Source organism: Azospirillum oleiclasticum, from assembly GCF_013423485.1.
Taxonomy (GTDB): Bacteria; Pseudomonadota; Alphaproteobacteria; order Azospirillales; family Azospirillaceae; genus Azospirillum; species Azospirillum oleiclasticum.
The window spans coordinates 1-46,324 of sequence record NZ_JABFFR010000031.1 but is presented as its reverse complement, the minus strand read 5'-3'; the positions used below and the strand labels follow the sequence as shown (position 1 = coordinate 46,324).

The following is a 46,324-nucleotide window of genomic DNA, read 5'->3' as shown; positions in this document are numbered from 1 at the left end:
GCTGCTGATCGCCGACGAGCCGACCACCGCGCTGGACGTGACCATCCAGGCCCAGATCCTCGACCTGATGCGCCGGCTCCAGGCGGAGACGGGGACCTCCATCCTGTTCATCACCCACAATCTGGGCGTGGTGGCGGAGATCGCCGACCGCGTCGCCGTGATGTACGCCGGCCGGGTGGTGGAGGAGGCGGACGTGCGCTCCCTCTTCCGCAGCCCGCGCCACCCCTACACCCGCGGCCTGCTCGCCTGCATGCCGCACCCCGGTGCCGGCGGCGAGGGGCGGCTGGCCGCCATCCCCGGCAACGTGCCGAGCCCGGTGAACCGCCCGCCCGGGTGCAGCTTCGCCAACCGTTGCGCGCTGGTCGAGCCCGCCTGCACCACCGCCGAACCGGCGCTGGAGGAGGTGGCACCCGGCCATCTCGCCCGCTGCCGCCGCTGGAGGGACGTCCGATGAGTGCCGAACCGCTGCTGCGGGTGCGCGGGCTTGAGAAGAAATTTCCCGTGAAGGGCGGGCTGCTGCAGCGGCCGGTCGGCTGGGTCACGGCGGTGGACGACCTGTCCTTCGACCTCGACCGCGGGGAGGTGCTGGGCCTCGTCGGCGAGTCCGGATCGGGCAAGACCACGGCCGGGCGCAGCATCCTGCGGCTGATCGAGCCGACCGGCGGCTCCGTCCGCTTCGACGGGGTGGAGGTGACGGACCTGTCGAAGGAGCGGCTGCGCGCCCAGCGCCGCCGCATGCAGATCGTCTTCCAGGACCCCTACGCCAGCCTCGACCCGCGCCAGCGCGTGCGCGACGTGATCGGGGAGGCGCTGGTCATCCACCGCATCGGCACCGCCGCCGACCGCCGCGACCGGGTGGCGGCGTTGCTGGAGAAGGTCGGGCTGACCGCCGACGCGATGGACCGCTACCCGCACGAGTTCTCCGGCGGCCAGCGCCAGCGCATCGGCATCGCCCGCGCGCTGGCGGTGGAGCCCGACTTCATCGTGGCGGACGAGCCGGTCTCGGCCCTCGACGTGTCGGTGCAGGCGCAGGTGGTGAACCTGCTGCGCGACCTTCAGCGGGAGCTGGGGCTGGCCGTGCTGTTCATCGCCCACGACCTCGCCGTCGTCCGCCACATCAGCGACCGGGTGGCGGTGATGTATTTGGGCCGGCTGATGGAGCTGGCCCCGGCCGAGGCGCTCTACCAACGGCCGCGCCACCCCTACACCCGCGCGCTGCTGTCCGCCGCCCCGGTCCCCGATCCCGACGCCCCGCGCGAGCGGATGCTGCTGGAGGGCGATGTGCCCAGCCCGATGAACCCGCCGTCCGGCTGCGTCTTCCGCACCCGCTGCCCGCTGGCGCTGCCGGCCTGCGCCGGGCCCGACGCCCGTGAACAGCGCATGGTGGCGCCCGGCCACATCGTGTCCTGCATCCGCGAGGACGTGACGGGGTAGGGCGCGACGCGCCGGCCGGTTACCGGAGGTCGTCCGCCGCGGCGACGCAGCGCGCGTGGTCGTCCGGGTGGTCGCGCAGGACGCGGCGTTCCAGCCGGTCGGCGAAGGCCGGGTTCGCCTTTTCGCCCATGACGTGGGTGAAGCCGAGCCGTCCCGCCCGCTCGGCGTCGAACGCGACGGACGGGTCATCGAAGCCGTAGCGGATCCCGACGCCGCGGTAGGGGGAGCCGGGCCGGTCCCGGTGGTGCTCCACGCAGGCGGTCAGCAGGTACTGCTCGAACAGGATGTCGTGGTGCTCCTTGTCGGCCAGCCCGTGCAAGGCCCGCCGGTTGGCCGGGTCGGTGACCAGCCGGATATCCGCCCGCGCGTAGTGCGCGATGAAGTCGGTGCGCGTGCCGCCCAGCAGGCCGCAGCATTCCTCCCGCTGCGGTCGCCCGGAATGGCGGTACCACCGCCATTCCTCCGGCAGCCAGCCGCCGGGGCAGGCGTCGATGCGCCGCTCGAAGGCTTGCGGCTCGTAGCCCTCCGCCATCGCTTGCGCGTCGGCGGGGTCCGGCCCCGGCCCGTCAGGTCCGCCGGTACGACGCGCGAGGCCGGCACCGGCTGCGGCGCGTCCTTCACCGGCCAGTTGGGCGCGTGGATCACCAGGCTGCGGCCGGGGCCCTAATACGCCTCGTCCGTCCGCGCCGGGGCGGCCGGGTCGCCGGTCGGCACGGCCAGCGCGCGCCGGCGGATCGGGGCGGGGAGGTTGGTCTCGCCCGCGATGGCCGTCGGTTGCGCCTCGGGCGCCGCCAGCGTGTAGAGCGGGGTGTCGTTGCCGAGCGCGCTGAAGGTGTAGCAGTGCGCTCCGTCCCCCTCCGAACAGCAGGCGGGCGCGCCGGTTATCGGGTGCACCTTCAGCCGCCACACAGCCCGATGGACGGCAGCGCCTGTTCCACCGGCGGCCGGCCCAGCGCCCGCTCCCACGCGTCCAAAAGGTCGGCGGGCAGAAGATCGCCGGGGCCGGGGGTGCGCATCGCCGGATCAGGCGGCGGGATCGATGAAGGACGGCTCGCCCGGCTCCACCACCTCGTAGTCGCGCTCCCAGCCCTCGTTCTCCAGCTTGATGTGCTGGATCGCCACGGCGTTGCCGTTGGCGTCGAGGTCGGGCAGCGCCTGGTACTCCGACACCCAGCAGCGGTAGACCTTGAAGGCGACCGCGAGTTGGCCGGCCTCGTTGTAGAGCTCGATGATGATGTCCTTGCGGAAATCCTTCAGCGACACCTCGGCGCCCAGCCCGAAGCCGTAGTTCCAGACCTTGTTTGCCCACTGCTCGAAATCGACGTCGTGGGTGACGCCGCGTTCGAGGGTGATCGCCTCGTACTCCGTGCGGCCCGGCGACTTGCGGGTGGTGGAGGGATCGCCGCCCTCGCGGTGCTTCACCACCTCCGTCGTGCGCTTCAGGCCGCCGACCTTGCTGACGCCGGCCACATAGCGGCCGTCCCACTTCACCCGGAACTTGAAGTTCTTGTAGGGATCGAAGCGCTGGGCGTTGACGCTGAACTGGACCATATCCGTCTCCCTACGTCTGGACCTGACCGGTCATCTGCTGGATCTTGATGACGACGAACTCCGCCGGTTTCAGCGGCGCGAAGCCCACCGCCACGTTGACCACGCCACGGTCGATGTCGCTCTGCGGCGTCGTCTCCTTGTCGCACTTCACGAAATAGGCCTCCCCCGGCGTGCGGCCCTGGAAGGCGCCCTGGCGGAACAGCGTGTTCAGGAAGGCGCCGACGTTCAGCCGGATCCGCGACCACAGCGGCTCGTCGTTCGGCTCGAACACCACCCACTGGGTGCCGCGGTACAGGCTCTCCTCGATGTGGAGGGCGAGGCGTCGCACCGGCAGATATTTGTACTCGTCGGCCAGGATGTCGGCACCGCGCAAGGTGCGGGCACCCCACACCACGCGGCCGATCACCGGGAACTGGCGCAGCGCGTTGATGCCCTGCGGGTTCAGCAGCCCGTTCTCGTCGTCGGTCAGCCCGACCGTCAGACCGGCCGCCCCGACCAGCGAGGCGTCGGTGCCGGCGGGCGCCTTCCACACGCCGCGCCGCACGTCGGTGCGCGCGATCACGCCGGCCACCATGCCGCAGGGCGCGAAGCTGTTGAGCTGGCCGCCACGCAGCGGGTCGGCGGCGATCACGCGCGGGAAGTAGACGGCGGCGTTGCGCGCCGCCGGGCCGGTCACCCCCAGCGCGTCGGTGTTGATGGTGCCGGTTTCCTTCCACGCCGTGGGCGGATCGACGATCAGCACGGCGCGCTGCTCGGCGCAGAAGGCCGCCGCCTCCGTCAGCACCGCGGTCGGCACGTCGCCGCCGCGGGTGTCGGGCGGGATGCACAGCAGGTTGAAGATGTCGATCTTCTTCAATGCGTACAGGCCGGTCTTCTGTCCGGCAGAGCCGACGAAGTCGCCCGACGCGGTCAGCGCCGCGCTGTCGATGCCGACGTCGGCGACCGGGGTGGACGCCTTGTCGTCGGTCCACACGGTCTTGGTCGGATCCGGGTCCTGGTGCGCCGTGGGGATCGAGTTCGCGGGCAGAGCCGTGGTCACCCGCAGCAGCGTCGACTCGGCGGCCAGCACGTGGTCGGCGCGGCGCGCGCTTTCCTTGCCGGTGAGGTTGAGGAAGCGCTCCTCCACGCCGGTCCGGGTGTCGCGGACGGTCAGGTTGAACAGGTCGGCCTTGGTCAGCCCGAGCCTCTTTGCGACGTCCTCCGACACGGCGGTGTCGATGCGCACGCGCAGGCCGTTGGCCCAGGTCCCGGGCGTCGCCGCGGCGAGGTCGATGCCGGTGGGTTTGAGCGTCGCTTTGCCCGCGGCCTTGCCCGTCGGCTTGTACAGCCGCAAGATCACCGCCGTGCCGCCGCCGTTCAGATAGAAGTCGCGCACGGCGTAGGATAGCGGGTAATCGGTGTGCAGCGCGCCGAAGCGGCGCTCGAAATCGCTGAGATTGCTGATCACCGTCGGCTCGTCGACCGGGCCCAGGGCGGTGCGCCCGATGAAGGCGGCGACCGAGGTCGGAACCCCGGCAATGGTCCGGATGTTGCTCGGCGTTTCCTCGATGTAGACGCCCGGATACCGCAGCAAGGCTGGCATTCTCGCTCCCCCAAACGGAATTGGCACAACGCTGCGTCACATCGGCCGTTGTATCGATAAAAATAATACTGATCATTTGCGAGAGAACATCGTCGCCGACGATAATCATACAGGCGAATGCGACGCGACATTTGTTTGTTTATACCATTCGGAAATTGCCTCGTCTATGACAAGCATTCGTTCGAATGCATCGCGAATTCATCTTCATGTATTCATGCGGATGCACGGGAAGTGACCGGGGGGAGAGCGCGGCGTCGTCTGCTCGGTCAAGTCGATGGGCGGAGCGCATGCGTTCCCATGCAACCTTCGTCGCGCAAGTGATTGATATCAAACGAGAATAGCACTTCAAAATTGAGCCCACCCGCCCACACCAGAAAGTGTGATAAGGAATGTTATGGAAAATAAAGAAATTGTCGTTCCTTGCTTTGTTTCGTTCGCGGTGCGCGCAGGATACCCGGATCCCCTTCGTACCAACTCAAACGGATTCATTCGTCCGCCGCCCTTTGCAGGCGGCACCGGAAATGGATGGGATATGACGGCAAAGGCAACCGATCACGCGGCTGGTGCGTCCGGTCGCACGCTGTTGGTGGCGAGAGCCGCGCAACAGAGCCGGCCGGCGGCGGTTGGACACCAACCCTCCGTCTTCGACCGGCTGGCCACGGCCCTGCGGTTCGACCCGCTCGTCATTGCGCCGCGGCTTTCGCTGGCCCGAGCGCTGCTGGATGCCGGTCAGCCCGCCCGGGCCGCCGACTGTGCCCGACGCGCGCTGACGGTGCAGCCGGACAGCGCGGAGGCTCTGACCCTTCTCGGCGCCGCGTGCGCCCGCTTGAACCGCGCTCCGGCGGCGATCGCCTTCCTGCGCGCCGCGGTCCGGGTGCAGCCGGACCACGCCGAGGCGCATGTGCTGTTGGGCTCCGTGCTGGAGGGCGTCGGTCGTGTCGCCGACGGCATGGCCCATTACCGGCAGGCCACCCGGCTGCGCCCGCGCGACACCGTCGCGTGGATCTGCCTCGGCAACGCCTCGATCCGGCTCGGGCGGCCGCAGAATGCGGTTTCCTGCTACCGCGAGGCTCTCACCCGCAACGCCGGGGAGGCCGAGGCCTGGGCCAACATGGCGTCGGCGATGCAGATGCTCGGCCGCCTTGCCGATGCCCTCGCCTGCTACGGCGAGGCGCTGCGGTTGCGGCCCGACGCCATCGACTGGTGCAACAACCTGGGCGTGCTGCTGCGGGCGATGGGCGACGCCGGGCGGGCGCGACGCTGCTTCCTGCGCGCCCTGGCGCTCGATCCCGCGCACGCCCCCGCCCTGACCAACCTCGGACTCGTCGAAAGCGAGGCGGGCCAGCCGATCCAGGCCGTCCGCTGGTACCGGCGTGCACTGGCCCGGGTTCCCGGCCTGCCCGAGGCGTGGAACAATCTGGGCAACAGCCTGAAGGCGGCCGGCCGCCGTGCCGAGGCCATGACGGCCTGGCGCGCCGCTCTGGCGCTGGCGCCGGCCCAGTCCGACGCTTTGGGAAATGTGGCGGCCGAACACCGCGACGCCGAGCGCTTCATGGAAGCCCACGCCTTCGCGTCGCGCGCGCTGCGGCTGGCACCGGGCAACGCGGCGCTGCATGGGGTCATGGCCTATGTGCTGGTCGGTCAGGGCCGCATCGAGGAGGCGCGCCACGCCTGCCGCCGGTCCCTGGCCCTCTATCCCTCCCTGGCCGATTCCCTCTGCACCATGGGTCTCGTGGAACAGCGGGCCGGATGCGCGGTGACCGCCGCCCGGTGGTTCGGACGGACGGTCGCGGTGGCTCCCCGCCATCCGCTGGGGCGCTTCAACCAAGGGCTGCTGCGGCTGGAAACGGGAAAGCTGCGCACGGGCTGGACCGGCTACGCCGCGCGCTTCACCGCGGGGCGCGCCGGCCGCGAACGCCGCTTCGCCATCCCCGAATGGCGCGGCGAGCCGCTGGCGGGCAAACGCCTGTTCATCTGGCGCGAACAGGGTGTCGGCGACGAGTTGCTGTTCGCTTCCTGCTACGCAGACGCGATCCGCATGGCCGGTACGGTGGTCATCGAATGCGAACGCCGTCTCGTCCCGCTCTTCGCACGCTCCTTCCCGCGCGCCGTGGTGCGCGCCGAACAGTTGGTGCGCGGCCGGGCCGAGCCGGAGCGGATCGATTGCGACTACCACATCGCGGCCGGGTCGCTGCCGGGTGTCCTGCGCCCGCGACTGTCCTGTTTCCCGCCGCGTTCGTCCTGGCTGTTCCCCGATGGCGCGGACGTGGCGGACTGGCGTGACCGTCTCGACGGTTTCGGGCCGGGATTGCGCGTCGGCATCAGCTGGCGCAGTCAGCTGATGACCCTGGAACGCTCCTGGTCCTACCTGCCGCTCGACGCCTGGGGGCCGGTGCTGACCGCGCGCGGCGTCCATCTGGTTAATCTTCAATACGACGACGCAACGTCGGAGATCCGGCGGGCCGAGGCGCGCTTCGGCGTCCGCATCAACAGCGTGGCGGGGCTCGACCTGAAGAATGATTTTGAGCGGACGGCGGCCCTGGTCTCCAGCCTCGATCTGGTGATCGCGCCGGCCAATTCGGTGGCGGAGCTGGCCGGTGCGCTGGGGGTGCCGGTCTGGCGTTTCGGCAATCGCGATTGGACCCAGCTCGGCACCGGCGTCCGCCCGTGGTACCCCAGCATGCGCCTGTTCAATCCGTTGCCCGGCGCGCCCCTGTCGTCGGTGCTGGAGCGGATCGCCGCGGCGCTGGCCCGCATTCCTCAGCCGCGGCCGGAGGAAACGCGGCCGGTGCCCAAGGTCACCCGCGCGCGCCGCCGGCGAGCGGAAAAGCTCACATGAGCCGGCCGGGCCGTGGTGATGCGTCGGCATCACCACGGCCCGGCCCGTCGGTCGCGAAGGCCTTTTCAAAGATACGGTCGGCGAGGTCGGACGGCGGGCTGTCGGAGCCGCCACCGAGCGCCAACTCGATCGCCACCATCTCGTCCAGCATCGCCTGCGCCGCCAGGGATTCCGCCAGCAGGCGCCGCCCTGCCCTGGCCGTCAGCGGCGGCCAGGTGGCGAGGTCGCCGCCGTAGCGGTCCAGGCATTCCCGAAACTCGTCAACCGTCATCGAACGAATCCCTTGCCGCCTGCACCCCGGTCTTCAGCAGGACACGAAGCTGCTGCCGTGCGCGCTTGAGTAGCGACTCTACCGCACCCACGCTGGTTTGCATAATGGAAGCCGTCTCGGCGCTGCTCAAACCCTCGTAATAGAACAGGGTGAGCGCGGCACGCTGCTGCGCCGGCAGGCGCGCCTGCGCCTCCTGGAGGCGGGCGGCGACCTGCCGGCGCTGGATGGCGCTGACGGCGTCGGGGGCGTGGTCCGGCGGTTCGGGCACCGACTCCAGATCCTCGCTTACCGGCCGGCGCTTGTGGTCGATGCAGCGGTTGACGATCACCCGGTAGAGCCAGGTGGAAAAGCGCGCACCCTCGTCGTTCCACTGGGCCCGGCGCTGCCAGACCTGGAGGAAGACGTCCTGCACGATGTCCTCCGCCTCGGTGTCGCTGCCGCAGATGCGGCGCGCAAGGGCGTAGGCGCGCTTCAAGTGACGGTGCACCAGCCGGCGATAGGCCGGCTGGTCGCCGGCCCGGATGCGCGTCATCAACGCCTCGTCCGGCTCCTCGTCCGGCTCGACGCTCATGACGGGACGGATGACCGGCGCCGGTCGGCCGGCGCGCGCAGCCGGCTGCCGGGTGGCGTCGCCGGAACGATCTTCACGCAAGAATTCGGCCGTGCGCATGATCCCCTGATCTCCCGATCACGGATGCATGCGGCCCTTTGGCCGGCGCCCCGGTGGATGTCGGAACCATGCCGCGTTCTGCGGCGATGGACTGCCACGTCTTCGCCATGATGGCGAGCTGGCGGATGACCGCGTCGGTCGCGGCGACCGGATCGCGCTTGGCGGTCATCGTCCCGGCCTGACGGATCAGGCTGCGGTAGAAGCCGCGCAACGTCGCCGCCACATCCTTACCTTTGTCCATATCGAGGATCGAATCAAGCCCGGAAAGGATCAGGATCGTGCGTTCCACATGCTTGAAATGCATATCGAAACGGCGTTCGCGCGCGGCCTCGCGGGCGAGGTGCAGATGGGTCAGCGCCTTCTCGTAGAGGCGGACCACCGCGACCAGCGGCGGCACCGCGCTGTCGGCGATGGCGTAGGCCGCGAGGGCCTTGTTCACATACGGATTGCGCATGGGGCTGGTCCTTCCTGCGGGGTGGTTCGGGGGCCGACGGCGCCGGGGCGTCAGTCGTCGTCCTCGGAATAGGTGAGCTGCTGGAGCAGCAGGTTCGCGGTCTCCGCCGCCGCCTCCAGCCGAGCGTAATAGGCGGTCAGCCGGGTGCGGTAGGATTCGGCGTTGTCCTTGATCGTATCCGACCGGGTGGTGAGCTGGGTGTTCTCGGTCTCCAGCTTGTCGACCATGGCCTGGATGTCGCCGTCATACTCGTCGGCGACCGCCTCGACGGCGCTGTACAGCTTGTCCGCCAGCCCTTGCGAGAAGCTGACATCGACGCTGCCGCTGCTGCCCGACCACACCAGCACCAACCCCTCGTAGGCCGTGCCTTCCTTGCCGACCAGACGCTTGCCGCTGACGGTGAACAGGGAGTCGTCGCCATTGACGGACGCGGAGGTGACGCTGCCATCCTCCACCGTGATGTCCAGGGTGAAGGAGGTGGCGGTCACATCGTCGCCGTAGCGCAGCAGGCTGAGCTGGCTGGACGAGCTTTCCATATTGAGACCCAGCAGCTCGCGCACCCCGTCGATGTCGTCGATCAGGATGCTGTTCAGCGTGTCCTCGTCGAGCGTGAGCTTGTTGGAGCTGTCGAAGGTCAGGCCGAGATCGGCGAGCGAGAGCAGGTCGCCGTCCGACGTGGTGATGCTGGTGTTCAGCGCGTCGTAGACCGCCTGGTTCACCTGGCGCAGCAGACTGTCGGAGAACAGCGTGGCGTCGTCGGCCGCGGTGCCGTCGCTGCCGGTCGCCTGCTGTTGCAGGGCGAAGTCGCGGTAGGCGTTGTAGGCGTCCACGAAGTCGGTGAGGGCGCTCTTGATCGCGGACAGGTCGGTGCCGATCTCGACCGACAGCGTGTCGCCCTCGGAGGCGGCGTAGAGGTCGATGGTCAGCCCGTCGATGGCGTCGTCGATGCTGTTGGTGTCGCGGGTGATGGTCACGCCGTCCACCACGATGATGGCGTCCTGCGCGGCGACGAGCTCGTTGGCGATGGCACCGTCGTCATCGACGAGGCCCAGCCCGGCGAGAACCCCGCCCTCCCCATCGGTCAGCGAAATCTCCTGCCCGGTCTCGGTGCCGGTCAGGATGAGCTGATAGGAGCCGTCATCGACCTGGACAATGCTGGCCGACACGCCGGACGTGGATTTCTGCGCGTTGATGGCGTCGCGGATCTCTTCCAGCGTGTCGTCAGATTCAACCTCGACCGTGACGGATTCACCGCCATCGAGGCCGATGGTGAAGCTGCCCTCCAGCCCCATTCCCTCGGTTCGGCTCGATGTGGCGTCGGAGGAGATCTTGTGCTTGGTCGCGATCTGCTGCACCTCGATCAGATAGGTGCCCTCCTCCGCGTCGTCGTCGGCGGTGACCGACAGCACGTCGTCGTCCGACACATAGGCGGTGCGCTGCGAGAACAGGTTCTCCGAGGCGCCGGTGGAGGCCGAGCGGTTGCGCAGCCCGTCGATGGCGTCGTTCATCGCCAGCAGCAGATCCTGGAGATCGCTGTAGGCGGAGATCGTCGCCTCGTTCTCGGTGATCGTCGCGTCGATGCGGTCCGCGCGCGTCAGCCGCTGGGCGACCTTCGCCTCGATCAGGGTCGCGTAGTCGATGCCGGTGCCGGAATCGCTCGCCTGGAGCGTGCTGTAGCCGGTGCTGGCGGCGGTCGACGTGGTGGTGCTGACCGAGGTTGTCATGGCGGCTTTGTCCGGAAGGAGGAGGTGGCCGGGTCACGGCGCGACGCGGCCCGCCGGCCCCGTGCCGGGGCCGGCGGAACGACGGTCAGCGCAGCAGCGACAACAGGTTCTCGGGCATCGAGTTGGCCTGCGACATCACGGCGATGGCCGCCTGGGTCAGCACCTTGGTCGAGGCCAGCTCGGCCTGCTCGGCGGCGACGTCGACGTCCATGATGGCGGACTGCGCGGCTTCCGTCGTCTCGATGGAGGTCGCCAGCATGTCGCCGCGGAACTCGAAGCGCGAGATCAGGGCGCCCACGTCGGCGCGCGCGCTTGACAGCGACTCCACGGCGGTGTCAAGCGCCGTCAGGGCCGCCGCCGCGGTGGCCGAGGTGCCGACGTCCAGCGCGTTCACACCGAGCCCGGTGGAGCTGACGTCGGCGATCGCCACGTTGATGACGTCGGTGGATTCGGTGCCGACGCGGAAATCGATGCCGGCGGCCCAGTTGCCGGTGCCGTCCATCAGCGCGTCGTCGTTGAAGCGCGTGCCCGACGCGATGCCGTCGATCTCCTCGACCAGCTGCTGGAACTCGGCGTCGAGATAGTCGCGCTCGGTGTCGGTCACCGAACCCGATTGCGCCTGGGTGGCCAGCGAGCGCATGCGCTGCACGATGTCGGAAATGGTCGACATGCCGCCGTCGGCCGCCTGGAGGATCGACGAGCCGTGCGAGGCGTTGGTGGCCGCCTGCTTCAGCACGGTGATGTCGGAGGTCAGCGAGGTGCCGACCGCGAGGCCGGCGGCGTCGTCCGACGCCTTGGTGATGCGCGAGCCGCTGGCGATCTTCGACACCGAGGAGGACTGGTTCTCGGAGTTGATGTTCAGGTAGCGCAGGGCGGAGTTGGACGCGGTGTTGGTGGAGATGACAGGCATGGCGGAGTCTCCCGGGTTGGAGCGCGGTCGGGGGCGGGCGGCCCCCTGCTTACGGTTCCACGGGCGGGGCGGCGGAAACTGGCGCGGAATCTTCCGGCGCCGGTCCCGCCCCCGCGCGGGTCACAGAAGGTCGGACAGGTTGTTCTTCTGAAGGATGTTCATCAGGCTCATGGTCGCCTCCAGCGACGCTTCCAGCGTCGACAGCCGGGCCGAGGCCTCGGCCAGATCGATGCTGCGGATGTCGTCCACCTGCGTTTCCAGCACGAGCTGGAGATCGAGATGCCGGTCGATGGTGCGTTCCAGCGTGCCGGACGCCACGCCCAGCTTGGACTGCACCACGACGATGCCGTCGGACGCAGATGCCGCCAGATCGTCGGCCTCCGCGAGCGCGTCGGTGTCGAGCGGATCGACCGACATGTTGGCGACGATGTTGAAGGCGCGCAGAGCCTGCTCGAAGGCCGGGTCGTTGGCGGTGATCCCGTACTCGATGACCACCTCGTCGGAAGCCTGGAAATAGGCCACGCCGTCGTCGCCCTGGTAGTAGCTGGTGTCGGCGCTGCTCGGCACCGTGGTGATCGGGGTGTAGGTGGCGCTGTCGAGGGTGACCGGCTGCGTGCCGGTCTGGGCACCGGCGAACAGGTAACGCCCTTCCAGCCGGGTGTTCATCAGGTCGGCGAATTCCTGCATCATGCCGGCGACCTCCTCCTGCACGCCCTCGGCGGCGGTGGCGGCGCTGCCCTGCAGGCTGGCGGTCAGCGAGCGCAGGCGGCCGATCAGGTCCGTCATGCCGCCGACGGCGTCGTACATGGTCTGGATGCGGCCGTTCACGACCTCGCCCTCGTCCACGTAGCGTTCCGAACGGCGGTACTGGCTTTCCAGATTGACCAGCCGCCCGCTGTCGTCGGCGATGCCCTTGTAGTCGGTGGACTTCAGTCCGGTGGACGCCTCGATCTGGGCGGTGGCGACCTTGGACTGCGTCCGCATCATGTATTGGACGAGCTGGTTCTGGTGGGAATAGGTGGCGACCCGTTCCATGGCGGCGTTTCCTACTGGACCATGTCCAAGGCGGTGTCGAACATCTCCCGCACCACTTTGAAGACCGCCGCGGCGGCCTCGTAGGCGGTCTGGAGCTGCGAGATGGCGGCGGTCTCCTCGTCCACATTCACGCCGGACTGGGAGGCGAAGGTGGAGGCGAGGCTCTCCGTGTAGAGCTCCTGGTCGTCGTAGGCGCTGGCGGCCGTGTCCGCGGCGGTCGCCGCGGCCTGCACGACCGCACCGGCGTAGCCGGACAGGGTGGCGCTGCGGGCCGACAGGGTGCCGGCCGCGTCGAAGGACACCGTCGCGGAGAAGGCGGCCTTCAACGCCTGCGCCGTGGTGCCGTCGCCGGACGCGACCGCGTTGTCGCCCACCGTCAGACCCGCCGTGGTCGACAGGGTCGCGGTGGGCAGCCGGCTGGTGTCGGCGGCGAGTGCCGGGGAGACCTTGATGTCGCTGGCCCCGGTGCCGGTCAGCAGGTCGTTCAGGCCGAAGGCGGCGGAGAAGCTCTCCCCAGCGGCACCGACCGCATCGTCGTCCCCGCCGAGCGCCACGCCGTACCCTGCGTTGTCGGCCTGGATCGTCAGCGTGCCATCGGCGGCGACCGAGGCGGACAGGTTCGCCATGCCGTCGATGGCGGCAACCACGTCGTCCACGGTGCTGTAGGCGCTGAGGTCGAGATCCAGCACCTCCACCGCGTTGCCGTCGGAATCGGTGACCGCGACGCGCAGGGTGCCGGTTCCCGAGAAGGCGTCGCTTCCCGACACCGTGGTCGTTCCGGTCAGGGAGTTGGGCGGCGGGGCGGCGGTGCCGTCGTTGGCGACGCTGTTGAGCTGGTCCATCAGCGTGGTCGCCAGCTCGTCGAGTGCCGCCTGCTGGGCCGGCAGGTCGGTGTCGCGGAGCTGGATCAGGCCGCCCAGCGTCCCGGACTTGACCGAGCCGGTGATGTCCTCGCCATCCAGCATGATCCCCTGGAAGCCGCCGGAGGCGTAGGTGGTGGACGCGCTGACCGACGCCGCGGGGGTGTAGGACAGGGTGTGGACGCTGCTATCGACCAGCGCCTGCCCGGAGGATGTGGATACCCGGACCTTGCCGTTGCTGTCGGTCTGGTAGGTGATCGGGATGTCCTCGGACAGGGTCTTCAGCGCCTCCGCCCTCTGGTCCTCCAGATCGGTGGTGTCCTGCCCCAGCCCCTTGGCCTTGGCGATGCGGTCGTTCAGGTCGTCGATGGTGGTCAGCGTCCCGTTGATGCGGTCCACCGTGGTGGCGATGTCCTCGTCCGCCTGGTCGCGCAGATCCTGCACGGTGGACGAGGCGGTGCGCAGCTCGGACGCCACCGTCTCCAGATTGTTCACGACCGCCGACTTGGCGCTTTCGCTTTCCGGCGACGTGGCGAGCGTCGAGGTCACATCGGAGAGATCGTCGATGGCCGCCGCCAGCGTGCCGTCGGAATCGGTGGAGCCGAGCGACGACTGGAGCTGATCCAGATAGCTGTTGCGCACGTCGGCGAAGCCCAGGTCGGACTGCGCCCCGATCATCGTCTTCAGCAGCGCGTTGTTGACCGCGCTGCTGATCGAGGCGGTCTGGACGGCGGTGCTGCCGACCGCGGTGTCGTAGGTGGTGACGTTCGCCGTCTTGCGCGTGTAGCCGGCCGTGTCGGCGTTCGCCACGTTGGACGACGCCACGGCCATGCCGACCTCCGAGGAGCGCAGCGCGGACTGGGCGATGCTGCCGGCGATCCTGAGCGACATGGCGGTTCTCCCGGAACGGGGTCAGACGGTGACGGCCACGCAATGGCGGACGATCTGCTCCGGCCGCCGCACGCCCTGACGCGCGTTGGCGGTGTAGACGGAGGCCGGGCGGCTGTGCGCGGCGCGCAGGGCGGCGCCGATGGCGGCCTGCCTTGCGGCGCCGGCCTTCGCCTTGGCCTTCAGCGCGCGCACGCCGTCGTCCAGCGGCGGCAGGGCCGCGCGGGCCAGGGCGCGCAGCTTCGCACGGGTTTCGGGATGGACGCGCTTGCTGCGCATCGACGCCAGCGCCTCGACCAGCATCCCCTTGCGCGCCGACAGCAGGGCCTGCATGGCGGCGGTGGCGAGCGCGGCGTCACGGTTCCTGCCCTCCTGCGCGGCCGACACGGCGCGGTGGAGGTGGTCCGTGAGCTCGGCGACGAATCCGTCGATGGTCTGCACCGGATCGACGCGGATGGTGCCGACGATGGGGGCCGGCGGGACCGGTTGAGCGCGTACGGCCAGGGCGGAGAGGGTGGGTGCCGGTGCCGCGGAGCGGGTGGGACCAGATGCCGCGGAGCGGGTGGGAGCCGGTGGGGATTGGCGCTTCTGCATGGTGGGATCCTCGTGGCGGGGCCGTGCCGCCTCTGTCCATCACACGGATGGGACGGCGTTTCCTGGCGCGCTATCGGCGCAGAAGGCCGGTGCGCCGGTAGGCGTTCGCGGCGGCGTTGGCGGCGCTGGTGCCACGGATGGCGGTGCGCAGGGCCGCCTGCGCCGCGCGGATGCGGCGGCGCAGATCCAGCAGATCGTCGGCGAGTGCCAGACGCTGTCCCGGCGTCATCGGACGGGTCAGAGCCGCGCGCACGCGGCGGGCGACATGGTCGAGTTCCTGCAGCAGCCGCTCCTCGGCCGCGAAGGGATCGGGAGCCATCGCCGCCTCACCGCTTCATGCTGATGAGCGTCGTCAGCATCTCGTCGGCGGTGGTCACCACCTTGGACGCGGCGGTGTAGGCCTGCTGGGCGATGATCATGCGGCTGAACTCGTCGGTCATTTCGACCGTCGAGCTTTCCAGCGCGCTCGATTTCACCTCACCGGCCGACCCGTCGCCGGCGGTGTGGAGCTGGTATTGCCCCGAGGCCGCCGTCTGGGTGAAGACGCTGCCGGTCTCGCTGTCCAGCCCGTCGGCGTTGGCGAAGGTGACGATGGGGATCTGGTAGACCGCCCGCGTCTCGCCGTTGTCGAAGGTGGCGCTGACGATGCCGTTCTCGTCGATGGTGGTGCCGGTCAGGGTGCCGGGCTCGTAGCCGTCCTGGTCGAAGGCGAAGTCGCCGATCTCCGGCTCGTCCTCGCCCGACGCGTATTGCGTCAGACCGTCGGTGCCGTCGGCGGTGCCGAGATCCAGGCTGATGGTGCTGTCGCCGGCCCCGGTGGTCCAATCGCCGATGGAGAAGGAACTGGCCGAGCTGCTGGCGAGGGAGCCGTCCTCGTTGAAGGTGATGGTGATGGGAAAGCCGGAAATGTCGCCGGTCGTGGTGCCGGAATCCGACGACAGGGTGGGATCGGCGGCGTCCAGCTCCCAGGCGTTGTCGCCGGTCTTGGTCCAGGTCAGCGCGATGGAGTGGCTGTTGCCGAGCGCGTCGAACACCTCCACGTCCGAGGTGAAGGTATCGCCGGTTGCGGCATCCGACGGCAGGTTCGCATCGAGTTCCAGCGACGAGGTGGCCTTGGGCGTGCCCTTCACCGTGGTGGTGTTGATCGCTTCCAGGCTGTCGATGGAGTTGCGGTTGTTGGCGGCAATCGACCCGGTGCTGTCCAACGCCCAGCCATACAGGTAGTTGCCTTCGGAATTCACCAGATTGCCGTCGGAATCCGTCGAGAAGGACCCGTTGCGGGTGTAGACGATGTCCCCGTCGCTGCTGTCGTCGGACACGGCGAAGAAGCCGCTGCCGTTGATCGCCAGATTGGTGGTCGTCGTGCTCGACTGGATTTCGCCCTGCGCGCTCACGTTGCGGTAGTTGTAGGCGATGACGCCGCCCACCTGCTCATCGACCGCGCTGGTCTGGTTGATGAAGGACTGGAAGCTGGTTCCGGTGCTCTTGTAGCCGGTGGTGCTGGAATTGGCGATGTTGCTGGAGATGGACGCCAGGGCCTTGCTTTGGGCCGTGAGTCCGCTCGTCGCGCTGTAGAGCGCGCTGGTGATGCTCATGGAAGCACCTGTCGCAGGAATGGGGAGGGGCGGGGGGACCCGCTCAGGACACAGTCAGCACGTCATCGACCTCGATCGCGACGTCGCCGATGTTCAGCACGGTGCTGCCGCTGGAATTGTCGACCGAGGTGACGGTCCCCTTGATGCGGGTGTCCACGCCGACCGAGGCCTTGGCGGAGTCGGTCGCGGTGACCGTCAGGGTGTAGGCGCCGGAGCTGTAGCTGGTGCCGTTGCTGCCGGTGCCGTCCCAGCTGAAGCTGTGGGTGCCCTCGCCGGTCTCGCCGGTGGTCGTGTAGACGGTCTTGCCGTTCTCGTCGGTGACGGTCAGGGTGACCGACGAGGCATCGTCGTCGAGGTCGTACTCCCACGAGGCGCTGCCGTCCTGGAGTGCCGTGGTGTCGCCGCTGGCCTCCACCGTGCGGCCGAGATAGCCGATGCCGGTGCTGCCGTAACCGAGGTCGTTGACCGCCGAAATCAGAGAATCCAGCTTGTCGCCGTTGGCAACCTGTTGCTCCAGCGAGGCGTACTGCACGAGCTGCGAGGTGTATTCGGTGGTGTCGACCGGGTCCGTCGGGTCCTGCACCTCGAGCTGCTTGAGCAGCAGCGTCATGAACATCTCGTAGTTGCTGGCCAACGATGTCGTCGAACTCGAACTGGACGAGGACGACGTGGTGGTCGTGGTGGTGGAACCGCTGACCGCAGAGATTGACATGGCCGCCTCCGGCATGAGACCTCCGGTTCGCGGAATGCGATCATTCCGCGGTCACCATCGGATGCTTGTCGAATTAGGGCCGCTGTCGGCCCCGTATCGTTTCAAGCCTTTGCACGGGGGAGCGCCGGAAAGCTGGCGGGGAATTTTCTAAAATTATTCCTTTTTGCCGACGAGCGACCGGAAGGCGTCCCGGTCGCTTTGCGCATCATGCGGCGGTCAGCAGGATCTTCCCGAAATGGGCGTTCGCCCGCATGTGTTCGTGGGCCGCCGGGACGTCGTCGAGGGTGAAACTCCGGTCGATGGGCAGGGACAGGGCGCCGGACTGCACCGCGTCCCACAGGTCCTCGCGCACGCGCTGCACGATGGCCCGCACCTCGTCCACCGTGCGGGTGCGGAAGGTCACGCCGATGTAGTCGATCCGGCGGGCGGCGTGCCGGTCGAAGTCGAAGGCCGCCGTTGTGCCGCCGAGACGCCCGACATTGACCATCCGCCCGCGCACCGCGGTGACCGTCATGGTGGGGTTGACCAGCGGGCCGGAGACCATGTCGACCACCAGATCGACGCCCTGCCCGCCCGTCGCCGCCAACACCGCGTCGGTCCAGCCCTCCTGCCGCGCGTCGAGCGCCAGGGTGGCGCCGAAACCGGCGAGCCGACCCCGCCGCTCCGCGTCGGACGAGGTGCCGACGATCACCGCGGCACCCTTCAGCCGCGCGATCCGCAGGGCCATCAGCCCGACCGCCGAGCTGGCGCCCTGGACCAGCACCGCCTCCCCCGCCCGCAGGCGGCCGTTGGTCACCAGCGCGTCGTGCGCCGTCATCAGAGCCAGCGGCAGCACCGCCGCTTGGGCCACGTCGAGCCCGCCCAGCGGCAGGGTGCGGCCCATGTCGGCCACCGCGTATTCCGCGTAGCCGCCGCCGGTGCACATCACCAGGTCGCCGGGGCGGAAGCCGGTCACGGCGTCCCCTGCCTCCACCACCTCGCCGGCCCATTCCATGCCGACCGGCTTGCCGAGGGATTTCGGGTCGGCGACGCCGGCCCCGCGCGCGGCGTCCAGGTCGGCCCGGTTCAGCCCGGCGGCGGCGACGCGCACCAGCACCTGCTCCGGACCCGGCACCGGCCGCGGAACCTCCCGCACCGCCACGCCATCGGGTGTGGAGACACCCGCCTTCATCGTCCCGGTCATCGCCGCTCCTCCCCTTGTCCTCAGTTGGCCATCATGGTCCGCGGCAGCCACAGGACGAGGTCCGGAAAGGCCACCAGGATCGTGATGATGATGATGTGCGCGATGAAGTGCGGCAGGGAACCGCGGAAAATCTCCTGCACCGGTCTCCCCGAGTAACGCGCGACCACGAAACAGTTCAGCCCGACCGGGGGCGTGATCATGCCGACCTCCGCCGTGACGATCTTGACGATCCCGAACCACAGGGGATCGAAGCCCAGGCTCTTGACCAGCGGCAGCACGATGGGCACGGTCAGCACGAGGATGGCGATCTGGTCCATGAACATGCCCAGCACGATGTAGCCGCACAGGATCAGCGCCATGATCACCCAGCGCGAGACCTCCAGACCGCCGACGAAGGCCACGAGGTTGTGGGTCACCTGGGTGAGGGTGAAGAAATAGCCGAAGATGTGGGCGCCGAGCAGGATCATCACGATCATGCAGGTTCCGTGAGCCGACCGGCGCAGCACCCGCAGCAGCGCCGGCGGCGTCACCCTGCCATACCATGCGGCGATGGCGAGCGCCCCGGCAGCCCCCAGCGCGGACGCCTCGGTCGGGGTGGCGAAGCCCGTGTAGATCACTCCGGTGACCGATCCGAACAGCAGCACCATCGGGCCGACCACCCGGAGCCACGCGAATTTCTCGCGCCAGGAGACGGGCCGCGCCGGCGGTGCGCGCGAGGGGTCCAGCAGCACCAGCGTGTAGACGGTCGCCATGATCGTCAGCATCACCAGGATGCCGGGGATGACGCCGCCGATCAGCAGCGCGCCGATGTTGACCTCGGCCAGCAGGCCGTAGATCACCAGCGCGACGCTGGGCGGGATCAGCATCGCCAGCGTCCCCGAGATCGCCACCACCCCGCCGGCCATGGCCGGCTCGTAGCCCTGCCGCAGCATGGCGGGAAGGCTGGTCGCCGACAGGGTGGCCGCCGACGCGGTGCTGGTGCCGCAGATGGCGCCGAACCCCGCACCCGCCAGCGCCGTCGCCATGGCGAGGCCGCCGCGCACCCGGCCCATCCAGGCGGCGGTCGCCTTGAACAGGTCGTCGGCCACGCCGCTGAGCAGCACCAGCTCCGCCATCAGCAGGAACATCGGGATGGTGATCAGTTCATAGGCGCTCACCGTGGACAGCGGTGCGGTCTGGAGGATACCCGTCAGCATCGACATGCCGCCGACGAGCCACAGCCCCAGCGCACCGGCCGCCGCCATCGCGAAACCAACCGGCGTGCCGATGGCGAGAAGCAGGAACAGCGTTCCAAGTCCGATGGCGACGATCATTCGAAGCCCATCCCTTCATGACCTTGCGGGCGACCGAACCGGACGATCTCCCGCCCGGTGGCGAGGTTCAGCAGCCGCCCAACCAGCACCAGGGCGAGGCGGAGCGCCAACAGCCCGCAGCCGAGCGGGACGAGCGCCTGCGCCGGCCAGGTCGGCCAGCCGATGGCCCCGGACAGCACGTCGCCCGAGACGAAGGCGTCGATCGTGCGCCGCGTGCCGGCCTCGGCGATCAAGGCGAAGACCACCAGCCCGACCGAGGCGGTGACCACCTCCGTCACGCCGACGGCCTTCGGCGGCAGTGTCTTCTGAAGGATATCGACGTTGACGTGCGCGCCGGCGGAGTAGGTCCCGGCCAGGGAAAAGAAGAAGACCCCCGCGACGAGGTAGATGGAGATGAGGTCGTAGGCCCAGGACAACGGGCTGTTGAACGCGTAACGGAGAATCGTGTCGCAGACCACGACGGTCATGATCATCAGCATGGCGGCGGCGGCCAGCCAATCGAACACGGATTCGATCCGTGCCAGCAGTCTCGACAGCGTGGGCATGGCGTCGCGGGCTCCCCAACAAGCTTGCGGCCGGGCGCGCGGCCGTGGGCACGGCGCGGCGTTGGCGGGCCCGCAATGTGTCTTGCGGACCCGTCGGGTGAGGTTGGGTCAGCGCTGGACGGCGGCGCTGAACTCGGCGAGCGCCTGGCTGCCCTTCTTGCCGCGGCCGTCCAGGGTCTTGGCCCACTGCGCGGCGACGTCCTGCAGCTTCTCGGTGACGCGCTTCTCGAAGGCGTCGGGCATCGCGGTGAACTGGATCCCGGCGTCCTTCAACTTCTGCCGGATCTCCGCGTCCTGCCGTTCCACCGCGGCGCAGGCGCTGGCGTTGATCTCGTCGGCCACCTGCATCATCACCGTCTGCACGGCGGCGGGCAGCCGCTTCCAGGCCTTGTCGCCGATGGAATAGGCGACGATGAAGCTGCCGAAGCGGCCGTTGGCCGTCGAGTATTTCAGGAGCTTCTGGACGTCGTAGGCGATCACGCTGTCGAGCGGGAACAGCACGCCGTCGAGCGTGCCGCGCGACAGCGCCTCGTAGGTCTCGGGTGCCGCCATGCGCACCGGCGTTGCGCCGATGGTCCGCAGCGTCAGGTCCTGCGCCCCGCCGGTCGAGCGCAGCTTCACACCCTTGACGTCCGGCTCGTCGAGCACCGGCGCCTTGATGGTCAGGATCTGGTACTGCGGCAGGGCGATCGCGAGCAGCAGGCGAATCCGGTTGGGCGCGTAGTCCTCCGTCCCCACCACGCCGTTGCGCGCGACCTCCAGATAGGCCCGGGTGCCCTGGCAGCTCGTGGCGAAGGCGCCGGGGAGCATCGCGACCTCCGACGTCACCATCTTGTCGGACACATAGGCCGGCGCGATGTAGCCGATGTCGGCCACCTCGTTCTGGGTCAGCGCCAGCATGTCGGCGGCCTTGCCGAGTTGCTGGCCGGGGTAGTGGTCGAAGGTCACCGCGTTGTCGGTGCGCCTGGTCACCTCGGCCATCCAGGGCTGGATGATGAGCTTCACGAGGTAATGGCCGCTCGGAAAGGAGTCGGCGACGCGCAGCTTGATCGGCTCCGCCTGGGCGGTGGCGCACAGGGCTCCCATCGCGAGGCCAAGAACGGCCGCGCGCAACACTGTCTGCCTCATGGGTTCCTCCACGGGCGCGGCGGCGCCGCGCCGGGTTCAGGTTGGTTGTTCGGCCTGCTTGCGCAGCTCCGTCTTGAGGATCTTGCCGTTGGAGTTCTTCGGAAGGGTGTCGAGGAACAGGTACTCCTTCGGCCGCTTGAAACGGGCGATGTGGGCGTCGCAGAGGCGGTCGAGCTCGGCGCGCGGCAGCGTGCCGCCGCCGCGCAGAGCGATGGCGGCCACCACCACCTCGCCCCAGTCGGGGTGACGGCGCCCGAAGACGGACACCTCCGCCACCGCCTCGTGCCGCAGCAGCACCTCCTCCACCTCGCGGGGGTAGACGTTGGTGCCGCCGGTGATGATCACGTCCTTGGACCGGTCCTTCAGCGTCAGCAGACCTTCCGCGTCGAGCGAGCCGAGGTCGCCGGTGTGCAGCCAGCCGCCGCGCAGGGTCGCTGCGGTGGCGTCGGGGTTGTTCCAGTAGCCGCTCATCACGGTGTCGCCGCGCACCAGCACCTCCCCCACCTCGCCGTCCGGCAGGGTCTCGTCGTCCGGACCGGCGATGCGCACCGACACTACCCCCTGCGGGTAGCCGACCGAGGCGAGCCGCCGGTCGAGGCTGCCGTCGCCGGCATCGACGTGGAAGGCGCGCGGCAGGACGGAGACGGTCATCGGGCTTTCGCCCTGGCCGTAGATCTGCACCAGCCGCGGCCCCAGCACGGCCAGCGCCCGCTTGCAGTCCTCCACATACATCGGACCGCCGCCGTAGATGATGGTCTTCAGGCCTGCCCGCTCGGCGTCGCCGATCACGCCGGCGTCGATCAGGCGGGTGACGATGGTGGGGGCGGCGAAGAAGGCGCAGCCGCGGTGGTGCCGCAGCAGGGACGCCACCTCCGCCGGGTCGAACTTCCCGCTCTCCGGCACCACCTGCGCCGCCATCGCCAAGACGTGCGGCACCATGTACATGCCGGAGCCGTGCGACAGCGGTGCCGGGTGCAGCACGCAATCCTCCGGCGCCGTCGCATCGACCTCCGCCAGATAGCCGAGCGCCATCGCCATCAGGTTCCGGTGCGACAGCACCGCACCCTTTGGCCGTCCGGTCGTGCCGCTTGTGTAGAACAGCCAGGCCGGGTCGCCCGGCAGCACATCGTGCGCGGCCGCCGGATCGGCCCCCGCCAGCGCCCGGTGGTCGGCGCCGCCGACCTCGACCACGGCGGGCTGCGGGCCGTCCATCACGGTCAGCGCCTCGTGCACGGTCGCGGCGAGGTCCGAAGTGGCGAACACCACGCGCGCCCCGGCATGGTCGAGGATGTAAGCGACCTCGCGCGCGTGCAGCTTGGCGTTGACCGGCACGCACACCAGCCCGGCGCGCCAGCAAGCGAAGAACAGCGCGATGTAATCCGGGCAGTTGCGCATCACCAGCGCCACCCGGTCGCCCGGCACCAGCCCGTGCCGCGCCGCCAGCCCGGCGGCGAGGGACGCGGCGTGGCGGGCAAGGCCGCGGTAGCTCCAGACGGGCCGTTCGCCCTCGAAGACGGCGGTCCGGTCGGGACGGAGGCGGGCGGCGCGGGTCAGAAGGGCTTCGATGCTCATGCGGGCAATCCAAGATAGGCAGCCCGAACCATCGGGCTCTCCAGCAATGTGTCCGACGGACCCTGCAACACGACCTCCCCCTGTTGCAACAGGTAGGCGTAATCGACCGACCGCAGGCTGAGTTGCACATTCTGCTCGACCAGCAGCAGGCTGAGCCCGGCGCGGGTGAGGGTCCCCAGGATCTCGAAGATCTCCGACACCACCCGCGGCGCCAGCCCGATGGACGGTTCGTCCAGCACCAGCAGCCGCGGGCGCGTCATCAGCGCGCGTCCGATGGCGACCATCTGCTGCTCGCCGCCCGACAGGGTTCCGGCGCGCTGGCCGGCGCGCTCGCGCAGCCGCGGGAACAGATCGTAGACCCGCGCCAGCCCCTCCTCCCGGTGCTGCTTCGCGGCGCCGAAGGTGCTGGCGGCGACGAGATTCTCCGTCACCGTGCAGTCTGGGAACAGCAGGCGTCCCTCCGGCACGGTGCCGATCCCGGCGCGGGTGCGGTCGGAGACCTTCATCCGCCCCAGCTCCTCGTCGCCCCAGACCACCCTGCCCTGCCGGGTCGGCACCAGCCCGTTGATGGTCTTCACCACCGTGCTCTTGCCGGCGCCGTTGGAGCCGATCAGCGCGACGCGCTGACCGCTCTCGATCACAAGGTCGATGTCGCGGATCACGTCGGCCTTGCCGTAGCCGGCCGACACACGCTCCAGCGTCAGGCGGGTCATGCCGCGCTCCCGAGATAGGCCTCCTGCACCCGCGGGTCGCGCAGCACATCCTGCGTCGTGCCCTCGGCGAGCAGCGTGCCGAAATTGAGGACGATCGAGCGGGCGCACATGCGGCTGATCACGGGCACCGAATGCTCGACCATCACGATGGTGATGCCGCGTCCGTTCAGCGCGACGATCTGGTCGCACAGCGCCGCCGCCTCCGTCGCCGTCAGCCCGGCCAGCATCTCGTCGAGCAGCAGAAGCCGCGGCTCGGTGGCGATGGCCCGCGCGATCTCCAGCCGCCGCATCTCCGCCACGCTCAGCCGCTCCGCGTCGAGATGGGCGAGATGCGCCATGCCGATGGAGCGCAACGCCTCGTGCGCGTGGTGCTCGGCGTCGGCGGTCGCCGGATGGCGGCCATAGGCGGCGACCATCACGTTGCCCAGCACCGTCATGCCCTGGAACGGCCGCACGATCTGGAAGGTGCGGGCCAGCCCCAGCCGGCAGATGTCGTGCGGGTGCAGCCCGTCGATCCGCCGCCCGTCCAGCCCGATCCGGCCGGTGGACGGCTTCAGCGCGCCGGACAGGCAGTTGAACAGCGTGGTCTTGCCCGCACCGTTGGGGCCGATGATCCCGAAGATCTCGCCACGCCACACCGTAAAACAGACGCCGCTCAGCGCCCTGAGCCCGCCGAAGAACTTGCCGAGGTCGGTCACCTCGAGGATGGTGTCGGTCATTGGACGGCGTCCCCTTGCCGGATCGGCTTGCCGCCCAACCGCGGCATAGCGGGGAACCGGGTCTTCAGCCAGCCGCCGAGACCCTGCGGCAGCAGCAGCGCCAGGGTCATCAGCAACACCGCGTAGACGACGATGTTCACCCCGTTGAAGCCGACCCCCATCGCCGTGCGCAGCAGTTCGCCCAGCGGGATCAGCAGCGCCGCCCCCAGCAGCGGACCCCACAGGAGCCCGAGCCCACCGATGATCGAGAACACAAGGAGCTGGATCGAGAGGTCCACGCCCAGCGTCGACCGCGGGTCCACGAAGGCGAAGGTGCTGGCGAAGAAGGCGCCGCCGACGGAGGTGAGCACCGCGCTGACCACGAAGGCGATCAGCTTGTAGCGCATCGCCGGAACGCCAAGCGCCTCCGCCGCTCCCTCGTTGTCGCGCAGCGCGCGCCAATAGAAGCCGGTGCGGCTGCTGACCAGATGCTGGCCGACGAACAGGGTGATCGCCAGGAAGCCCAGCACCATCAGCCCGTAGGGCCACTTTTCCAGGAATTGCAGGTAGAGCAGCGTCTCGTCCTCCGACGGCATCATCATGCCGTCGGAGCGGCCGAGCCAGGGCGTGGCGGAGACCAGCAGGAAGGCCACCTCGCTGAAGGCCAGCGTGGCGATGGCGAAGAAGTAGCCGCGCAGTCCGTAGCGAAAGCACAGCAACCCGATGGCGAGCGCCATCACCGCCGCCAGGACCACCGCCAGCGGCCAGGTGACCAGCGGCGGCAGGCCGAAGCCGATGTGGCCGTAGGCGACGACGTAGGCGCCGATGCCGAAGAACAGCGAGTGGCCGAGCGAGATCAGCCCCGTGAAGCCGGCCATCAGGTTCCAGGCGACCGAGATCGTCCCCATCAGCGCGGTGTGGATGAAGATTTCCATGAAATAGGGGTCGCCGAGGCAGACGGCGAAGATCGCGGCGGCCAGCAGGCTCGGGACGATGGCGGGAAGAAACCGGTTCATGCGCGCGACCCTCCACCGACCGGCATCAGCCCTTCCGGACGCAGCAGCATCACCAGGATCAGCAGCGCGAAGGGCACGGCCGCCGCCACCGACGCGGTGGTCAGCACCCCGGCCACGCTCTCCGCCACGCCGACCAGCAGCGCCCCCAGCAACACCCCGCCGAAGCTGCCCATGCCGCCGACGATGACGATGACGAAGGCCTTCAGCGTGAACAGCGCGCCGATGTGCGGGTTGACGTAGAGCACCGACGCCATCAGCGGCCCGGCGACCCCGAGCGTCCCGATGCCGATCCCCATCGCCCAGCGGTAGGTCCGGCCGATGTCGATGCCGGACAGGGCGGCACCGTCGCGCGACTGCGACACCGCCCGCATGATCAGGCCGAAATCAGTCTTCCGCAGCACGATGTAGAGCCCGATCAGCAGCAGCACGGCGGCGAGTGCGGCGATGGCCTGCGGCATCTGCAGCAGCACCGGGCCGATCCACAGGCTGGCGGTCGAGCGGTCCTGCACGATCAGCAGGTTGTCGGCCTTGAAGACCATCAGGGCGAGATACTGGAGCAGCAGCGACAGGCCCAGCGTGACCGCCATCTGGTTGATCTCCGGCACCCGCATCGCCGGGCGGATCAGCGTCTCGAACAGGCCGACGCCCAGCGCCAGCAGCGCCGGGACGACGAGCACGACCGCGATGATCGGATCGAGGCCGAGATGCGCCCAGGCAAGATAGCCGCCGTACATCGCCAGCATCAGGAACTCGCCGTGCGCGAAGTTGACGACCCGCATCACGCCGAAGACGAGGGTGAGGCCGACCGCGATCAGCGCGTAGATCGCGCCGTTGGTCATCCCACTGAGCAGGGCCTGCAATAGGATCGTGGCTGACATGGACTTCTCCGGAAGGTCGGCGGGGGGGCGTGCGGATCGCTCCCCGCCGGATCCAGGGGCTTCAGCCCTGAAGGGGTGCCGGCGGCTGGGCGGCGACGGCGTCCGGCCACACGGTCACGAACTTGCCGTCGATCACCTGGACCACCACGCAGGTCGCCGGGGACTGGCCCTGCTCGTCGAAGTAAAGCTCCGGCGCCGGCAGCAGCGAGGCGGGGCCGTCCGTGATGCGCAGCGTGCGCAGCGCGTCACGGATCTTGGTGCGGTCGGTCGAGGCGGCGGCGTCGGCCGCCAGCGCCAGCGCGTAGGTGGCGGCGAAGGCCTGCGCCTGGTTGCTGAGCGGCACCTCGCCCGGATAGGCCTCGGCGAACGCCTTCACGAAGGCCTCGCTGGCCGGCTTCTTCAGGTCGGGCGCCCACTCCACCACGCCGAAGGTGCGCTCGGCCGGCTTGCCCGATGCCGCCACGGTCTGGTTCACATGCGCGCCACCGAAGCCGATGTAGAGCGGACGGAAGCTCTGCGCCGCCAGCGCGCGCAGCAGCACCGTGGAATCATCGGCGTAGGCGACGCTGAGGATCGCCGTGGCGCCGCTGGTGCGCAGCTTGGTCGCCACGGTGCTGAAATCTGGCGAGCCGGTGCGGAAAGTCTCGTCGGCGATGATCGGATAACCGCGCCCGGGCATGACCGAGGAGTAGTTGGCGTGCACCGCCTGCCCCGCCGGGCCGTCCTCGGTCGCCAGCGCCACCTTGTCGATGGTCATGCCGTTCTTCTTCATGGTGTCCATGAAGTCGGCGACATACTTGCCGAACCATTTCGCCTTGACGGCGGTGCGGAAGACGTATTTCAGCCCCTGCTCGGTGATCGCGTCGGTGACGGCGCTGGTGATCATGAAGGGGGTGCGGTTGCGGTCGGACACCTGCGCCGCGGGGATCGTGGTGGCCGACGCCCAGGCGCCCGTCAGAGCGCTGACGTTCTCGCGGCTGATCAGCCGCTCCGCCTCGCTGCGCGACACCTCGGGCTTGGACTGGATGTCGCTGACCACCAGCTCCACCTTGGCCCCGCCGAGGCCCTTCAGCCCGCCGGACTCGTTGATCATCTTGGCGGCGAGCTGGTGCGCCTTCAGCATGCGCGCGCCGTCGGAGGCGTGGACGCCGGTCAGCGGCACCAGCACGCCGATCCTGAGCGTGCTGCCCTGCGCCTGCGCGCCCAGCGAAAAGAGCCCGGGTGCGGTGACCGCCGCGCCGCCGAGCAGCAGCGCCTCGCGCCGATTGATCCCCGTCATGTGTCCTCCCGTTGATGATGTGCGTGTGTTTGGTTTGTTTGTTGGTGCCGGCGCCCTCAGGGGCAGAGGATGGCGCGTCCGACGAACTCGCCCCGCCGCAGCCCGACCAGCGCGTCGTTGGCGCGGTCGAGCGGCAGGCGCGTCACCGGAATGGGCTTGATGCGGCCGGCGCGCGCGAGGTCCAGCAGCTCCCGCAATTCCCCGAGGTTGCCGACAAGGCTGCCCAGGATGCGCGCTGCCTTGATCGGGATGAGCGGCAGCGACCAGGGGGCGGTGCCGCCGAACAGGCCGACCATCACCAGCGTGCCGCCCTTGGCGAGGCAATCGAACGCCAGGGCCGCCGACTGCGGGCTGCCGACCAGATCGAGCACCGAGAAGGCCGGCCCGCCCACCGCGGCGGCGATCCGTGCCGCGGCATCGGGCGCACCGCCGTCCACCGCGGCCAGCGCGCCGGCGGCAACCGCCGCCTCCCGCTTGGCGGGGTCGAGGTCCACCACCACGGCCCCGGCGCCATCGAGCGCGCGCAGCACCTGGATGCACATCTGGCCGAGGCCGCCGCCGCCGATGACCACCACCGGCTGGTCCTTGATCTGGGCGCCGAACTTCTTCACCGCGCTGTAGGTGGTGACGCCCGAACAGGCGAGCGGCGCCACGTCGGCCGGATCGAGGTCGCCGATCGGCAGCAGATAACGCGGGTGCGGCACCCGCAGGCACTCGGCGTAGCCGCCGTCGCGGTGCACGCCGATGTAGGCCGCGTTTCCGCAGTAGTTCTCGAAGCCGTTCCGGCAGGTCGGGCAAACGCCGCAGCCGATCCACGGGTAGACCAGATAGCTCTCCCCGATCGCGACGCCTTCGGCGTCCGGCCCGACCGCCATCAGCTCGCCGGCGGTCTCGTGCCCCATGGTGATGGGCGGGGTTACCCCGCGGTCCTTCAGCGACAGCTTCCGGCCCTGGCCGAGGTCGTAGCCGCCCTCCCACAGATGCAGGTCGCTGTGGCAGACCCCGGCCGCCTTGACGCGGATCAGGACCTCCGTGCCGGAGAGCGCGGGCTCCGGCTTCTCGCCGCCCAGCAGCGGTTCCCCGAACTCCTGGATGTAGACGTATTTCATGGCGTCACCGCTGTGGAGGCGTTACCGGGCGAGATAGCCGCCATCGACCGGAAGGGCGACGCCGGTGACGTAGGAGGAGTCGTCCGAGGCCAGCCACAGGCCGGCGTGCGCGATTTCCGACGGGCGTCCGACGCGGCCCAGCGGAATGGCGGCCAGCAGCTTGCGCTCGTTCTCCGCCGCCTGGGCCTTGTCGTCGCTGCGCGCCACGAAGCCGGGGAGCATGGGGGTGTCGATCGGGCCGGGGCAGATCACGTTGACGCGGATGCCGTCTGGCGCGAAGCGCTGGGCCAGCGATTTGGTGAGGCCGACCACGCCGAACTTGGCCGCCGAATAGACCGGGCTGAACATCGAGCCGACGAGGCCGGAGACCGACGCCGTGAAGATCAGCGACCCGCCGCCGGCGGCGCGCATGTGCTTCGCCACCTCGCCGGCCGCGATCACCGCGGAGGTCAGGTTCAGCCCGATGGCCAGCTCGTATTCGTCGAGATCCAGGTTCTCGACCGAGGCCGGCCCGGGAATGCCGGCGTGCGCCCACAGCACGTCGACGCCGCCCAGCCGCTCCGCCGCCGTGGCGACGCTTGAGCGGGCACCCTCCACCGTGGACAGGTCGGCCACGATGGGGATCACCGCGTCGCCGGTCGAGCCGGCGAGGTCAGCCAGCCCCGCCTCGTTGATGTCGATGGCGGCGACGGTGGCGCCTTCGCGCGTGAAGAGTTCGACCGCCGCCTTGCCCATGCCCGACGCCGCCGCGGTGATGACCACCCGTTTGCCCTTGAGACGCATGTCTTCCCTCCCCCCGTCGCTTATTGCGCGTAGCTGTCCGGAAAGCGCCCGGTGGTGCTGATCACGGTGGTGCGCGTTTCCAGGTAATTGTCGAGCGCCTCGATGCCGTTCTCGCGGCCCCAGCCGCTGCTCTTGAAGCCGCCGTAGGGCGTGGACCAGCGGATGTAGCGATAGGTGTTCACCCACACGATGCCCGCCTCGATGCGTGCCGACACCCGGTGGGCGCGCCCGACGTCGCCGGTCCACAGCCCGGCGCACAGGCCGTAGGTGGTGTCGTTGGCGATCGCCACCGCCTCGTCCTCGCCGTCGAAGGGGATGATCGAGGCCACCGGCCCGAAGATTTCCTCCCGCGCGATGCGCATGCGGTTGTTCACCCCGGCGAACACGGTGGGCTCCACGAAGAAGCCGTCGGCGAACGCCCCGGCGTCGAGCCGCCGGCCGCCGGTGACGAGCTGCGCCCCCTCCTCCCGGCCGATGTCGATGTAGGACAGGGTTTTGGCGAGCTGCTCGGCGTGTGCCTGCGGCCCCATGTGGGTGGCATCCTCCAGCGGCATGCCGACGCGCACACGGGTCGCCCGCTCGGCGAAGGCCTCCACCACGCGGTCGTAAATGGGCCGCTCCACCAGCACCCGCGAGCCCAGCGCGCAGCTCTGCCCGCACACCGACCAGGCCGAGGAGGTGGCGGCGTTCATCGCCTGCTCCAGGTCGGCGTCCTTGAAGATGATGTGCGGGGACTTGCCGCCCAGCTCGAAGGAGAAGCGCTTCAGCGTCTCCGCCCCGTTGCGCAGGATGGCCTTGGCCGTGCGCCCCTCGCCGGTGAAGGCGATCTTGTTGACGCCGGGGTGCGCCACGAGATGCGCCCCGGTGTCGTGGCCATAGCCGGGAACGACGTTGAGGACGCCCGGCGGCAGGCCGGCCTCCTGCGCCAGCCGGGCCAGCTCCAGCGCGGTGACCGGGGTCTGTTCGGCCGGCTTCAGCACCACCGTGCAGCCGGCGGCCAGCGCCGGGCCGACCTTCCAGGCGGTGGTCAGCATCGGCGCGTTCCACGGCGTGATCGCGCCGACCACGCCGACCGGAACCCGCGTGGTGAAGCAGTGGACAGCGTCGTCGATCGGGATCGTCCGGCCCGACAGCTTGTCCGCCAGCGAGGCGAACCACTGGTACCATTGGTAATGCGCGGCGATGTCGGCGCGCGTCTCGCGGATCGCCCGGCCGGAATCCCGCGTCTCCAGCACCGCCATCTCGGCGGCGAAGTCCCGGTAGAGTTCCGCGAAGCGGCGCAACAGGGCGGCGCGCTCCGCCCCCGGCATCCGCCGCCACGGCCCCTCGAACGCCTCGCGCGCCGCACTCACCGCCCGGTCGATGTCCTTCGGGCCGCCGAACGCGACGGCGGCCCAGGGGTGCCCGGTCGACGGGTCGATGCTTTCGACGATGCCGCCGTCGACGGGCGCCACCCATTCACCGCCGATGAAGAGGTGCGGGTAGCGACGCAGTCCACCGTCGCCAGGGCCGCCGTTCAACGTGTCTGTCACGGAAAGCGCGTCCTTCATTCAATATGGTGATCAGTATGTACACGGTGGTGAACTCACCTGTCAAGCTGCCGGGCCGGAAAATCAGCAATCCACGCGATTTGCTCTAATACCTGATTCTTCGCGATTTTTTGAAGAATGCCCAATCTATGGGTTCAGCGTGCGTCGCGAAATTCCATCCCGCAACGCACAAAAACCAAACACCAACGGCACGAACCTTTGTGCAAGAAACGCCTTGCACATGGACTAAAAATCCCTGTATATGAATTTTAGCGCAGCGCCGAGCTGCGTTCACATCATCACGTCACGCCTGGGGAGTTGGGATGGGGCCGCTGGCAGGAACCAAGATCATCGATCTGACCTCCGTCCTGATGGGGCCGTCCGCCACGCAGATGCTGGGCGACATGGGGGCCGACGTCATCAAGGTGGAATCACCGGACGGGGATCTTGTGCGGCAGATCGGGCCGCAAAGGAACGCCGGCATGGGGGCGATCTTCCTGAACGCCAACCGCAGCAAGCGGAGCATCTGCCTGGACCTGAAGCAGCCGGCCGGCCGGGAGGCGCTGCTGCGGCTGGCCGACGATGCGGACATCCTCACCTACAACATCCGCCCGCAGGCGATGACCCGCCTGGGCCTGGATTACGAGACGCTGGCGGCACGCAACCCGCGGCTGATCTACGCGGGGCTGTTCGGCTTCGGGCAGGACGGCCCCTACGCGGCCCGGCCCGCCTACGACGACCTGATCCAGGGTGCCTCGGTCATGTCCGCGCTGATCGCGCGCGCCGGCGACGGCACGCCGCGCTACGTGCCCACCGCCATCGCCGACCGCGTGGTCGGGCTCGCCGCGGTCGGGGCGATCTGCGCCACGTTGGTGAACCGTGACCGGACGGGGCTCGGCCAGCGGGTCGATATCCCGATGTTCGAGACGATGGTGAGCTTCGTCCTCAGCGACCATCTGAGCGGGCTGACCTTCGAGCCGCCGCTCGACGGTGGCGGCTACGCGCGCCAGCTCTCGCCGGAGCGGCGCCCGTACCGGACCCGCGACGGCTACATCTGCGCGGTCATCTACACCGACAAGCAGTGGACGAATTTTCTGAAGGCGATCGGCCGGGAGGATTTGCCGGCCAGCGACCCGCGCTTCGCCAGATTTGCCGACCGGCAGAAGCATGTCGACTTCGTCTACGGCGAGTTGGCCCTCATGTTCACCGAGCGCACCACCGCGGAGTGGATGGAGCTGCTCGACCGGGCCGACGTGCCGGCGATGCCGATGCACGATTTCACCAGCATCCTCGACGATCCCCATCTGACACGGACCGGCTTCTTCCAGACCCACGAGCACCCGACCGAAGGGCCGGTGCGCGCCATGCGGATGTCGGCGAGCTGGTCGCGCACCCCGGTGGCCATCCGGCAACTCGCCCCCCGCAAGGGCGAGCACGGCCTCGACATCCTGCGCGAAGCCGGGTTCGGGGAGGACGAGATCGCCGCCCTTCTTCTGCAACACGCCATGACCGTCCCGGCCCAGGCGGCTGGGGCCGACGCCGACCTCTGACGGAGCACAGCACCGATGGATTTCAGACTGACCGCGGACCAGGAGGCGATGCGGGACGCCATCGCCGCCATCTGCAAGCGCTTCGGCGACGACTACTGGCTGAAGCGCGACCGCGACGGCGGGTTCCCGGACGACTTCTACGCCGCCTTCGCCGACAACGGCTGGCTCGGCATCTGCATCCCGGAGGAGTATGGCGGCTCCGGCCTCGGCGTCACCGAGGCGTCGGTGATGATGCGGACCATCGCCGAGTCCGGTGCCGGCATGTCGGGGGCCTCGGCGCTCCACATCAACATCTTCGGCCTGAACCCGGTGGTGGTCCACGGCACCGAGGAGCAGAAGCGGCGCATGCTGCCGCCGATGGTGCAAGGCAAGGAAAAGGCCTGCTTCGCTGTGACCGAGCCCAACACCGGGCTGAACACCACGCAGCTCAAGACGCGCGCCGTGCGCAAGGGCGACTGCTACGTCGTCGATGGGCAGAAAGTGTGGATCTCGACCGCCCAGGTCGCCGACCGCATGCTGCTGCTGGCCCGCACCACGCCCTTGGAAGAGGTGAGCAAGCCGACCCACGGGCTCAGCCTTTTCTACACCCGCTTCGACCGCGACCGCATCGATGTGCGGGTGATCGACAAGATGGGCCGCAAGGCGGTGGACTCCAACGAGCTGTTCATCGAGGGGCTGGAAATCCCCGAGGAGGACCGCATCGGCGAAGAGGGGCGCGGCTTCGAGTACATCCTGCACGGCATGAACCCGGAGCGGGTGCTGATCGCGTCGGAAGCGGTCGGCATCGGCCATCTGGCGCTCGCCCGCGCCACCGCCTACGCCAAGGACCGCGTCGTCTTCAACCGGCCGATCGGCCAGAACCAGGCGATCCAGCACCCGCTGGCCCGCAACTGGATGGAGCTGGAGGCCGCCTGGCTGATGATCATGCGCGCGGCCTGGGAGTATGACAGCGGCCTGCCCTGCGGGGCCAGCGCCAACGCTGCCAAGTATCTGGCCGGCGAGGCCGGCTTCAACGCCTGCCAGCAGGCGGTGATGACGCATGGCGGCTTCGGCTACGCCAAGGAGTACCACGTCGAGCGCTACCTGCGGGAGGTGATGATCCCGCGCATCGCGCCGATCAGCCCGCAGCTCGTCCTCTGCTTCATCGCCGAGAAGGTGCTCGGCCTTCCCAAATCCTACTGAGGGCGGGATGGACGGCCTGCCCTCCTCGATGGACCCTGTGGATCTCGCCCGCTTCATCCGGGCGGGCGACCGCGTCCTGTGCGGCCAGGGCTGCGCGGAGGCTGTGGCGCTGACCGGCCGGCTGGCGGAGGTGCGACGGCAGGTCGGGCCCTTCGAGCTGTTCGTCGGCCCCGTCTTCTCCGACAGCTTCGCCGACGCGCCGGCCGGCGGCCTGCGCTTCGCCAGCTACGGCGCCATGGGGCGGGCGGCGCGGCTGGCGCGGGTCGGGGTGCTGGAGGTCTGGCCAATCCATTACGGCACGCTCGCCGCCGGCTTCGCCGACGGCACCATCCGGGCCGACGTGGTGTTGCTCCAGCTCGCTGCCGGACCCGCGGGCTACGGCGCGGCACTCGCCAACGACTACACGGTGGCGGCCGCGCGCCACGCCCGCTGCGTCGTCGCTGAGGTGAACCGCCGGGCGCCCTGGTGCCACGGCGCCGAGCTGGATCCGGCCATCCGCATCGACGCGCTGATCGAGACCGACCGCGATCCGGTGGGGCTCGCTCCGGCCGCTGTGGGCGAGGCGGAGCGCGCCATCGCCCGCCACGTCGCCGCCCTGGTGCCCGACGGTGCGACGCTGCAGATCGGCATCGGCGCCATCCCCGACGCGGTGCTGTCCGAATTGGGCGGGCACCGCGACCTCGGCATCCACTCCGGCCTGATCGGGGACCGCGTTGTCGACCTGATCGAGGGCGGGGCGGTGACCAACGCCGTCAAGGCGGTCGATCCGGGGCTGACGGTCAGCAACACCGCCTTCGGCACCGAGCGGCTGTTCCGCTTCATCGACAGGAATCCGGCGGTGCACCTCCGTCCAGCCTCGCACACCCACGCGCCCGCGGTGCTGGCCGCGCAGCCCCGGATGACCGCGATCAATTCGGCCATCGAGGTGGACCTGTCCGGGCAGATCAACGCCGAGCGGGCGGACGGCGCGCCGGTCGGCGGAGTGGGTGGTCTCGTGGACTTCACCCGCGGGGCGCGGGCCTCGCAAGGCGGTCGTGCCATCGTGGCGCTCCGCTCGACCGACCGCAGCGGCGCCATCAGCCGAATCGTTCCGCGGGTCGCTGCGGTGACGGTCGCGCGCAGCGACGTCGATACGGTGGTGACCGAGCATGGCGTCGCCGAACTCGCCCATCTCGGGCCGGCGGCGCGCGCGCGCGCGCTGATCGCCGTCGCCGCCCCGCAGCACCGCGACGCTCTCGCCCGCAGCCTCGGTGAAGGAGCCGCCGCATGACCGCCGACGCACAGCCCCGCCCCGGCCCTCTGTCCGGACTACGCGTCGTGGAGTTCGCCGGCATCGGCCCCGGCCCCATGGGCGCCATGATGCTGGCCGACCTCGGCGCCGAGGTGGTGTCGATCGACCGGCCGGAGCCGAGCGGCAACGGCATTCCGCGCCCGGTCGCCTTCGACGTCACCCGCCGTGGCCGGCGCTCGGTGGCGCTCGACCTGAAGCGGCCGGAGGCTGTGGCCTGCGCGCTCGATCTGGTGGCGAAGGCCGACGCGCTGATCGAGGGGTTCCGCCCCGGCACCATGGAACGGTTGGGGTTGGGGCCGGCGGACTGCCACGCGGTGAACCCGCGCCTCGTGTATGGGCGGATCACCGGTTGGGGGCAGGACGGGCCACTCGCCCGCACGGCCGGGCACGACCTGACCTACATCGCGCTGACCGGGGCGCTCGCCTCGATCGGCCGCGCCGGGCAGCCGCCGACGGTGCCGCTCAACCTGATCGGCGACTATGGCGGCGGTGGCCTGCTGCTCGCTTTCGGCATCGTCTCGGCCCTGTGGGAGGCCCAGCGGTCGGGCCGCGGGCAGGTGGTCGATGCGGCGATGGTGGAGGGGGGGGCGACCCTGATGACCAGCCTGTTCGGGCTCGCCGCCGCCGGCCTGCACCGGCCGGAGCGAGGCACCAACCTGCTGGATTCCGGCGCCCCGCATTACGACACCTATCAATGCGCCGACGGCGAATGGATCGCGGTGGCTCCCATCGAGCCGAAATTCCGGGAGATTCTGCTGACGCGGATCGGCTTCGATCCGGCGAGCTTCCCGGACCTGGACGACCCGGCGCAATGGCCGCAAGCCCGCGCCCTGCTGACGGCCCGTTTCGCCGAGCGCGACCGGGCGGCGTGGTGCGCCCTGCTGGAAGGCACCGACGCCTGCGCGGCGCCGGTGCTGGCGGTCGCCGACGCGCCGCACCACCCCCACGCGGTCGCCCGCAACGCCTTCATCGAGGTCGGCGGCGTCGTGCAGCCGGCGCCGAGCCCGCGGTTCAGCCGCACCCCGGCCGGCACCCCGACCCCGCCGGAGGCGCCGGGCCGGAGCACCCGCGCGGTGCTGGCTGACTGGGGCATGGCACCCGATCGCATCGCCCGGCTGGAACGGCAGGGCGTCATTCCAACCACGCCGGTTCCCGGCCAACCGACACCAGAATCCTGAGGAGGAGAGCACCCATGGCCGGTCTGTACTACGAGGATTTCCAGGAAGGTCAGGTCTTCGAACACGCGATCTCGCGGACGGTGACCGAGCAGGACAACCTCAGCTTCAGCCTGATGACCCACAACCCGCAGCCGCTGCACATCGACGCCGATTTCTCCAGCCGGACGGAATGGGGCAAGCCGCTGTTCAACAGCCTCTACACGCTGGGCATCATGATCGGGATGAGCGTGCAGGACACCACGCTCGGCACCACGGTGGGCAACCTGGGCATGAGCGACGTGCGCTTCCCCAAGCCGGTCTTCCACGGCGACACGCTGCGTTCGCGCACGACGGTGGTCTCCAAGCGGCTCAGCAAGTCGCGCGGCGATGTCGGCCTTGTCGAGTTCGAGCACGCCTGCACCAACCAGCGCGGCGAGGTGGTCGCCATCTGCCGGCGCATGGCGATGATCTACCGGCGCAAGGACGCCGCCTGATGCGCAGCTTCCTGTTCGTGCCCGGCGACAGCCCGCGCAAGTTCGCCCGCGCCCGCCAGACCGCCGCCGACGCTCTGATCCTCGACCTGGAGGACGCCGTCGCCGCCGATGCCAAGCCCCAGGCGCGGCTGGACACCGCCGCGATGCTGGCGGAGGAGCGCGGTCAGCAGCGGCTGTTCGTCCGCGTCAACGCGTTCGACACCGGCCTGACCGCCACCGATCTGGCCGCGGTGATGCCGCATGCCCCGGACGGGATCGCGCTGCCGAAATGCAGCGGGCCGGAACAGGTCCAGCGGCTCGACCATATGCTGGAGGCGCTGGAGGCCGCCCATGGGCGGGAGCCCGGCAGCACCCTGATCCTGGCGATCGCCACGGAGACCGCCGAATCGCTGTTCGGCCTCGGCCGCTACAAGGGCTGTAGCCCGCGCCTGTGGGCGCTCATGTGGGGGGCGGAGGATCTTTGCGCCTCGTTGGGGGCGACGACGAACCGCGACGGCGACCGGCTGCTCGACAGCTTCCGCCTCGCCCGCACCCTGTGCCTCGCCGGGGCGGCGGCGGCCGGTGTCGTCGCCGTGGACACGGTGGCGACCACGCTCGACGATCTGGAGGCGGTGGCGCGCGAGGCCCGCGAGGCCCGGCGCGACGGTTTCCAGGCGAAGATGGTCATCCACCCCAAGCATGTGGACGTGGTCAACGCCGCCTTCCGGCCGAGCGACCGCGACATCGCCTGGGCCACGCGGATCGTCGAAGCCTTCGAAGCCGGGACGACCGGCGTTGTCCGGCTGGACGGCCAGATGATCGACAAGCCGCACCTGCGCGCGGCGGAGAAAATCCTGGCTTCGGCCGGGCTGAAATAGCATGAACAAGCGCGCGTCATGTGAAACCGGGTCGAGATGAGCATGCAAGTCAAGCAGGCCGCCAACGTCGTGGAACTCCTGGAGTTTTTCGCAAAGCGGCAACGGCCGGCAACGCTTGCGGAAATCTCGGAGGAGCTGGGATGGCCGCGTTCCAGCACCTTCAACCTGATCGGCACACTGGCCGAGAAGGGGTATCTCTACGAGCCCAGGGCGCGCGGGGGCTATTACCCGAGCCCCCGCTGGTCCAGCATCGTGCGCGCCATTTCCGAGGCCGAGCCGCTGCCGGAGGCGGCCATCCAGCTCGTGGCCGAGGTCGCCGCCGACACCGGCGAGACCACGGCCATCGGCGCGCCCGCCGGGATCTCGGCCATCTTCATCCATGTGGTGGAGTCCACGCACTCGATCCGCTACTTCGCGAAGATCGGTCATAAGCTGCCGATCCACGCCACCTCGACCGGCCGCGCCATCCTGGCGCAGTACAGCCCGGCGGAGCGCCAGTCCATCTATCGCAAGATCAGCTTCGAGAAATACGGCGAGACCACGCCGACCAGCATCGACGCGGTGGAGGCCGAGCTGCGGCGCTCGGCCGAACGCGGGTGGCACCAGAGCAACGCCGACTACAGTCCCGATCTGGTGGGTGTCGCCCTGCCTCTGCCGATCCACGGCAAGCGCCATTCGGTGGTCGTTGCCGGCCCGATGTTCCGCTGCTCGGCGCGCGTGCCGCAGATCGCCGACACGCTGAAGCGGGCCGTCGCCCGCTTCGCCGGCGACCTCGACCTCCGGTATTGAGGCGCCGCTCCTGTCTGAAAGCCCCAGCCGTCCCGCCAGTCCGGAGCTGTCCGTATGAACCGTTCAGACACCGCCGACGACGCCGACGTCCTCCGCGATCTTCTGCACCGCCGCTTCAGTTGCCGGGCCTTCCGTCCGCAGTCGGTGCCGCGGCCGGTGATCGAGCGAATCCTGGCGCTGGCCCAGCGCACGGCCAGTTGGTGCAACACCCAGCCCTGGCGTGTGCACGTTACCTCCGGCCCCGGGACGGAGCGGCTGCGCGAGCGCCTGTACCGGCACGCGGCGTCGGGCGCGGAGCCGGTCTCCGACCTGCCCTGGCCGCGCGAGTTCCGCGGCGTCCATCTCGACCGCCGTCGCCGGTCCGGCTTCGGGCTCTACGAGGCCGTGGGCATCGCGCGTGGCGATATGGCGGCGCGTGCACGGCAGGGGCTGGAGAATTTCCGGCTGTTCGGTGCCCCGCACGTGGCGGTGATCACCTCGGACGAGGCGCTGGGTGTGTATGGCGCGATCGATTGCGGCGGCTATGTCGCGAACTTCCTGCTGGCGGCCGAGGCCTGCGGCGTGAGTGCCTGTCCCCAGGCGGCTCTGGCCCACCATTGCGACGTGCTGCGGGAGGAGCTGGGCGTGTCGGCCGAGCGGGTGATCGTGTGCGGCATCTCCTTCGGCTACGCCGACCCCGAACACCCGGCCAACCGCTTCCGCACCGAACGCGCCGCGTTGGACGAGGCGATCGACTGGGTCGACGAGTAGGCCGCATCACACCGGCGATCCCGCGGCGAAGGAGTCATCTAACATGGCGGGCGCGCTCGACGGGGTCCGGGTCATCGATCTGACGGGCATCGGGATGGGGCCGATGGCGACCCAGCTTCTGGGCGACATGGGCGCCGACGTGATCAAGGTCGAATCGCCTGGCGGCGACCTGTTCCGGCATGTGACGCCACGGCGGAACGAAGGCATGAGCCATGCTTTCCTCAACCTCAACCGCAACAAGCGCAGCGTCGTGATCGACCTGAAGACGCCTGCGGGCGTCGAGCATCTGCTGCGCTTGCTGGACGGGGCGGATGTGCTGATCTCCAACCTGCGCCCGCAGGCCATGCGGCGGCTGGGCCTCGACCCGGCGACGCTGCAAGGGCGCTTCCCCCGCCTCATCCAGTGCGGCTGTTACGGCTTCGGGGACGCGGGCCCCTACGCCGGGCGCCCGGCCATCGACGACACCATCCAGGCCGCCAGCGGCCTTGCGTGGCTCCAGGGGCGGACCGGTGGGCGCGAGCCCGCCTACGTGAACACGGTGGCCGCCGACAAGGTGGTCGGGCTGTACGCCGCCAACGCGATCACCGCCGCGCTGTACGCGCGCGAACGCACCGGCAAGGGACAGGCGATCGAGGTGCCGATGTTCGAATGCATGGTCGCCTTCACCGTCGCCGAACATTTGTCGGGCCGGACCTTCGTCCCGCCACTGGGCGAGGCCGGTTACGACCGGCTTCTGAACGAGCACCGCCGGCCGTTCCGCACCAGCGACGGTCACATCAGCGTGGTGCCCTACACCGACGCGCAATGGCGGCGCTTCTTCGAACTGAGCGGCCATCCGAAAATGGCGGAGGATCCGCGCTACCGTTCGGCCAGCGACCGCAGCCGGCATTTCCCGGAGCTGTACCGGTTCGTCGGCGACGTGATCCGGCTGGACAGCACGGAAGTCTGGGTGCGCCGGCTGGAGGACAGCGACATCCCCTTCTCGACCGTCAACTCCATCGACGCTCTTCTGACCGACCCGCATCTGCAGGCCGTGGGCTTCTGGCGGGAGGTCGAGCACCCCACCGAGGGCACCATCCGGCAGGCCGGCTTTCCGGTCGGCTTTTCCGCCACGCCAGCCGACGTGCGGCGCCACGCACCGTCCCTCGGCGAACACACGGACGAGGTTCTGGGCCGCACGCCCGATACCGGGGACCCGCCGAATGCGTGACCGTCGTCACCGAAATCCGCGGTCAATACTAAAACAATGTTGATATTTCCTGATCTGTTGGTATGTTTGTGGAAGAAGCAAACAGCCGCAACAGGCAGGGTGCATCATGACGGGCGTACAGGTCGCCGGGGTCGGCATGACCCATTTCTGCAAGCCGGGGGCGAGCCCGCCCTTCACCGATATGGCGCGGGAGGCGATCATCGCCGCGCTGGAGGATGCGGGCCTGACGATGGCGGATGTCGGCCACGTCATCGCCGGCTACATGTACGGCGACACCACGTCGGGCCAGCGGGCCGTCTACGAGGTGGGGATCACCGGCGTGCCGGTGGTCAACGTGAACAACGCCTGCGCCACCGGTTCCACCGCCCTCTACCTCGCCCGCCGGATGATCGAGGCGGGTGCCGCCGACGTGGCGCTGGCCGTCGGCTTCGAGCAGATGCCGCGTGGCGCCATCGACCGCAGCTTTCCGGGCTGGCCCGACCCGTGGGGGCCGTCGCTGGCCGCGACGCAGGCGGTGGAGGGGCCGTCCGACGCGCCCTTCGCCTGCCAGCTCTTCGGTGGCGCGGCGCGCGAGTACATGGAGCGTACGGGCTGCTCGCTGGAAACCCTCGCCGAAATTCAGGTGAAGGCCCGCCGGCACGCCGCTGCCAACGAGCACGCCATGTTCCGGGCACCGCTCACGGTCCGGGAAATCCTGGACTCCGCACCGGTGGTCGGCCCGCTGACCCGGCTGATGTGCTGCCCGCCGACCTGCGGTGCGGCGGCGGCGGTGCTCTGCTCCGACGACTTCATGCGCCGGCGCGGGCTGTCAGGCGTGTCGATCCGCGCCCAGGCGCTGGTCAGCGACAGCCCGGACGTGTTCACCGCCGGCAGCCCCATGAAGCTGGTCGGCGTCGACATGGCGCGCCGCGCCGCCGATCAGGTCTACGAGGCGAGCGGCGTGGACCCCCGCGACATCCGCGTCGCCGAACTGCACGACTGCTTCACCATCAACGAGCTGCTCGCCTACGAGGCGGTGCGGCTGGCGCCGGAGGGTGGGGCCGAGCAGTTCGTGCGCGATGGCGACAACACCCATGGCGGACGCTGCGTGACCAACCCGTCGGGCGGGCTGCTGTCCAAGGGCCACCCGATCGGCGCCACCGGACTTGCGCAATGCGCCGAACTCGTCTGGCAGCTCCGCGGGCAGGCGGGCGCGCGTCAGGTGCCGGATGCGCGGCTGGCGCTCCAGCACAATCTCGGCCTCGCCGGCGCCTGCGTCGTCACGCTTTACGAACGCGCTTAGGCTGCTTGGGCTGGTCCCAGGGGAGGTCCGGCAGCGGTTCGCTGAGCTGCCGCCGGTCCTCCTCGGCGATCATGGCGTTGAGCGTCGCCCAGAATCCCAGCACCGCGTCTCTGGGCAACGACTGGTAGGCGCGGCGCACGCGGCGGAACTGTTCCTGGCAGAGCTGGTGATCGAGCGCCGCTCCCTTCGGGGTGAGGTAATGCTGGCGCCGGCGACGGTCGGCGCTGTCGTGGCGCTGCTCGATCAGCTCGGCCTCGATGAGCTGGTTCATCACCCGCGACAGCGCCTGGTTGGTGACGCGCAGGATCGCCAGGATCTCGTTCACCGTGATACCAGGCCGTCGCGCTACGAAGTAGAGCACGCGATGATGCGGTCGCCCGAACCCGTAGTCGGCGAGGATCGCGTCGGCGTCGGCGGCCAGTTCGATATGGCTGAAGAACACCAGCTCCAGCCCGAGCCGGAGCTGCGAGTCCGTCAGGTCCGCCCAATCCTCGGGCGCGTACGCGTGGTCCACCGTGGGCACCGCCATTCTCGTCGAATCCATATCCATGCCATCCACCGCCTACCCTGCCAAACCGCCCCGCCGATGCCAAGCGCCGCGAGTAATAACAAACTCATTGATATAATCATGCGATTTGGTATGTTTGTCCAACATATATAAGGCCGACAGCCTCGGGAGGATACCAAGAATGTTGCGCGTGACCCTGCTCGCCGCCGCCCTGCTCGCATCCGCAACGGCGTTGCCGGCCGCGGCGCAGGACGCCTTCCGCATCGGTGGCGTGCTGCCGCTCAGCGGGGCCTGGGGCATCATCGGCGAGAACATGCGCCGCGGCGCCACCATCGCCTTCGAGGAGCGCGACGGGAAGGTGCTCGGCAAGCCCATCGAGGCGATGTGGGAGGACAGCGAGACCAGCACCCAGGTCGCCGTCCAGAAGACCAACCGCCTTCTGTCGCGCGGCGTGCATCTGATCTTCGGCGAGGTCAGCTCCGGGTCGACGCTGGCGATCATGAAGATGACCGAGCAGCGCAAGGTTCCGCAGCTCATCACCATCTCCGCCGACGACCGCATCACGGGTGCCGACAAGACGCGCTACGCCTTCCGCACCTCCAACTCGGTCGCCATCGAGAACCGGATGCTCGCCGCGTTCGCGTCCATGCGGTCGCTCAAGTCGGTCTACGGGGTGGTCGCCGACTATCAGGTCGGACGCGACATGTGGAAGCTGCTGAGCGAGGACATGGCCAAGAAGGGCATCAAGATCGTCGGCGAGGATTTCACGCCGATCGGCAGCAAGGATTACTCGGTCATCATCGACAAGGTCGCCAAGTCCGGTGCCGACGGCCTGGCGCTGATCGTCGTCGGTGGCGACGTGGTGACGTCGTTGAAGCAGGCCAACGACGTGCGGCTGAAGGACAAGGTGCAGATCTTCGGCACCATGATCATGGACGAGCTTCTGGGTGCGGCCATCGGGCCCGGCTCCATCGGCATCCACTCGACGCTGCGCTACCACTTCACGGAGGACAGCCCGCGCAACCAGCGCTTCGTCGAGGCGTACCGCAAGAAATACGGGGAGTTTCCCAGCCAGTACGCGGGCGAGGCCTATGACGGGATGAGCTGGTTCCTCGATGTGGTCGAGAAGACCGGCGGCTGGGATAAGGAGGCGTGGGTCGACGCCTTCCGCACCAGCACCCGACCGGACTCGGTGGAAGGCGTCAAGCGCATGCGGGCGTGCGACAACCAGGCCGAGCAGATCGGGCTGTTCGGCACCGCGGGCGAGGGCAAGGACCCGCTGCCGGCGGTGACCATGAAGGTCGTCGCCACCTTCCCCGCCGAGGCGCTGTTCACACCCTGCCCCTGATCGGCCACGCCGGCCGGGAAAGACCGACGGATGTCGACATTGCTGATCGGGCTCAGCATCGGGATGCTGCTGTTCATCCTGGCGGCCGGGCTCACCCTCATCTTCGGGATGATGGGGATCATCAACTTCGCCCATGGGGCGCTCTACATGCTGGGCGCCTACGTCGCCTATCAGGTGGTGCAGAGCGGCGGCAGCTTCTGGCTGGCGCTGCTGATCAGCCCGCTGGTGCTGGCTGTCGTGGGCGCGCTGATGGAACGGCTGACGCTGCGGCCGCTCTACGACCGCGCGCACGAGTTCCAGCTCCTCGCCACCTTCGGCGCCATCCTCGTGCTGGAGGAGGCCGTGCGGGTCCTGTGGGGGCTGGACTTCAAGCGGATGGTGGCGCCTGCCGGGCTCGACGGGGCGGTCACGCTGTTCGGGTCGCAGGTCAGCCTGTACCGGCTGTTCGTGATCGGCTTCGGGCTCGCGGTGTCGCTGGCGCTCTTCCTGGTGCTGGAGCGGTCGCCGCTCGGCACGGCGGTGCGGGCCTGCCAGGCCAACGGCGGCATGGCCGCCTGCGTCGGCATCGACGTGGGCCGCGTGCGCACGGCCGTGTTCGCCATCGGCGCGGCGCTGGCCGGGGTGGGGGGCACGGTGGCCGGGCCGCTGCTGCCGATCCAGCTCCAGATGGGCTTCACCATCATCATCGACTGCTTCGTCGTGGTCATCATCGGCGGGCTCGGCAACATCCGGGGCGCCGTGCTGGGCGCCCTTCTGGTCGGCATGACGCGGGCCTACGGGCAGGCCTACGCGCCGGACTGGATCGACGTGGCGACCTACACGCTGCTGATCGCCACCCTGCTCCTGCGCCCGCAGGGGCTGTTCAACCGACGGGAACGGCTGGCATGAGACGAAGGTTCCTGCCCCTGCTGGCGCCGCGCCTGCTGGCGCGGAGTGCGGCGGCGACGGCGCTGTTCGCGCTGGTGCCCATCGTCACCGGTGACGATGCGGCGCTCTATTTCGTCATGCTGGTGATGATCTGGTCGGTGTTCGCGCTGGGCTACGACATCGTGTTCGGCGTGACCGGCATGCTGTCCTTCGGCCACGCCGCCTTCTTCGGCACCGGCGCCTACGCCGCCAGCCACGCCATGATGTCGGCCGGCCTCGGCTTCGGGCCGGCGCTGCTGGCGGCGGCGTTGGCGGGGGCCGCGATGGCTCTTGTGTTCAGCGTCGTGGCGCTGCGGATGTCCGGCATCTATCTGGGACTGACGACCCTGATGCTGGCGGAGCTGGTCTATGTCGCCGCGTCGGTGAAGCTGCGCGCGCTGTCCGGCGGTGCCGATGGCATTCCCGGCGTGCCGCGGCCGATGCCGGGCGGGCTCGACGGCTTCGAGAACGCGGTCTTCTACTGGGTGGTGCTGGGGGTGTTCGCCCTGGCGCTCGCCATGTCGGAAGTGCTGCGCTCCTCGCCGCTGGGGCAGGTTTTGCGCGCGGTGCGGCAGAACCCGGTGCGTGTGGCCCATCTGGGCTTCACCGTGAACCGCTTCCGCATGGCCGCCTTCGCGGTGTCCGGTGCCTACGCGGGGGTGGCCGGGGCGCTGCTCGCCAGCCTGATGATGTATGTCGGCCCGCAGAACCTGCACTGGAAGGTGTCGGGCGACGTGCTGATCATGACCGTGCTCGGCGGCAGCGGCACGCTGCTCGGGCCGGTGCTGGGGGTGGCCGTGGTGGAGGCACTGCGCGAGCTGCTCAGCGCGTACACCCAATACTGGTACGGGCTGGTCGGGCTGATCTTCATCCTGTGCACGCTGTATCTGCCGCAGGGGCTGGTCGGGCTGGGGCCGCGGCTGCGGGCGGTGGCCCTGCGCGCGGGAGGTCGGGCATGACCGCGGTCGCGTCACCCGCCATCGCTTGCGAGGGCGTCACCGTCGCCTTCGGTGACTTCGTGGCGCTGCGCAACGTCTCCCTGGCCTTCGCCCCCGGCCGGCTGGCGGCGCTGATCGGGCCCAACGGCGCCGGCAAGACCACGCTGATCAACGTGTTGTCGGGTCAGATCCGGCCGACCGCGGGCCGGGTCCTGCTCGGCGGGCGCGACGTCACCCGTCTCGCCCCGCACGCCCGCGCCCGAACCGGGCTCGGCCGCAGCTTCCAGATCGTCACGATCTTTCCGGAGATGACGGTGATGGAGAATCTGAGGCTGGGTGCGCAGGCGCGGGCCTTCGGCCTGCAGCCCTTCTGGCGCGCGGTGGACGGTTGGCGCGCGCTGCGGGAGCGGGCGGAGGCTTGCGCGGAGACGGTGGGGCTGGCTGCCAAGCTCCACTCGCCGGCCGGCAGCCTGTCGCACGGCGAGCAGCGGGCGCTCGAACTGGGCCTCACCCTCACCACCGACCCGGCGGTGCTGCTGCTGGACGAGCCGCTGGCCGGGGTCGGGCACAGCGAGATCGACCGTTCCGTGGCGCTGATCGAGCGGGTGCGCCAGGGGCGCACCGTGCTGCTGATCGAGCACAACATGGATGTCGTCATGTCCATCTCCGACGAGGTGGTGGTGATGACCGGCGGCGAGCTGCTGGCCCGCGGCACCCCGGCGGAGATGCGGGCCGACGCGCGGGTGCGCGCCGGCTATCTCGGCGATCGCCAGCCGGCGGGCCAGCCTATGGGAAGGACCGCCTATGCTTGAGCTGTGCGCCGTCGATGCCGGTTACGGCAACGCCCAGGCGCTGCACGGCGTCAGCTTCTCGGTCGGCGCCGGGGAGGCGGTGGCCCTGATCGGCCGCAACGGGGCGGGCAAGAGCACGACGCTGAAGGCGCTCATGGGAATCCTGCCCTGCCGCGCCGGGGACCGGCGCTTCGAGGGGCGGTCCATCGCCGGGCTGCCCGTCCACCGCACGAGCCGGCTCGGCATCGGCTATGTGCCGGAGGACCGGCAGGTCTTCGGCCCCCTCACCGCCGAGGAGAACCTGACCGTCGGCGCCCGCAGCCACCGGCCCGGCCCCTGGACCCTGCGCCGCGTCTACGACCTGTTCCCGCGGCTGGCGGAGCGGCGGCACGCCCGCGGGCAGTCG

At 69.6% G+C, this 46,324-nt stretch carries 48 protein-coding genes; 19 read left to right on the top strand and 29 right to left on the bottom strand.

From position 1 onward, the window contains the following. Positions 1–454 (top strand): ABC transporter ATP-binding protein (locus HL658_RS26850; RefSeq protein ID WP_180287680.1); only part of this gene is annotated, 454 nt, incomplete at its 5' end. Further along, on the top strand, positions 451–1,434 hold the full coding sequence (locus tag HL658_RS26845) for an ABC transporter ATP-binding protein (protein WP_180284829.1): 984 nt from the start codon (positions 451–453) through the stop codon (positions 1,432–1,434). The genes HL658_RS26850 and HL658_RS26845, both read left to right, overlap by 4 nt. 19 nt (positions 1,435–1,453) lie before the next feature. On the opposite strand, the gene HL658_RS26840 is transcribed toward HL658_RS26845, so the two are convergent. The 4 genes from HL658_RS26840 to HL658_RS26825 form a co-directional block, all read right to left on the bottom strand. After that, the gene (locus HL658_RS26840; RefSeq protein WP_180284828.1) at positions 1,454–1,966 is read right to left on the bottom strand and encodes a DUF6734 family protein; all 513 of its coding nucleotides are present in this window, start codon (positions 1,964–1,966) and stop codon (positions 1,454–1,456) included. 131 nt (positions 1,967–2,097) lie between these two features. Beyond that, positions 2,098–2,328: a hypothetical protein gene (locus HL658_RS26835; protein ID WP_180284827.1), complete on the bottom strand. Its 231-nt coding sequence runs from the start codon at positions 2,326–2,328 to the stop codon at positions 2,098–2,100. 129 nt (positions 2,329–2,457) lie between these two features. Then, a complete protein-coding gene (locus HL658_RS26830) occupies positions 2,458–2,985 on the bottom strand; it encodes a phage tail protein (RefSeq protein WP_180284826.1) in 528 nt (175 codons plus the stop codon). A gap of 10 nt (positions 2,986–2,995) precedes the next feature. Continuing rightward, the gene (locus HL658_RS26825) at positions 2,996–4,567 is read right to left on the bottom strand and encodes a phage tail sheath family protein (RefSeq protein ID WP_180284825.1); all 1,572 of its coding nucleotides are present in this window, start codon (positions 4,565–4,567) and stop codon (positions 2,996–2,998) included. A 532-nt stretch (positions 4,568–5,099) separates the two neighbouring features. Between HL658_RS26825 and HL658_RS26820 the strand changes: the two genes are divergently transcribed. Continuing rightward, positions 5,100–7,406: a tetratricopeptide repeat protein gene (locus HL658_RS26820; RefSeq protein ID WP_180284824.1), complete on the top strand. Its 2,307-nt coding sequence runs from the start codon at positions 5,100–5,102 to the stop codon at positions 7,404–7,406. Here the strand turns inward: HL658_RS26820 and HL658_RS26815 are convergent. From HL658_RS26815 to HL658_RS26765, 11 genes are all read right to left on the bottom strand, one after another. Continuing rightward, a complete protein-coding gene (locus HL658_RS26815) occupies positions 7,399–7,677 on the bottom strand; it encodes a hypothetical protein (RefSeq protein ID WP_180284823.1) in 279 nt (92 codons plus the stop codon). The genes HL658_RS26820 and HL658_RS26815 overlap by 8 nt on opposite strands. Then, positions 7,667–8,347 (bottom strand): RNA polymerase sigma factor, encoded by a 681-nt coding sequence (locus tag HL658_RS26810; RefSeq protein WP_180284822.1) that lies wholly within the window; start codon positions 8,345–8,347, stop codon positions 7,667–7,669. Before HL658_RS26810 ends, HL658_RS26815 begins: the two co-directional genes overlap by 11 nt. Next, positions 8,322–8,744 (bottom strand): flagellar export chaperone FliS, encoded by a 423-nt coding sequence (locus HL658_RS26805; RefSeq protein WP_343055353.1) that lies wholly within the window; start codon positions 8,742–8,744, stop codon positions 8,322–8,324. The genes HL658_RS26810 and HL658_RS26805 overlap by 26 nt, the downstream gene beginning before the upstream one ends. A gap of 107 nt (positions 8,745–8,851) precedes the next feature. Next, on the bottom strand, positions 8,852–10,525 hold the full coding sequence (fliD, locus tag HL658_RS26800; protein ID WP_180284820.1) for a flagellar filament capping protein FliD: 1,674 nt from the start codon (positions 10,523–10,525) through the stop codon (positions 8,852–8,854). A gap of 85 nt (positions 10,526–10,610) precedes the next feature. Then, a complete protein-coding gene (locus tag HL658_RS26795; RefSeq protein WP_180284819.1) occupies positions 10,611–11,435 on the bottom strand; it encodes a flagellin in 825 nt (274 codons plus the stop codon). Positions 11,436–11,555: 120 nt separating this feature from the next. Then, positions 11,556–12,470: a flagellin gene (locus HL658_RS26790; RefSeq protein ID WP_180284818.1), complete on the bottom strand. Its 915-nt coding sequence runs from the start codon at positions 12,468–12,470 to the stop codon at positions 11,556–11,558. A gap of 11 nt (positions 12,471–12,481) precedes the next feature. After that, positions 12,482–14,221, bottom strand: a complete 1,740-nt coding sequence (flgK, locus tag HL658_RS26785; RefSeq protein ID WP_180284817.1) for a flagellar hook-associated protein FlgK — start codon at positions 14,219–14,221, stop codon at positions 12,482–12,484. Between the two features lie 21 nt (positions 14,222–14,242). After that, complete coding sequence (locus HL658_RS26780; protein ID WP_180284816.1) at positions 14,243–14,812, bottom strand: hypothetical protein; 570 nt, start codon at positions 14,810–14,812, stop codon at positions 14,243–14,245. A gap of 70 nt (positions 14,813–14,882) precedes the next feature. Continuing rightward, a complete protein-coding gene (locus HL658_RS26775; protein ID WP_180284815.1) occupies positions 14,883–15,131 on the bottom strand; it encodes a hypothetical protein in 249 nt (82 codons plus the stop codon). Between the two features lie 7 nt (positions 15,132–15,138). After that, complete coding sequence (gene flgE / locus HL658_RS26770; protein WP_180284814.1) at positions 15,139–16,407, bottom strand: flagellar hook protein FlgE; 1,269 nt, start codon at positions 16,405–16,407, stop codon at positions 15,139–15,141. Positions 16,408–16,450: 43 nt separating this feature from the next. Further along, positions 16,451–17,041 (bottom strand): flagellar hook assembly protein FlgD, encoded by a 591-nt coding sequence (locus HL658_RS26765; protein ID WP_246337925.1) that lies wholly within the window; start codon positions 17,039–17,041, stop codon positions 16,451–16,453. On the opposite strand from HL658_RS26765, the gene HL658_RS26760 reads away from it, so the two are divergent. Further along, entirely contained in the window at positions 17,031–17,270 is a 240-nt protein-coding gene (locus HL658_RS26760; RefSeq protein ID WP_180284693.1) for a hypothetical protein, read from the top strand. The two genes, HL658_RS26765 and HL658_RS26760, sit on opposite strands and share 11 nt — an antisense overlap. A 54-nt stretch (positions 17,271–17,324) precedes the next feature. Here HL658_RS26760 and HL658_RS26755 read toward each other — a convergent pair whose 3' ends face one another. The 13 genes from HL658_RS26755 to HL658_RS26695 all read right to left on the bottom strand — a co-directional run bounded on the left by HL658_RS26755 (position 17,325) and on the right by HL658_RS26695 (position 30,868). Next, complete coding sequence (locus HL658_RS26755; RefSeq protein ID WP_211109861.1) at positions 17,325–18,302, bottom strand: zinc-binding dehydrogenase; 978 nt, start codon at positions 18,300–18,302, stop codon at positions 17,325–17,327. 20 nt (positions 18,303–18,322) lie between these two features. After that, positions 18,323–19,615, bottom strand: coding sequence for a TRAP transporter large permease (locus tag HL658_RS26750; protein WP_180284812.1), 1,293 nt, complete (start codon positions 19,613–19,615; stop codon positions 18,323–18,325). Next, a complete protein-coding gene (locus HL658_RS26745) occupies positions 19,612–20,160 on the bottom strand; it encodes a TRAP transporter small permease (protein ID WP_180284811.1) in 549 nt (182 codons plus the stop codon). Before HL658_RS26745 ends, HL658_RS26750 begins: the two co-directional genes overlap by 4 nt. Positions 20,161–20,268: 108 nt before the next feature. Then, positions 20,269–21,288 carry a TRAP transporter substrate-binding protein gene (locus HL658_RS26740; RefSeq protein WP_180284810.1) on the bottom strand — a complete coding sequence of 340 codons (1,020 nt, stop codon included), beginning with the start codon at positions 21,286–21,288 and terminating at the stop codon, positions 20,269–20,271. A gap of 36 nt (positions 21,289–21,324) precedes the next feature. Next, the gene (locus tag HL658_RS26735; protein WP_180284809.1) at positions 21,325–22,860 is read right to left on the bottom strand and encodes an AMP-binding protein; all 1,536 of its coding nucleotides are present in this window, start codon (positions 22,858–22,860) and stop codon (positions 21,325–21,327) included. Further along, positions 22,857–23,573 (bottom strand): ABC transporter ATP-binding protein, encoded by a 717-nt coding sequence (locus HL658_RS26730; protein WP_180284808.1) that lies wholly within the window; start codon positions 23,571–23,573, stop codon positions 22,857–22,859. Before HL658_RS26730 ends, HL658_RS26735 begins: the two co-directional genes overlap by 4 nt. Next, the gene (locus HL658_RS26725; protein WP_180284807.1) at positions 23,570–24,292 is read right to left on the bottom strand and encodes an ABC transporter ATP-binding protein; all 723 of its coding nucleotides are present in this window, start codon (positions 24,290–24,292) and stop codon (positions 23,570–23,572) included. Before HL658_RS26725 ends, HL658_RS26730 begins: the two co-directional genes overlap by 4 nt. Further along, positions 24,289–25,287 (bottom strand): branched-chain amino acid ABC transporter permease, encoded by a 999-nt coding sequence (locus HL658_RS26720; protein ID WP_180284806.1) that lies wholly within the window; start codon positions 25,285–25,287, stop codon positions 24,289–24,291. The genes HL658_RS26725 and HL658_RS26720 overlap by 4 nt, the downstream gene beginning before the upstream one ends. Continuing rightward, positions 25,284–26,165, bottom strand: a complete 882-nt coding sequence (locus HL658_RS26715) for a branched-chain amino acid ABC transporter permease (protein ID WP_180284805.1) — start codon at positions 26,163–26,165, stop codon at positions 25,284–25,286. The genes HL658_RS26720 and HL658_RS26715 overlap by 4 nt, the downstream gene beginning before the upstream one ends. 61 nt (positions 26,166–26,226) lie before the next feature. After that, entirely contained in the window at positions 26,227–27,444 is a 1,218-nt protein-coding gene (locus HL658_RS26710) for an ABC transporter substrate-binding protein (protein ID WP_180284804.1), read from the bottom strand. A gap of 56 nt (positions 27,445–27,500) precedes the next feature. Further along, positions 27,501–28,553 carry an alcohol dehydrogenase gene (locus HL658_RS26705; RefSeq protein WP_180284803.1) on the bottom strand — a complete coding sequence of 351 codons (1,053 nt, stop codon included), beginning with the start codon at positions 28,551–28,553 and terminating at the stop codon, positions 27,501–27,503. A 21-nt stretch (positions 28,554–28,574) separates the two neighbouring features. After that, the gene (locus HL658_RS26700) at positions 28,575–29,336 is read right to left on the bottom strand and encodes an SDR family NAD(P)-dependent oxidoreductase (protein WP_180284802.1); all 762 of its coding nucleotides are present in this window, start codon (positions 29,334–29,336) and stop codon (positions 28,575–28,577) included. Positions 29,337–29,356: 20 nt separating this feature from the next. Continuing rightward, positions 29,357–30,868 carry an aldehyde dehydrogenase gene (locus HL658_RS26695; protein WP_211109860.1) on the bottom strand — a complete coding sequence of 504 codons (1,512 nt, stop codon included), beginning with the start codon at positions 30,866–30,868 and terminating at the stop codon, positions 29,357–29,359. 320 nt (positions 30,869–31,188) lie between these two features. Here HL658_RS26695 and HL658_RS26690 point away from each other — a divergent pair, with 320 nt between their 5' ends. The 10 genes from HL658_RS26690 (at position 31,189) to HL658_RS26645 (ending at position 41,427) form a co-directional block, all read left to right on the top strand. Then, positions 31,189–32,415 (top strand): CaiB/BaiF CoA transferase family protein, encoded by a 1,227-nt coding sequence (locus HL658_RS26690; RefSeq protein ID WP_180284800.1) that lies wholly within the window; start codon positions 31,189–31,191, stop codon positions 32,413–32,415. Positions 32,416–32,430: 15 nt separating this feature from the next. After that, a complete protein-coding gene (locus HL658_RS26685) occupies positions 32,431–33,597 on the top strand; it encodes an acyl-CoA dehydrogenase family protein (RefSeq protein WP_180284799.1) in 1,167 nt (388 codons plus the stop codon). 7 nt (positions 33,598–33,604) lie between these two features. Next, entirely contained in the window at positions 33,605–34,867 is a 1,263-nt protein-coding gene (locus tag HL658_RS26680) for an acetyl-CoA hydrolase/transferase family protein (protein ID WP_246337923.1), read from the top strand. Continuing rightward, positions 34,864–36,066 carry a CaiB/BaiF CoA transferase family protein gene (locus HL658_RS26675; protein ID WP_180284798.1) on the top strand — a complete coding sequence of 401 codons (1,203 nt, stop codon included), beginning with the start codon at positions 34,864–34,866 and terminating at the stop codon, positions 36,064–36,066. The genes HL658_RS26680 and HL658_RS26675 overlap by 4 nt, the downstream gene beginning before the upstream one ends. A gap of 14 nt (positions 36,067–36,080) precedes the next feature. Further along, a complete protein-coding gene (locus HL658_RS26670; protein WP_180284797.1) occupies positions 36,081–36,539 on the top strand; it encodes a MaoC family dehydratase in 459 nt (152 codons plus the stop codon). Beyond that, positions 36,539–37,396, top strand: a complete 858-nt coding sequence (locus HL658_RS26665; protein ID WP_180284796.1) for an HpcH/HpaI aldolase/citrate lyase family protein — start codon at positions 36,539–36,541, stop codon at positions 37,394–37,396. The genes HL658_RS26670 and HL658_RS26665 overlap by 1 nt, the downstream gene beginning before the upstream one ends. A gap of 36 nt (positions 37,397–37,432) precedes the next feature. Further along, complete coding sequence (locus tag HL658_RS26660) at positions 37,433–38,185, top strand: IclR family transcriptional regulator (RefSeq protein ID WP_246337921.1); 753 nt, start codon at positions 37,433–37,435, stop codon at positions 38,183–38,185. Positions 38,186–38,239: 54 nt separating this feature from the next. Beyond that, positions 38,240–38,935, top strand: a complete 696-nt coding sequence (locus HL658_RS26655) for a nitroreductase (RefSeq protein WP_180284795.1) — start codon at positions 38,240–38,242, stop codon at positions 38,933–38,935. A gap of 43 nt (positions 38,936–38,978) precedes the next feature. After that, positions 38,979–40,145, top strand: coding sequence for a CaiB/BaiF CoA transferase family protein (locus HL658_RS26650; protein ID WP_180284794.1), 1,167 nt, complete (start codon positions 38,979–38,981; stop codon positions 40,143–40,145). Positions 40,146–40,251: 106 nt separating this feature from the next. Next, a complete protein-coding gene (locus HL658_RS26645) occupies positions 40,252–41,427 on the top strand; it encodes a thiolase C-terminal domain-containing protein (protein WP_180284793.1) in 1,176 nt (391 codons plus the stop codon). On the opposite strand, the gene HL658_RS26640 is transcribed toward HL658_RS26645, so the two are convergent. Continuing rightward, positions 41,405–41,971 (bottom strand): MarR family winged helix-turn-helix transcriptional regulator, encoded by a 567-nt coding sequence (locus HL658_RS26640; protein WP_211109859.1) that lies wholly within the window; start codon positions 41,969–41,971, stop codon positions 41,405–41,407. The two genes, HL658_RS26645 and HL658_RS26640, sit on opposite strands and share 23 nt — an antisense overlap. Before the next feature lie 145 nt (positions 41,972–42,116). Here HL658_RS26640 and HL658_RS26635 point away from each other — a divergent pair, with 145 nt between their 5' ends. The 5 genes from HL658_RS26635 to HL658_RS26615 form a co-directional block, all read left to right on the top strand. Continuing rightward, positions 42,117–43,283 carry an ABC transporter substrate-binding protein gene (locus tag HL658_RS26635; RefSeq protein WP_180284792.1) on the top strand — a complete coding sequence of 389 codons (1,167 nt, stop codon included), beginning with the start codon at positions 42,117–42,119 and terminating at the stop codon, positions 43,281–43,283. A 30-nt stretch (positions 43,284–43,313) separates the two neighbouring features. Then, positions 43,314–44,171 carry a branched-chain amino acid ABC transporter permease gene (locus tag HL658_RS26630; RefSeq protein ID WP_180284791.1) on the top strand — a complete coding sequence of 286 codons (858 nt, stop codon included), beginning with the start codon at positions 43,314–43,316 and terminating at the stop codon, positions 44,169–44,171. Further along, positions 44,168–45,148, top strand: coding sequence for a branched-chain amino acid ABC transporter permease (locus HL658_RS26625; protein ID WP_180284790.1), 981 nt, complete (start codon positions 44,168–44,170; stop codon positions 45,146–45,148). Before HL658_RS26630 ends, HL658_RS26625 begins: the two co-directional genes overlap by 4 nt. Next, positions 45,145–45,939: an ABC transporter ATP-binding protein gene (locus HL658_RS26620; RefSeq protein WP_180284789.1), complete on the top strand. Its 795-nt coding sequence runs from the start codon at positions 45,145–45,147 to the stop codon at positions 45,937–45,939. Before HL658_RS26625 ends, HL658_RS26620 begins: the two co-directional genes overlap by 4 nt. Continuing rightward, positions 45,932–46,324: ABC transporter ATP-binding protein (locus HL658_RS26615; protein ID WP_180287679.1), on the top strand; the 393-nt coding region annotated here is incomplete at its 3' end. The genes HL658_RS26620 and HL658_RS26615, both read left to right, overlap by 8 nt.

Bases quoted from the DNA above. Each gene is read 5' to 3' on its own strand.
- HL658_RS26670 (WP_180284797.1), top strand. From the start codon at position 36,081: ATGGCCGGTCTGTACTACGAGGATTTCCAGGAAGGTCAGGTCTTCGAA.
- HL658_RS26650 (WP_180284794.1), top strand. From the start codon at position 38,979: ATGGCGGGCGCGCTCGACGGGGTCCGGGTCATCGATCTGACGGGCATC.
- HL658_RS26780 (WP_180284816.1), bottom strand. From the start codon at position 14,812: ATGCAGAAGCGCCAATCCCCACCGGCTCCCACCCGCTCCGCGGCATCT.
- HL658_RS26630 (WP_180284791.1), top strand. From the start codon at position 43,314: ATGTCGACATTGCTGATCGGGCTCAGCATCGGGATGCTGCTGTTCATC.
- HL658_RS26705 (WP_180284803.1), bottom strand. From the start codon at position 28,553: ATGAAATACGTCTACATCCAGGAGTTCGGGGAACCGCTGCTGGGCGGC.
- HL658_RS26750 (WP_180284812.1), bottom strand. From the start codon at position 19,615: ATGATCGTCGCCATCGGACTTGGAACGCTGTTCCTGCTTCTCGCCATC.
- HL658_RS26825 (WP_180284825.1), bottom strand. From the start codon at position 4,567: ATGCCAGCCTTGCTGCGGTATCCGGGCGTCTACATCGAGGAAACGCCG.
- flgE (WP_180284814.1), bottom strand. From the start codon at position 16,407: ATGAGCATCACCAGCGCGCTCTACAGCGCGACGAGCGGACTCACGGCC.
- HL658_RS26700 (WP_180284802.1), bottom strand. From the start codon at position 29,336: ATGCGTCTCAAGGGCAAACGGGTGGTCATCACCGCGGCGGCGTCGGGC.
- fliD (WP_180284820.1), bottom strand. From the start codon at position 10,525: ATGACAACCTCGGTCAGCACCACCACGTCGACCGCCGCCAGCACCGGC.
- HL658_RS26815 (WP_180284823.1), bottom strand. From the start codon at position 7,677: ATGACGGTTGACGAGTTTCGGGAATGCCTGGACCGCTACGGCGGCGAC.
- HL658_RS26725 (WP_180284807.1), bottom strand. From the start codon at position 24,292: ATGACCGACACCATCCTCGAGGTGACCGACCTCGGCAAGTTCTTCGGC.
- HL658_RS26675 (WP_180284798.1), top strand. From the start codon at position 34,864: ATGACCGCCGACGCACAGCCCCGCCCCGGCCCTCTGTCCGGACTACGC.
- HL658_RS26655 (WP_180284795.1), top strand. From the start codon at position 38,240: ATGAACCGTTCAGACACCGCCGACGACGCCGACGTCCTCCGCGATCTT.
- HL658_RS26640 (WP_211109859.1), bottom strand. From the start codon at position 41,971: ATGGATTCGACGAGAATGGCGGTGCCCACGGTGGACCACGCGTACGCG.
- HL658_RS26820 (WP_180284824.1), top strand. From the start codon at position 5,100: ATGACGGCAAAGGCAACCGATCACGCGGCTGGTGCGTCCGGTCGCACG.
- HL658_RS26715 (WP_180284805.1), bottom strand. From the start codon at position 26,165: ATGTCAGCCACGATCCTATTGCAGGCCCTGCTCAGTGGGATGACCAAC.
- HL658_RS26830 (WP_180284826.1), bottom strand. From the start codon at position 2,985: ATGGTCCAGTTCAGCGTCAACGCCCAGCGCTTCGATCCCTACAAGAAC.
- HL658_RS26795 (WP_180284819.1), bottom strand. From the start codon at position 11,435: ATGCCTGTCATCTCCACCAACACCGCGTCCAACTCCGCCCTGCGCTAC.
- flgK (WP_180284817.1), bottom strand. From the start codon at position 14,221: ATGTCGCTCAGGATCGCCGGCAGCATCGCCCAGTCCGCGCTGCGCTCC.
- HL658_RS26635 (WP_180284792.1), top strand. From the start codon at position 42,117: ATGTTGCGCGTGACCCTGCTCGCCGCCGCCCTGCTCGCATCCGCAACG.
- HL658_RS26740 (WP_180284810.1), bottom strand. From the start codon at position 21,288: ATGAGGCAGACAGTGTTGCGCGCGGCCGTTCTTGGCCTCGCGATGGGA.
- HL658_RS26840 (WP_180284828.1), bottom strand. From the start codon at position 1,966: ATGGCGGAGGGCTACGAGCCGCAAGCCTTCGAGCGGCGCATCGACGCC.
- HL658_RS26660 (WP_246337921.1), top strand. From the start codon at position 37,433: ATGAGCATGCAAGTCAAGCAGGCCGCCAACGTCGTGGAACTCCTGGAG.
- HL658_RS26745 (WP_180284811.1), bottom strand. From the start codon at position 20,160: ATGCCCACGCTGTCGAGACTGCTGGCACGGATCGAATCCGTGTTCGAT.
- HL658_RS26680 (WP_246337923.1), top strand. From the start codon at position 33,605: ATGGACGGCCTGCCCTCCTCGATGGACCCTGTGGATCTCGCCCGCTTC.
- HL658_RS26690 (WP_180284800.1), top strand. From the start codon at position 31,189: ATGGGGCCGCTGGCAGGAACCAAGATCATCGATCTGACCTCCGTCCTG.
- HL658_RS26845 (WP_180284829.1), top strand. From the start codon at position 451: ATGAGTGCCGAACCGCTGCTGCGGGTGCGCGGGCTTGAGAAGAAATTT.
- HL658_RS26620 (WP_180284789.1), top strand. From the start codon at position 45,145: ATGACCGCGGTCGCGTCACCCGCCATCGCTTGCGAGGGCGTCACCGTC.
- HL658_RS26665 (WP_180284796.1), top strand. From the start codon at position 36,539: ATGCGCAGCTTCCTGTTCGTGCCCGGCGACAGCCCGCGCAAGTTCGCC.
- HL658_RS26710 (WP_180284804.1), bottom strand. From the start codon at position 27,444: ATGACGGGGATCAATCGGCGCGAGGCGCTGCTGCTCGGCGGCGCGGCG.
- HL658_RS26755 (WP_211109861.1), bottom strand. From the start codon at position 18,302: ATGACCGGGACGATGAAGGCGGGTGTCTCCACACCCGATGGCGTGGCG.
- HL658_RS26685 (WP_180284799.1), top strand. From the start codon at position 32,431: ATGGATTTCAGACTGACCGCGGACCAGGAGGCGATGCGGGACGCCATC.
- HL658_RS26730 (WP_180284808.1), bottom strand. From the start codon at position 23,573: ATGACCCGCCTGACGCTGGAGCGTGTGTCGGCCGGCTACGGCAAGGCC.
- HL658_RS26810 (WP_180284822.1), bottom strand. From the start codon at position 8,347: ATGCGCACGGCCGAATTCTTGCGTGAAGATCGTTCCGGCGACGCCACC.
- HL658_RS26720 (WP_180284806.1), bottom strand. From the start codon at position 25,287: ATGAACCGGTTTCTTCCCGCCATCGTCCCGAGCCTGCTGGCCGCCGCG.
- HL658_RS26775 (WP_180284815.1), bottom strand. From the start codon at position 15,131: ATGGCTCCCGATCCCTTCGCGGCCGAGGAGCGGCTGCTGCAGGAACTC.
- HL658_RS26790 (WP_180284818.1), bottom strand. From the start codon at position 12,470: ATGGAACGGGTCGCCACCTATTCCCACCAGAACCAGCTCGTCCAATAC.
- HL658_RS26645 (WP_180284793.1), top strand. From the start codon at position 40,252: ATGACGGGCGTACAGGTCGCCGGGGTCGGCATGACCCATTTCTGCAAG.
- HL658_RS26735 (WP_180284809.1), bottom strand. From the start codon at position 22,860: ATGAGCATCGAAGCCCTTCTGACCCGCGCCGCCCGCCTCCGTCCCGAC.
- HL658_RS26625 (WP_180284790.1), top strand. From the start codon at position 44,168: ATGAGACGAAGGTTCCTGCCCCTGCTGGCGCCGCGCCTGCTGGCGCGG.